Genomic DNA, 56,519 nt, shown 5'->3' on the forward strand with positions numbered 1-56,519 from the left:
TTAGACCCCGCGCAATGGGGGGCAGGAATCGGTCACGTTGTTAGCGAAATGACCGGTCACGATGAGCGAAATACGCACAAAACAGCTCATACGATCATCGTACGCCCACAGATAAAATTGACCTAGTCGACGAGAATGCGAACGGATCAGGATTTGAGTTTGGAGGCTTTCTCGATGAGTTATATGAAGATGAGTACAAGCCGACGGGAGTGTCAACGGAGGATTTTTTCAGGAATGTTATTGGATCTCTTCACGTCACCGAGCTAGGTCTATGCCGGCACGATTACAATTCTGGACCCTGTCCCAATATATTTCAGTGCATAGATTGCTCAGAACACTGTTTTAAAAAAGGTGATGAGAGATCATTGGCAGTTGCGCACAGAATGATCGCAAAATTAACACCTGTTATTGAAGCCGCTCAAATAGCAGTAAATAGTGGAGAACCTGGTGCGGAAAAATTTCTGAACTCCCATAAAAGAAAAATTTCCAGATACAAAAAGCAAATAGATATTTGTTCTGACCCAATGATCTCCAGTGAGGCGCTATGCGCCTTACCGCCATCTACACAAACAGACAATATAGTTTCAAAAGCACTTGCCCTACGCGATAACAACACAAAGCAACTGAAACAAAACTTGTATGAAAGGGGCAGAATTGGACATTGCGACATTGATCGCGAGACGGTGGATTTGTTCAATTCATTAATGACTTCCTGGACGGTGGATAGAGGGCTTCCTACTTGGGATAATGTTTGTGAGACCTTCAAGGATAAACACGACATACAGATAAAGCATCAGTTTATTAAGTGCAATAAGGAAATGGCACGCTCCTACGAAATCATGAGCAAGCAACTTCTAGAGAACAACTTAGTCAAGCGAGATTCTTCTTCAAGATGGTATTGGAATACTGAATACATAGTTTCACACATTTTGGATAACTGGCACTTCGAATCTCTTGGCTCGCCATCTCTTTCTAAAGTTACACAGTACATACAGGAGAAATATCCATATGCAAAAACAACCCCTATGGCTCTTCAAAAAAATCTCAAAACACGGAAGCTTCTTTCAGACAAGTTATTGGATCTATATGCCAAGGGAATGATATTTCTTTCTGCCAATGGATGGGTCATTTGTGAGAGGAAAATGACTTCACAACATAGTACATATTTTAACATTCATGAATCTTTTAATGCTTTTGCGGAAGACTGGGGAATCAAAGATGGTCTTCCTTTCGTGGATATTATTTTAAAAAAATTTTCGGAGAAAACTGGATTTACGTTTAGAAAATCATACCTTTTTTCTGATAAAAAACTTTTTGAAAGCCTCAACAGAATAAAAGAAAGCGCCCTCAATACGGGTTTCGTGAACTACAGCAAATCAAATGTACCCTCCTGGAATGTAGGCCGTATAGTTTCATCTTACTGCATTAATACGAATGGCACCTTAAAAACCGATCACATCAATGAAATGTATAACAATATTATATTCCTCTTCCCGGGTATTAAGCTCAACGAGCGCGATTTTTTGAGAACATTGAAAACTCAGTTGCATGAGGATTTTGAATGAAGCGCAGAAGAATTACCGAAGACGATGCCGCGACATTTATTAACATCCTCAAAAGCTGGGATATCAATAAAGACGGCGAACTGAATTGGAATAGTTTTATCGCCAGCATTCAGGCCATAACGGGTTATTTATATGAAAGAACCTCACTATACAAAACAAAAGAAGGAGCAATTTACAGAGAGTTTGAGACTGCTAAAACCCTAATAAGAACAGGAACAAAGCCGAAGGGAAATTCGATGTCTAGGAAGAATTTATTAGTAGCACATTCCAAATTGAAAGGTGAGATTGAAACACTACGCGCCGAAAACCTCAGCTTACTTCAATTACACGCTAGGTATCTAAAATTATTGTATGAAAACGATATAATACCGGAGTTCGATGAATTGTAAGGATTATCACCTGCACTGGAAATCATTGGCGATATTGCTAGACCAATTTATTCCTCGAAACCATCGCTGGACGAGGCTGCATTGGTCCATTTTTTCGCGAAACCAATTAGACATTATCGTTGGCTGGAAACATACGGCGCGGAACTTGACTCTTGCTGAAGGATTTATACATCGCCGGGACACCTCTTGATTGTGCGAAACGGTTAACGCGGATCGTTTGTTGGCTTCTGCGACAGACTAATTTTCCAGGAAAACGAATTAATCATCTGTGAAAATTCGATCCCAATCTCGAGCAGCCAATGTTCGGCACACAGCTTCCAAGCCACCAAAACAGCGTCGTGATACTACTTGCATATTGTCCTGCGTCACGTACCGTATTGATTCGCCATTTTCATTGAGCAGAACGCCGCCCGCTCCCTTAAGCAACGCATGACCCGCGACAACATCATGCGCAGATACCTGGCATACAGATACACCGCACACACCATCGCCAGCGGCTACTTTTGCAAGCCTGTAGGCAATCGAGGGCATGGCGACAAAACTGCTTGGAGCGCAAAGCTGGCGATTTATTACTGCCTTATTTACGGCAGCTGAACTGACCATCACGCGACTATCACTCGACCAAATCATGCCCGGAAGCTTGAGGGCCACGGATTTCCCATTGCGTAGCAAATTGGACAATCCTTCTGCCCAAGCGATGCAATCTGGAACCCCTTCGAGGGTAACGGGTGCGTAGACCACACCTAAGATTGGTGTGTGTTTGTATAGAAGGCCGATTGATATAGCTGAGCCTTTCAGCCCTCTCAGAAAATCATTTGTGCCATCATTGGGGTCAACTACCCAGCACCATGAATCTCCTGTCAGGGTATGGCCGGTCTCCTCCCCCCAATAGTCGCAGAAAAACAGGTCAAGCAACCGCTGACGTAGAAGCTGTTCAATTTCGACATCAACGACTGCCTTGTCCCCCTGCCCCCTTGGCCCGTCTGCTCGCTGCCATTCTGTTACGAGAAGCTGGCCAGCCTTGCAAACTATGTTGATGACGGAGGAAAGCAGCGCTGGCAGGTCTGGACTTTTTGAGTGGGGGTTGGATAGGGCCCCGGCTAGCCTGCCCAGCGGCTCGTGGACTGAACCCAAATGCAGCGCAGCATCAAGAAAACGATTTGACGCTTTTTCAGACCTAGCGAACATTGAGCGCCGAGCCTCAGTTTCAAATTGAAATTTCATGGCCCATTTCGATGTTTTCGCTTTGCGCTTACCTTTCATTACCACCCCCCACGCTCTTGATGAGCAAAATGGTTTGCTGTCGCGCCGATCACGATCAGCGACCTCCCTCCTCCATCAGTGCTAAAGAAGGGTGGCTGTTGACCGAGCTCAGCGGAGAGATGGATCACAAGTTCCAACATAGGTGGACCCCAGGCCACGCTGAACCAGCACTGATATGGTCTCTTAATGGACAAAATACACATCAGAAAACGGCCAGCAATTGCTGGCGATAATTCTTCGAAAAGCTTATTTGAAAAGTCGATGTAGGGGACAAATCGACCTCCGATAGAAATTTCTGCGCCGTAGCAGTAGGCGTAGAGCTGCCTGGGTCTCCACTGAGCGTGTTCACGGAGCAATCCAACTCACCTTCGATTGCACAAGCCTGGGGTGCAGGCGCACCTACAGCGCACACAACAGCCAAATCTTCCGGCAAATCATCTGCGATACGCTGAGAGAATCGCTTCAGTGTCGGCTCCGCCAGGACGAATAACCAAGCTTGATCATCAATCTCGCCCATACGTCGAAGGATTCTTCCCAGCACCTGACGATAATGCAGTTCAGTACGGATTCGACTGAGGTAGCAGCAAACTTGAAGCCGAGGAATATCGGTCCCCTCACTGATCATTCCCACTGCAACGATCCACCGGCAGTCGCTATTTTTGAACCCATTGATTACCTGTTGCGCATCCGGGGTTCTGGTTGTCACGACTTGGAAGCTTTCGCCCTTGTCCTTCAGGGCCATGGCGACTTGGTGAGCATGCTCGATATTCGTGGCAACTACCAAGCCCGCGGCATTCGGTTTAAGCATCCGCACTTCATCAAGTTTCTTGCTCCCCAGGTCAAGCAACTGGTGAAGCGCGTCCTCATGACAAATCAGATCCTCGTATGAGACCGGAGACTCACGCAGCAGCTTAGCGATGCTGGGAAAAAGCTTGATCGTACTCTCGTTTGCAGAGTCTTCTTTGAGCCTCAGCATCTGGTTATCTAACAGAACAATGCGTGGTGACCGACAAACCCCGTCGGAAATGGCTTCTTTAAGGCCGTAACGATAGTCGCAAATCAATCGGCCTTCCGGGTTGGAGTAACGAGCCAGAGCAATGCCTCTGTCATCGGAACGCCAGGGTGTACCCGATAGAGCCAAAGTAAAGGCGGCACGGTCCTGCATCTTCAAAAGAATTTGTTGTCCCCAGGCATTGCTTAAAAGCGGATCGTGTCCTGAGCAGTGATGGATTTCGTCGAATATTGCAAACACGCGATAGTCATCGAAAAGCCTCCAGAAAGCCTCATCCTGGTGCTCCATGGCTTGATAGGTACTTGCGATTCCAATGGCACCGATCAGTCCATCCAATCGCCTCCCCAATACTGTAGAGAACGTAATGCGAAAACCTTCGACGACTTGGCACGAGGGAGCAAAACACAGCACGAGATCAATCTTGCCCTGCTGTAACAAACGCCGAGCAAGCTCTGCGGCCATCCGAGTCTTCCCCGCCCCCGGGGTGGCTTGACAGAAGAAGTGCGGCGTTGAGGTGTAGTGTTCCAACGCGATCTCAATGCATTGGCTCTGCCATTTTCTCGGCAATGCTTTCATCGTGCGGACGTGACTGTCTTGAGCGTCTTTTCGACCGCCCGGAGATGCCCTAGAAGACGAGAGCTTCGGTCTCGAGCCTCCAGATACTCGCCTTCGACTTGGTCTTTCAGATGCGGCATTTCGTCGAGCAGCTGCTTATACCGCTCCGCCTCTCCCATTGAAGAAAGGAAGTCTAGGCGAATTTCTTTGAGTATGGACTCCAAGTGCTCGATCACATCTGGGCCTGACTGCTCTGGATCAATGCTTTGTAAGGGCTTATGTAACGGTTTATTTATCGGCTTAGCACTGCTCTCGTACCCATTATCGACGAGCTCCACCTGCAAGTTCGCCGGAATACCGTGCCAGTGATAGATCTGACCTCGCTTTTGTCGTTTTTCATCCTGAATGACCCATCCACTACGCAGCATGCGTCGGATCTGCTCATAGACATATCGACGCAAGTCGCTGCTGTTAAAAGTCATACCCGTCAGGTGAGTAGCGTACGCGTCACGCAGCTCCTGGGTCGTAAATTGGCGTAGATGCTCCTGCTGAAACAGGTCGTAAAGCCGCCTGTCGAGGATAAATGAATCGGGTTTCATGCAGGCACCTGGAAGGGAAATTCGCGGAACGATCAAAATGCGGATTATAATCCGTGGTTGATTCATCCGCAAACGCACGATAGTGCCGCCTCAGTGGGAACCGAGGCGGTTATGCATCAGCTTGCAAAGGCATTGGGCGAAAGAATACGGACACAACGGAAGGCCAAAGGATTTTCACAAGATGCCTTGGCGCTTTCCTGCAGTGTCGATCGTAGCTATATGGGGCGTATTGAACGCGGTGAAGTCAACATCACCGTGGAAAAGCTATATCGCATAGCCACCGTATTGGAATGCGAGCCGCAATTTCTCTTGCCTGAGGCGCTGTCTCTCCACGAATTGGCTTCTGATTTGGCGGCAAGCGACTGAGCCAACAAGCATGCGTCGACATGAATTTAGCTATCCCTATCGTTTTTTCCCCGACCGAACGCTCTAGTGATTGGGCGCTTCCCTGCCTCCTCCAGTTCTAAATGAACCATGCGGCAGCGGCCGTTAAAATTTGCGCGCTTTCATGCGATACGGATGTGCCAGATACTAAGTGGCAAAGATCCAACCATGAAGGTGCGCCATGCTTGCCGAAGTGCTGAACGAGAATTCTTTTCGTGACTTCCGGGACCGGTTGTCAGATTTTCTCAATGTCCCCATCGACGCTTCAGACTCGGACATCCATGAGATGATCAATGCCGGCTTTTCAGCCGATCGGATCAACATTTTTTGCGAGCAGGGCAAAATCCCCCCGCAACAACGCGACCAGATCATCCCTTACAAGACACTCAGCTCTAGGTTGACGCTCGGGCAGAGACTCACGGTGGATGAGAGTGAGCGCTTATTTCGACATGCCTACATCGCCGCTATGGCAGAAGTACTTTTTGGTAGAAGAGAGAAAGCCAGTTCGTGGCTCTCGAAGCCTAAGGATCATTTTTCCGGGAAAAGTCCAATAGCAATGCTCTCAACCAAACAAGGCACTCACCAGGTTGAGCAATTACTAATACAGGTTGCTGAAGGGTACGCATTTTGATCGCTGGGCACGTCGGTGCAACGCAGAATTGAGAGATTCTTCCTCCAGCTAAACCGACTGGGAACAGACGGCGGCTTCGCCACACCGAAGACCGCCACGATCCGTGCCACCGCAGTGTCAGTGCTCATGTTCATGCGCTCGACATCGAGGTGAATGGAGTCGATGCGGATCTTTGCGTCATTCCACGAACGAATCGGGCACAGTCATCAGGATCGGAGAAAGGCCATTTCACGACTATCATTCCGTCTGCGCAAGGCAACCCGATGCTGACGGACTGCTAGTTCTGAATGTTTGGCCCTAGCTTCACCGACAAGAAAGCAGGCAAGTCACTGAGGTGTCGATCACCGTAAAGCGACAACCAATTTCGCACGAAGTTGGCATTAAAAGCACTCCACTTCAACAATAATAAAGGGCAATTCATGAGCATCGTATGGGATACAGTTCGCCCCTCGTGAGCCCCTCACCGCCCAGTCAACGTCCATCGCGAAAGCTGGACCACTCCAGATGACCTCGTGTCGATTTTCGGAATCGGGAACGGAATGCCGCCGTAACAACCCTCCAGCGGCAAGCGATTACTAGTTGGTCTTGCAAGTGGTCACGTTGGTAACCGTTTTTTGATAGCCGCTGTCGGGTATAGCCGCTGTGCCATGGGGCGGACATCCGTAGCAACAGCACCTCTTATCGCTCCTACCTTTTATTCCTACACAAATAGAGCACCGCAACAAACCCACCCATCGACATCAACGCAGCACAGAGAAATATCGCCGCATAGCCTAGGCCAGAAGCAACCAGGCCCATCACCGGGCCGGCCAGCCCCACTGCGATATCAAAGAATAAAGAAAGTGCACTGAGCGCCGAATTACGGTTGGCCGCCGGAGTGCTGGACAGTGTTTCCACCCCTAATCCCGGATAGACCCATGACACCCCTATCCCGGTCAGCGCACCGCCAGCAATTGCCAGTGCGGGAGATGGCGCCAGCCATATCAGCAGCATTCCCAAGGTCTGTACAAGCAGGCAGCCGCCCACCACCTTGTAGCCCCTGTATCGCTGCAGTATTCCGGGCGACGACAAGCGGGCAACGATAAAACCAGCACCGAACCCACTCAAACAGTAGGCGGCGTTGTCCCACCCGTTGCTGTCGAAGTACAGTGCGACGAATGCCGTCAGGCCGCCAAACCCTACTGAACTGCACACAAGGACCAGGCCATTGGGCATGACCGCGAAAAGAACTCGATAAAATGCCAATCGGGCGCCTGAAATCAAGGGCGCCGGGCGCTTGCCCAGCGCCAAAAGCAGGAACATCAGGCCAAGCAATACGGTGCACAGTCCGACACTGGCAATACCTAACGAATTACGCAGCAGCACGCCCAGCGGCGCTCCGACTGCCGTACCACCATAAGCCGCTATTCCGTTCCACGACATGACCTGTGCTGCCCGAGGCGCACCACATAATCCAATGGCCCAGGTGCAACAAGGCGTGGAGATCATGGCCGTGGACGCCCCCAACACCAGCCTGCCCAGCAGTATGAGCGTCAGGGTCAACCAGGGTTGGGTGTGCAAGATGAGCGCAAGTGCGGTCAGGATGCCGCTCAACATCAAGCCGCTGAGCCCACACACCACCGCGTATTTGGCGCCCAGGCGATCAGCCACGCCACCGGCCAACGGGCGAGCCAGGAGCGTCGCCAGGTACTGCGAGCTGATCACCACGCCGGCAAAAATCGAGGTCAGGCCCAGGTCATTGAGGACATAGCCCGGCAACACCGCAAGTGGCAAGCCACTGCAGACGTACGAGATGAAGTTGAAGCAGATAATGGACAGGATCAACCAGTGGCTGCCGATAGCCTTGCCATTACTACGGCTTAAAACACCGATGTCGCCCATCACCCATGCCGCTCCAGGCCCCATACGACATCCGCAAGCAACTGCGGGTGTGATACGAACGGCTCATGCGCTGTATCGATCTCGACAACCACCTCTGCGTCGGCACGTTGCGCAAACCGCCGCTGCCAGTCGACGGGCAGGATGTTGTCGCGCAGGGTGATGATGTAACTCGCCGCAATGATGCCCGGATATCCCACGCGGCTGATGGCGTCTGTCGCCACACAGAGTGGCGTCGTGTCCTGGCTCGCTTCACTTAACAACCAACCCAGGGTTTGCTCACTCAAATCTTGCCCGAACATCGCCACGGCCAGCGCCTGAGGGGTGGTTTGCGCAGGATCCAGCGGCCAGCCAACATGGTCCGGACTTTCGCCATGCAGCCTGGTGCCAAGCAGCTGCAGAATTGATTGGCCTTCACTGGGCAATGCGCAAGCCAGGTACACCAACTGCGAATACAGTTGGGGAGCGGCCAGTACCATCATCGGCAGCAGGGCTCCCGCGATGGAATGCCCAAGCAGGACGGCCTGGTTCACGCCGAGTGCACGCAGGTCCTCATTAAGCTCCTCGACCACATCATCGAGCCGCAGGGACACAACATCCCGCCCGCGCTTGGTGCCGCACCCTGGCATATCTAGGGTAATCACTCGCTCGAAGCATCCGGGCTGCTGGTTTAATACTTCAATAAAGGGCCCCCAACACCAGGAGCCGTGGTTGCCGCCATGCAGCAATACCAAATCAGTCATGCGCACGCTCCTGAGAGTGGGTACCAGTCGTACCTGTCTTGATCACTTGACTGCATAGCAACCCACGGCGACGACGAACCCGTTTACCCGCTGCAGAAAAGTTCTCTTGTATTCGTTTTGCCCGGTAATCGGGTTACGCCACAGATAAACGATCTCACCTGTTTCATGGCCGCTCATCTGTTTGAGGATGGCCTCGCCAATCGGCTTGCCATCGACTGAGCGCAATGACTTGAAGTCGGTGCCGATCAGCCGGGACGAAAAACCGTGAGCGACAAACCGCTTGGTCTTGAGATCCACCACAAAGGCATACAGATCATCCTCGGTGAACTGTTTATCGTGCTGGTTAATGAGCCCGAAGGTGGTTTTCGCGTCGTTGGCAACTTGTCGCGAAATCTGCCCAAGCAGCTGTTGGGCCTGTTCGGGGGAGGACCGTGGCATGTAGTAACCCACGACGATCAACCGATCCTTGACGCGCTGATAGAACACGCGTTTGCGCTCGACCTTGGCGTGTTGCCAGTTCCACCAGCGGTATTCGGCGCTACGCACAATGCCATCGTCAGGCTGTGCAATGGCATGCTCGAATGCCTCCTTGAGATCGACATCCAGGACACTTAACACCGGCTTGCCGACCAGCGAAGCGGAAGGCCCGCCGCTGGCGAGCATCACACCGGAGGTATCGACCACGTAGATGTACAGTTCACCATCGATAAAGGCCCCCTGCCGACTGAACTCGGCCAACGCCGAGTCACCCTTGGCTTTGTACTCGTCAACAGCTTTTACCAACAAGGCATTTGCGCGTTGGGTGTCAGCACTGTAAGCGTCGACCGCTGCTTGCTGAGCAAAGCCGACGAGGGAGAAAAAACACAGGCACAACGCAGCGATCGCTCGATAATGACTCATGGTTGTGCCTCTGGTGAAGTTTCCGATGCCCGAAGGTCCACTGTCAGATTGTCAATGAGCCGTGTTTTGCCAATGCGCGCCGCCACCAGAATCACAAAGTGAGTATCGGTGCTTTTCAGTGGTGTCAGATCCTGGGCATTCCTGATTTCAAAGTATTCCAGCTGAAAACCGGCGTCACTGATACGTTGATGACATTCAATCAACTGGCGCTCAGCCACCCGCCTCTCGAGCTGGATACTCGCCGCCATTTGCTTCAAACAAGCGTAGAGGACGGGGGCTACCGAGCGCTCATGCTCGGTCAGATAGTCGTTGCGCGAGGATAATGCCAAGCCGTCCGAGGCTCGGATCGTCGGTGCACCGACAACGTCAGTCACCATGTTGAGATCCCTGACCATCGAGCGCACGATTGCCAGCTGCTGATAATCCTTTTCCCCGAAAACCGCCACGTCTGGCTGGGCAATGTTTAGCAGCTTGGCGACGACAGTGGCCATGCCGTCAAAGTGACCAGGGCGTGCCGCACCGCAAAGACCTTCAGAAACGTTCGGCACACTGACGATGGCCTGATTGAGCATTCCATCCGGATAGATCTGTTCGACAGCGGGGGCAAACAGCACATCACACCCGGCATTGACCAGTCTTTCGCGATCAGCGTCGGGCGTGCGGGGATAGTTGGCCAGGTCTTCATTGGCCCCGAACTGGAGTGGATTGACGAAGATGCTGGCGACGACGAAGTCCGCTCGTTGCTTTGCGCAATGAATCAGGGCTATATGACCGTCATGCAAATTGCCCATGGTCGGCACCAGTGCGACTTTCTTGTTCTCACCCCGGGCGCGGGCCACGAGCGCACGCAGCGCGCCAACCGTATCGACTGTCTGCACCGCGTTACGCCTCTTTAGCCAGTTGCGCCTCGATTGCCTCAATCAACCGCGGATCATCCGCTGCAACGTCCGGAGCGAAACGAGCGACGACCGCACCCTGGCGATCGATCAGAAACTTCTCGAAGTTCCAGAGCACGTCCGTCGTGTTGGCGGACTCGATCCCGTAACCCAGCAGACGCTCGCGCATTGGACCTTCGCCTGTGGACTCGGGTTGCGCGGCTGTCAGTTCGGCGTAGAGAGGATGCTGCTCGGTGCCAACAACCGAGATTTTCGAGAACAGGGGAAAGTGAACGTCATAGTTCACTGAGCAGAACTCAGCGATTTCCGCGTCGCTATAGGGCTCCTGTTCCCTGAAATCGTTGGCAGGGAAACCCAGCACTTCCAGCCCTTGTGAATGCTTGCTCTGGTAGAGCTTTTCCAGACCTTCGTATTGCGGGGTCAGGCCACATTTAGAAGCCACGTTGACCACCAGCAGGACTTTGCCCCGATAATCGCCAAGGCGGCTGGCACTGCCATCGATCTGCTTCAGCGAAATATCATAAAGAGAGTTACTCATTTGTCTGCCTCATGCAGGTTGGCTTCAAAGGGTACGGCCGATGATTTCTTTCATGATCTCCGAGGTGCCGCCATAGATACGGGCCACTCGCGCGTCGACCCAGGCGCGGCTGATCTTGTATTCGCTCATGAAGCCGTAGCCGCCATGCAATTGCAGGAACTCGTCGAGCAGCTTGCCCTGCATTTCCGATCCCAGCAGCTTGGCCATCGCTGCGATTTCGGGCGTCAACTCGCCGCGCATCACCTTGGCCAGGCAGTCGTCGACGAACACCCGCAACATAGTGGCTTGGGCCTTGGCTTCGGCAAGCTTGAAGCGGGTGTTCTGGAAGTCGAGAACCGGTTTGCCAAAGACTTTGCGTTCACGGGTGTAGCCGATGGTTTCTTCCAGCAGCGTGTCGATCGATTGGGCGGCACGGATAGCAATGATCAAGCGTTCCCAGGCCAATTGGTGAGTCAGGTATTTGAACCCCATCCCCTCCTCCCCCAATCGATTGCCAACCGGCACCCTTACCTCATCGAAAAACAGCTCGGCAGTGTCCTGCCCTTTCAGACCGATCTTTTCCAGCAGACGACCCTTGGCAAAACCCGCACGACTTTCTTCGACGCAGATCAAGGTCAGCTCTTTGGCAGCAGGATCAATCTTGGTGGCGGTCACCACCAGGCCGGCATTGCCGCCGTTGGTGATGAAGGTCTTCTGGCCGTTGACGATGTAGTCATCACCGTCGCGGCGCGCCGAAGTGCGCATGGATCGCAGGTCGCTGCCGATGCCTGGTTCGCTCATGGCGATCACGCCAATCAACTCACCGCTGACCATGCGCGGCAGCCATTGCTGCTTCTGCTCTTCGCTGCCATAGGCAACGATGTAAGGGGTGACGATTTCCGAGTGAGTGGTAAAACCCACCGCGGTGGCATTGGCTCGCGCCAGTTCTTCGATCATCACCGCAGAATGACCGAAGTCGCCTCCCGGGCCGCCGTATTCTTCGGGCACCGTGGAGCACAGCAAGCCGTTCTCGCCGGCCTTGAGCCAGACTTCCTTGGGCACGATGCCGTTCTTTTCCCACTCATGCAGGTAGGGCACGATTTCGCGATCGACGAAACGGCGGGCCTGATCACGGAACATATTGTGGTCTTCTCGAAATACGCCACGCATCTTGCTTACTCCAGATCGATTCTTGTTGTTGGCAATGAGTAATCAGCGGTCCCGGTATTGCGGCTCGCGCTTATCGACAAAAGCGGCCACCGCTTCCTGATGGTCTTCGGTGTGATGGGCGAGTGCCTGGTATGCGGCAGACAACTCCAGTAGCGAGTCGAGACGCATATGTTGGCCTTCGCGCAGCAGGCGCTTGCACAGCCGCAACGCATGGCCCGGGTTGCTGGCGATCCGCCGCGCCAAGGCTTGCGCTTCCGACTGCAGGGTTTCATGGGTGCAGACCTGCTCTACCAGGCCCCATTCCAGCGCTTTTGCAGCATCGATAGCGTCACCGGTAAACGCCATCAGGCTGGCTTTCGGGATGCCGATGATGCGCGGCAACAGCCAGGCGCCGCCGTCACCCGGAACAATGCCCAGGCGCACAAAACTCTCGGCGAAGATCGCCTTGGGTGCCGCCAGCCGGATGTCGCACATGCACGCCAGATCCAGGCCCGCACCAATCGCTGGGCCGTTGACCGCGGCGATCACCGGGATATCCAACTCGTAGATCGCCAGGGGAATACGTTGAATGCCATCACGGTAGGTGTTGCGCAGCTCATAAGGCGAGCCAGCGAAGATGCCGCCACGCTCATGCATGTCCTTGACGTTGCCACCGGCACAAAAGGCGCTGCCATTACCGGTGAGCACCATGACCCGCACCGTTGGGTCGCGACGTAATTGGGCACAGAGGTCGACAAACTCCTGAATTTGCTCGGGCGTCGTCAACGCGTTGCGGGTTTCGGGATGGTTCATGCGCACAGTGACGACACCGCCATCGCGCTCTATCTGAAGAAACGGGCTCATACCGGATCACTCACAAGTCGGGTTAATGAATGTTGGCCATGACCTGTCAGTAACGGCCAGTACCCTTCGCTTCCACCCTGGCAGACCCGGACGCCCAGGCGTTGGCTCCAAAGGCTGGCCGATCCGAATTCGCTGCGCCACGCCCACAACCGCCGGGTGAGCAAATGCAGGGGATATTCCTCGGTAAAGCCAATGGCACCATGCACCGAATGGGCAAAGCCGGCGCCAACACTGGCCGCTTCTGCCGTGCTGATTTTTGCGGCCGCAATGGTCAACGTGGCGAGTCCACAACGCGATTCCACGAAGGCAGCCTCGGCGGCAATCCCGGCGGCGGCGGCTTGTTCCGCGAATACCGCCAGTTGCTGTTGAATGGCCTGGAACGAGCCGATGGCCTTGCCGAATTGTTTGCGTTCCCCGGCATAGTTGGCAGTCATGTCCAATAGCGCATGCAATGCCCCGGCAGTCTGCGCCGCGCGCAGCATCGCGCCGCCCAATTCCAGGACATTGGCGTCGAACCCGTTGGGCAGCGGCGCTTGCGCCAGTACCTGGGCGCTGTTGAAACCCAGGTCATCACGCGGTTCGCCAGCCACATTCAGACTGAGCGTGAGTTCACTGGCAGCGCTACGCGATAGCAAAACCACATGCGGAACCCCCGTTGAGCTGTTGGCAATCGCGACAACCTCTTCGACATTACGCCCCCAAGGTACCGAATAGGCGGTGCCATTAACGCGCTCGCCATCGAGCACCAGATTGGCATTGGCAGCCATGCTCAGCGCACCAGCCCTCCCCTCCAGGCCTGACTTGCTCAGCAGCCAGTTGGCCAGCAAGGCCTCACCTATTGGGGCCGGAACGGAAAAGCGTCCGGCGGCACGCACCAGCACATACATATCAGACCAACTGGCTTCGGCTCCGCCCAGCGCTTCGCTGACACCCGCCAAAGAGAAGCCCGACTCATCCAGCGCGGCCCATAAATCCGCCGGCCATTCCCCGCCTTCACACCTCATCACATAAGCGGGCGTCGCCAAATCGGCGAACAGGCGTTCAATCGTCGTTTCAAATATCTCGCGCATTATCGCAACCCCAGGCCGCGGGCAATGATGCCGCGCAGAATTTCACGAGTGCCCCCGCGCAGTGAGAACGAGGGCGCCATCTGAGTCAGGTAGGCGAGTACCCGGGCATGTTCGCTGCCGCCGTCTTGCCGTGGCTCGGTTTCCAGCAGCAGCTGGGCAACCTCGGGGATTTCCTGTTCAAAGGCATTGCCGAGGTCTTTCACGCAGGAAGCCGCCCAGGCTGGGTGCTCACCCGCTGCCAGCTGTGCCGTAACCGACAATGACATGTTGCGCAGGGTCAGCAGCTTGGCCGAAAGACGCCCGATTTCTCGCGCCTGTAACGCGTTGGGGGTCTTGCCCAGCGCATCGATCAGGGTTTTCAGCAGCGCCATGCAGCTGAGGAACCGTTCAGGGCCGCTACGCTCGAAGGCCAGTTCGGCGGTCACTTGATCCCAGCCTTTGCCTTCAGTACCGATCAAGGCATCAGCCGGCAACCGCACATTGTCGAAAAACACTTCGTTGAAATGCTCGCCACCGGCCAGGTCTCGAATGGGTCGGATGGTGATGCCGGGCAGGCTCAGGTCGACAATGAATTGCGACATGCCCTCGTGACGGGCCTCCTGTTTTTCACCGGTACGCACCAGGGCAATCATGTACTGCGAATGATGGGCGTTGGTGGTCCAGACCTTCTGGCCATTGACCAGCCAGCTATCGCCCTCACGGACGGCGGTACTCTTGATCGAAGCCAGGTCGGAGCCTGAGTTGGGCTCGCTCATGCCAATGCAGAAGTAGCTTTCACCCCGGCAAATGGCTGGCAGGTAATACTGTTTTTGTTGCTCGGTACCGAAGCGATTGATCAGCGGACCGCTTTGGCGGTCGGCGATCCAGTGGGCCGATACCGGTGCACCGGCAGCCAGCAACTCTTCGATAATCACATATCGGGCAAAGGGCCCCGCCTCGGCGCCACCATAAGCCTTGGGCAAGGCCATGCCGACCCAGCCCCGGGACCCAAGCTTCTTGCTGAACTCGGCGCTGAAGCCCATCCAGGATTGAGCACTCAAGGTCGGCGGGTAATCGGCCAGCGTGTCATGGATGAACGCCCGCACTTCTGCACGAAGCGCTTCAGCCTCGGGGGGGATGTTGCTGTAGGTAAATTGACTGATGGCCATATGCGCTCTCTAACGCTGAACACAGGCGCAATCGCCTCGAACGAAGCGACCACAGAACGGCAACCGCTCCTGCAGTCGCCGATGGCCGGCGACTGCAGGAACAGCGGCAACTTACAACGCGGTTTGCGCGTCAGCCTGGGCGAACATCGCATTGATGTCGCCGGAGGTAACCGGCTTGTTGTCGTGGCGACCATGATCGGCACCACCCAGGCCCAGGGCCGGCTCGATGCTGACGTGGGTAGCCTGGGCCCGCAGCGCGCCGACTGTGCAGTTTTCTCGACCGTGAATGGAGAACGGATCGAAGGAGAATTCACGCATCGCGTTCAAGTGAGTGACCTTGTCGATCATCTCCTTTGGCAGGTGCTGCAACCCTTCCCACGCTGTTTCCGGCGAGTTTGGCCAAGTGCAGTCAGAATGCGGGTAGTCGCTTTCCCAGGTGACCATGTCGGCGTTCAAGTAGTCGAGGTTCTTCAGGCCGAAGTTGTCTTCGATAAAGCAGGTGATGAAGTGCTTGTTGAAGATGTCACTTGGCATCTTCCCGCCGAAGTTGGAGTTGGTCCACGCGTTGTGATGACGGTGGGTGAAGTCCGCGCGCTCCAACAGGTAAGGAATCCAGCCGATGCCGCCTTCGGAAAGCGCCATGCGCAGGTCCGGGAACTTCTTCCACATCGGTGCCCAGATCCAGTCCGCCGCGGAGTTGGCGATGGAAATCGGCATGGAGGTAATCCAGGCGTCGATTGGCGACATATCCGATGCGTGTTGGGCTTTCACACCGGTACCGATATGACAGCAGATAACCACTTTATTGTCGCTGCAGGCCTTCCACAGTGGATCCCAGTAATCGCTATGGATCGACGGGTAACCGTGAATCGCCGGGTTATCCGACAGCGACAGCGCGTGCACGCCCTGTTTCGCCAGACGCGCCACTTCGGCAGCGGCGGCTTTCATGTCCCACCACGGCACGATCATCAGCGGAATGAAGCGGCCAGGCGCTGCGTTGCACCAGTCGTGCAAATGCCAGTCGTTGTAGGCCTGGATGGCTGCCATCGACACATCGCGGTCAGCGTGGACCTGGAAGCGTTGCCCGGCAAAGCCCGGGAAGGTTGGAAAGCACAATGAACCGAGCACGCCGTTGGCGTTCATGTCGTCGACACGGTCCTTGATGTTCCAGGTACCACGGCGCATTTGGTCGTAGCCCAACGGCTCCATGCCGTATTCCTCTTTCGGTCGACCGACCACGGAGTTGAGGCCCATGTAGCCAGTGGCCTGCTCCTCGAAGACCCACACGTCACGATCGCCTTTCTTGACCACATGAGGTTCACGCCCCTTGAAGCGCGCAGGCATGTGGCGAGCAAAAGCATTCGGTGGCTCGATCGCGTGGTCATCGACACTGACGAGAATCAGATCTTCAACTTTCATTGTTTTCCCCTTCGCATTCGGGCTTGTTGTTGTGCCTGAATCATAGTGCACATCTCGACTTAATTAAACACATTTTTTGAATGTGTTCATATTAATTCCGTTGCGCGGGAAAACCCTTGAGGCAGAATGCGTTGAACCGCGGCAGGCGCAAGACCTGTCGCGGTTCAACCAGACGATTTACAAGAGGGTTATGGACGCCGTTCAGTCCCATAACACATGCAGGTAATGCGGACCGCGCAGCTGTGCACCGACGATCTGGGGCCCCGGCTTGTCTGGGTCAAGGCGGATATTGGGCATCAAGTCGAGGATCGCATTCAGTGCGCAATTGATCTCGGTCTTGGCAACGAATTGACCGATACACATGTGTGGGCCGAAGCCGAAGCCAAACGAAGGTTTTGGTTTGCGGTCGATGTCAAATTTATCGGCGTTTTCGAACGCGTCTTCATCGCGGTTGGCGGAGGTAACGATACATTGCACCATTGCCCCTTTGGGGATCGGCACACCGCGAATCTCCAGATCCTTGGCGGCCTGGCGCACCTTGAAGGTGGCCACGGGCTCAAAACGCACCGCTTCATCAATGGCCTTGTTTACAAGGCTACGATCATTGCGCACCCGCTCCAGCACATCCGGATTTTGCAAAAGCAATGTCATCAAGGTTCCGAAGGTGCGGGTCGTGGTTTCGCTGGCAGCCGGGAGCAGTGAGCGCACGAAGGTGGTGATCTCATGATCGTCCAGGGAACGTCCCTGGTACTCGACGCCGATCAGCCGGCTGATCAAATCATCCCCCGATGCACCCGCAGCCCGACGCTCCGCCACCACCACTTTCACTACGTCATACAGCGCTTGCGCGGCGTCCATGGCTGCGCCACGGGCGGCGGCGGCCTTCTGCGGGTCGACTTGCGGACCGGCCAGGATTGCCAATGCCCAGGCGGCGTATTGCTCGATTTGCTCAGGGCGATCCTCAGGAAAGCCGATCAAGGAGTAAATCACCCGGATCGGGAAATACAGGGCGAAGTCCATCAGGTCGGCGCCCTTGTTCGCCACCATCGGCTTGATGTATTCCTCGCGAATCACGCGGTCGATCCTGGTTTCTTTCCAGCGATTGACCGTCTCCGGCATGAATACCGGTTGCAGCAGATTACGCATGCTCTTGTGAGCATCACCATCCATTGCCGTGAGGATCAGGCCATCGAAAAACGCCCCCAGCCCTTCGGCGATAAAACCACTGGTAAAAGTACCGGCGTCACGCATGACGGCCATGACATCGTCGTATTTGAACAGGGTAAAGGTTGGTCGATTGGCATCCAGGCCGGCAATCGATGGCACGCCCAGACGGGCCATGAAGTTGTCCTGGAGCACAGGCGAATTGGCGCGCATCTCGCTGTAGGTCGCGTGAAGATCGATATCACTGGTGCCGCGATAATTGCTAGCGACGTCGGTAAATACCTTGGTCAGGTCGCTCTGTACCGGTGTGGACATGATCGTCTCCGTTGTTATTGTCATTATTTTTTGAGTCAGCCTGCAGAAGGCTATACCTTTCGGCTAATAATAGGCCTGAGCAGGACAGTATTAGACACTTCTCAATAATTCGATCAACTATTTTAGATGAGCGACCTGCTCAGTAGGCCTGCTGCACCAATGTCATGCGGCCACCCGCCAACATCAGCGCGCAGTACATTCCAAGCTCTACCACTTGGGCGGTGGAGAAAAACGCGCCCAGTTGAGTAAATTGCTCGTCATCGATGCTCAGGTAATCGCTGGCAAACAACTCGGCGTAGCGCAGCGCTGCACGCTCGGCTGGCGTGAAGTACTCGCTGTCCGTCGCCATGCATGCAATATCCTCATCCGTCACACGGTCGGATTTGCGCGCCAGCTGGCAGGCCTTGCAGGTGGTGATGCTGGCAATTTTCAGCCGCACCAGTTCGCGCAAGCGCTCATCCAGCAGACTGTCGCTGTGCAGGCTCTCCATTAAGCCCAGCCAGGCCAACGCCACCTTTGGTCGATGTGCCCAGACCTGCACCGGCGTCGTAGAGCTGAGCATGCGACTGCTCTGACCACGCTCGACCGCGTCTTGCAACGCGGCAGGCATGGCATCCAGGGGAATCAACGGCAAGCGAGCCATCTCAATCGAGCCGTTCGATGATGGTCGCCGTGCCCATGCCACCGGCGCAGCAAATGGCTTGCAACCCATAACGCCCGCCACGGCGCTCGAGCTCATTTAACATCGTGGTCATTAAGCGAGCGCCGCTGGCCCCCAATGGGTGTCCGAGGGCAATGGCGCCACCATTGACGTTCAACTTACTGTGCGGCACACCGGTCTCCTGCATCCAGGCCAGCGGCACGGAGGCAAAAGCTTCGTTGACCTCAAACAGATCAATGTCATTGATACTCAGTCCTGCCTTGGCAAGTACCTTTTGAGTAGCGGCAATCGGGCCGGTGAGCATCAATGTCGGGTCAGAGCCGACTGTGGTGAAGGCCACGACACGCGCTCGTGCTTTGAGGCCGAGCTTTTTCGCTGTGTCGGCACTCATCAGCAGCAACGCTGCCGCACCGTCGGAGATCTGCGACGAGTTACCAGCGGTGATGCGCCCGGTGTCCGGACGAAAACTGGTTTTAAGTGTCGACAGTTTTTCCCGCGACGTATCACGACGAATGGTTTCATCTTGACGCAACACACCAGCGGGTTCCGACAGCTCTTTTTCGCGGAGTTCTTCAACCACCACCGGTATGGTTTCATTATCGAAATAACCGGCATCGCAGGCAGTCGCTGCACGCTGGTGACTGGCGAAAGCGAAATCGTCCAGCGCATCGCGGCTGAGCGCCCACTTGTCAGCCATACGCTCGGCCGCCTCCCCCTGACTGGTCAGCTCATAACGTTGCGCCGCCATCCAGCCAAACGCCGCGCCGTGGATCTCACGGTTACTGCCCATGGGCACGCGACTCATGTTTTCCGCGCCACCGGCCACCACAATATCGGCGGCACCCGCCGCGATGGCGCCAACGGCCATATGCACAGCCACTTCACCCGAACCGCATTTACGGTCGATAGTCAGCCCCGCAACGGTGACCGGCCAGCCAGCGCCGAGTAACGCCGTGCGGGCAATATTGGCGGACTGTTCGCCAATTTGCGTGACATTGCCGAAGATCACGTCATCGACCAACGTCGGCGAGACATCGACCCGCTCCAGCAAACGGCTGATCACCAACGACCCAAGGTGATCAGCGCGTACGCCGGCAAGGCTGCCGCGGAACTTGCCGATGGGCGTACGTACCGCATCAACAATGACGATGTCTTTCATAGCGCACTCGCCTTGAGCCCCGAGCCCGGTACTTGCTTACCCTCTTCATAGCGGTAAACCCCGTGTCCTGACTTGCGCCCCAGTCGTCCGGCGGCGACCATTTTGATGATCAGCGGGCAAGGTCGAAATTTTTCGCCCAAGGTCTGGTGCAAATAACGCAGTACCGACAGCCGCGTGTCCCAGCCGGTCAAGTCTCCCAATTCCAATGGACCCATCGGGTGGTTGAAGCCCAGGCGCAGCGCCGTGTCGATGTCCTCGGCGGTTGCGGTGCCTTCCTGCAGCATCCACATCGCCTCGTTGCCCAGCAGCGCAGACATGCGACTGGTGGTCAGTCCTGGCGACTCATTGACCACGATCGAGGTTTTACTGATCTGCTCGCACAGGGTGCGAGTGCGCGCCACCACTTCATCGCTGGTGGCCAAACCACGCACCAACTCCACCAGTTTCATTTTGTGCACGGGGTTGAAGAAGTGCATGCCGATCACGCGATCGGCACAGTCCACCGACGCCGCAATCTCGGTCACGCTGAGGGCCGACGTATTGGTGGCAATAATGGCATCCGCCGCCAGCAGCGGCGCCGCCTGGCCAATCACCGCCTTCTTCACCGCCAACTGTTCGGAGACCGTCTCCACCAGCCAGTTGGCCCCCATCGCAGCTTCGCTCAAGTCGCTACACGTCAGCAGATTGGCCAGCGATTGCTGCGCTTGTTCTTCGCTGACCTTGCCCAGACGCACGCCATCGGCAAGGATCTTTTCGATGCTTGCCCGGGCGTTCGTCAACGAGACGGCATTGGTATCGACCAACAGCGTATTGAAACCTGCGCTTGCGAACGCATGGGCAATACCGGTGCCCATCAGACCGGCACCCACCACGACTACTTTTTCTTTATTGGCGTTCATGTTTGGCTCTCGATTAGGCGCGGTTCTTTTTACTGACCACATTGCGCAACGTGCCAATGCCTTCGACGCTGGCTTCGACCACATCGCCTTCCTTGAGGAACAGGCCGGTGCCCATCCCCACTCCCGCCGGCGAGCCAGTGAACAGCACGTCGCCACTGGCAAAACTCGAACGCTGCTGCACGAAGCGAATCAGCTGGCCAACATCCCAGGTCATTTCACCGGTTGAGCCGTCCTGACGCACTTCACCATTCACTTTCAGGGTCAGGCGCAAGTGTGGTGAGCCCTCGGGAAACTCATCCTTGGTCACGATCCAGGGCCCAAGACCGGTGGTCTGGTCCTGGCTTTTGGCGGCGAAAAGGTCCATGCCTATACCTGCCGGCCCACTACGCTGCAGGTCGCGCGCGCTGACGTCATTGCCGACGGTGTAGCCGAGCACGCAAGCCAGTGGGTTTTCCAAGTCGATTTCTTCGGTGCCGATGACGGCCACCAGTTCAACTTCGTGATCGAGCTCTTCAGTTAACGGCGGGAAACGGATCGGGTCATTGGCGCCAATCAGCGCGCCATAGGCCTTGAGAAAAGCCACCGGCTGTACCGGCGCCTGCAATCCGAATTCCACCAGGTGCTTGGCGTAATTGGCACCCGCCACTACCACCCGATTGATCGGTTCAATCGGGGGCAGCAGGCGCACCTTCGACAACGGCAGCGATGGCCCGGCAAAACGCACCGAACTGATACCGCGCCCGGCGGCTACCGCCGGTGCCCAATCCTTGAAATCACCGGAAATGGGTGTCACTTGATCTTGAGCGACATCCACCACGGCCCAAAAAACGCCGGTAGAAAAATACTCACATCGCGCCAGTTTCATCAGCCACCTACCTTGCCCAACTTGGCAGGATCCAGGTGCAGCAAGCGGCATGCGTTTTCATAACGGATCTTGCGCATGTCCGCATCGGACAACTGCAGACCGTGTGTCAGATCGTGGCGCACGGCATCGCTGCCGCCGAAGTTGCTGCCGTACAGCACATGGTCCGCACCGATAATGTCGACCAGAGCCTGGCGCATCGGCACTTCATGCAGCTCTACGTCGAAGTAGAAGTTTTTCATGTACTCGAGCAGTGGCTTCTTGTTGTATTTAACGTCGAGGTTTTCATTGGTCTTGGCCAGGCGACCGAGCTGGTACGGGACATAACCGCCGCCGTGGGTGATGTAGACCTTGAGGTCAGGGAAGCGATCCAGAACGCCGCCGCAAATCAGGTTCCAGAAACAACGGGTTTCGTCGTATTGCATGCCGACGATAGCGGTGGTTTCGTAGCGGTCGCTGTTAGCGTTCTTGCCCCAGGTAACGGACTGGTTATAGCCGTGTACAAAAATCGGCAGATCCAGGTCACAGAGGGTTTTCCACACCACATCAAGTTCCGGCGAATCGAATTCCAGACCGCCGAAGTTGGCACCGCCAGCGACCAGGCCCTTGGCTCCCAGCTCTGTGCAAGCGTGACGTATTTCAGCCGCCGCCGCTTCAGGTGCATTGAGCGGTGCATGAGCCCAGAACATCAGGCGATCAGGGGCTGCGGAGCAGTATTCGGCCAGCGTGTTGTTGACGGTGCGGGCGAATGGCACGGCGAATTCGGCTTCAGTCCAATACATGTAGCAATGGGACGGGACGGAAACCACCTGCAGGTTCTGCCCTGCGGCATCCATACCGGCCAGGCGCACTTTTGGGTCAGCCCAGCGTGAAAAATATTCCTCAAGCTTGGGACCATTACCGGAGCGCACGGCAGCCTTACGCTCTGGCGACCCGAGACCAAGAATCCAATCACCTACACGCAGCTTGATATCGCCGTCGGCGTGTTGCTCGAAGAACGGCCCCCAGTGCGGGTGCTGGTTGTAATAGCCAGGGTGGGGTGCGTGGGCGTGTAGATCGATAAGCATGTCTAGGTACCTCGAAGTTGGCACTTTTTTATTGGTTATTGGCGCAGAGCCTTCACGTGACCAGGATCAAACTGCCGCGAAAGGGGAAGCCAGGGGCTCACTGCTAAGACCAGAGCTTAAATTTAAATTGAGCAGAAATCAAAAATCTGTTCAGTTTATTTTCAAGACGCGTGAAAAAGCCCGAGCCAGAGCCTTCGCCAGATGTCAAAAACACTTCGCAGAGTCAAAAAATGGACGCAGAAAGGAAAAATCGCGGCACGCAGGCGAGAGAAAATTATCAGGCGGAAACGAAAAGCCCCCGAAATACGGGGGCTTTGCCTATAGCGCAAGGGTGTTGGTCGGCAGTTAGCGACGAGTGCGGGAGGTGGAACCCATGATCAAGGCACCGAGCAGTTTTTTCACCCGTACCGGGAACAAACGTCGCCCCGCCGCTTCCGGCACCAGGATTTCACTCAACACGTATCGAATGATCATTTCGCAGATCAGCTCACGGTCAAGACGGACCCCGAGGCGCTCATCCCAATCGTCGAACACGATGCCCAGGCCATCCTGAAAGCGCACGATCGAATCGTGGAAAATCCGCCGAAAGAAGCCCAGTGCGTAGTCAGGTGCAACCACCAGCAACCGCCGGGCTCGACTCTGCTCGAGGTAGTTGTCGAGATAGGCAAACAGCGCGTTGAGGCGTGCTTCCGGGTCGCTGATATGGCCCAGCTCCTGGGACAGCGAACTGTGGAAACTTTCGCGTTTATGCCGGGAAAAGGTGTCGAGCAAGTCTTCCTGGGAGGCGAAATAGCGATAAAAGGTACCGCGCGAAACACCGGCCACCTGGCACACATCCAGGATCGAAATACGATCCGCACCCGACATCAGCACCACTTCTTCAGTGGCTTTAAGAATGTTGGCAATGGTCTCTTCCGAACGGCGGTTCGGCTTGACCTTGGGGCCTGCCACGCCATTGGCGGCGGTACGTCGCTCCACCGGTTTTACCGGAGTCATCCCTGCATCAGGCAGCGATTTTTTTTTCGTTTTGGAGGCTGGCGTCGGCGCTTCTGCTTTCTGGGATGCGGCTTTTGGCATGGATTGACGGGCTCATTGAGAGTAAAGATAGATCAACACTAGCACAGGATCTGTGCATAAATAAGATTTCATGTTCAACTTATTGCTAAAGACATTTCCATATTTTGTATTTAGAATCAAATTCTCTCATCAAAATAAAATCAGGCAAACCAGCAGCTTTAGGCGCCTAAAAGGAGAATATTCATGGGCAGCAGTGGCAATCCAGAAACCTGGGCAGTGGGAGAACGAGACACTGTCATCGAAGCGCTAAGTCGTGCAGTAGCAAGGCATCCAGACAAGATTTTGTTGGATTTCAGTGGTGAGTTATACACTTATGCTCAGGTTGACTCACTATCAACAAAGATGGCCAACGCCCTCGCTACCCTGGGCGTGAAAGCCGGTGAAACCGTGCTGACGATGCTCGATAACAACATCGACGCTGTCACCACCTGGTTGGCCATCAATAAGCTCTGCGCCGTGAGCGTGCCGATCAACACCGCGCTCAAGGGCGAGTTTCTGCGTCACCAGATCGCCGATACCGGCACTGCAGTGGTGATTTGCGAAGCAGCCTACCTGCCACGCATCACACCGCTCGCCGAGCAACTGCAGGACGTCCAGCACATCCTTCACCGAGGCACGGTCGATGCGATCCCCGAATGCCGAATTCGCATTGCGCCACTGGATGAATGGCGCGGCCATGACGCCACTCCACTCGTCAATAAACCGCAACCTTCAGACCTTGCCTGCCTGATTTACACCTCAGGCACCACAGGCCCTTCCAAGGGTTGCATGATCAGCTACAACTTCATGTGCAACCTGGCACGCTTGCAATTGCGTGCCGGTCCAGCCAGTGCCGATGACGTGACCATCACGCCATTGCCGCTGTTCCATATGAATGCGCTATGTGTATCGATCATCGCCAGCATTCTGGTGGGCGCGCGCGCCGCCATTCTCCCGCGCTTCTCCGTTTCCAATTTCTGGCAGGAAGTGGAACGCTCCGGCGCTACCATCGCCTCGATCCTGGGTGGCATGGGCGGTCTCCTCGCCCAGGCGCCGGATAACGAAGCGATGCTGCGTTGTGTCGGGCAGATCCATACCGCTCGAGGCAACCCTTACACCGAAGAAACCAAAAAGATCTGGCGCGAGCGTTTCGGTACCAAGCTGGTGGGCGGCAATGGCTATGGCCTCACCGAAGCCTGCGTTATCACCTCATTGGCTGCCGGCGAGTACGCCGCACCGGGCTCTTCGGGTAAACGCATTGCGGATTTCGATGTACGCATCGTCGACGACCTCGATCAGGAAGTTGCGCCAAACAGCGCCGGCGAAATTGTGGTTCGTCCGCTGCGTCCGGACATCATGTTCCAGGGCTACTGGCGCCGTCCGGAAGACACCCAGAAGCTGATGCGCAACATGTGGTTCCACACTGGTGACATTGGCAAGTTCGATGACGATGGCTTTTTCTACTTCGTCGATCGCAAGAAGGATTATCTGCGCCGCCGAGGCGAAAACATTTCCAGCTTTGAAATGGAAGCAGCCTTTGCTGTTCACCCGGCATTGGCCGAGGTCGCGGTACATGCAGTGCCATCGGATAAAGGCGAGGACGATGTGAAAGTCACAGCGGTGCTGCATGAAGGCGTGACCCTGGATCCGGAGCAGCTGTTCCATTGGGCCACCGAATCGGTGCCTTACTATGCCCTGCCCCGCTATATCGAATTTCGCAGCAGCTTGCCGAAGAACCCCCAGGGTCGGGTGTTGAAATATTTGCTGCGCGATGAAGGAAAAACCGCGACCACTTGGGACTTGGAAACCACATCGATAGTGGTCTCCAAAAAATAATAGTCTCTAGCTGGCTGCAGTTGGCCATCCAACATAGAAAAGCCCGCTTTGAAGCGGGCTTTCTCGTCCATTGGGCCTGGTGTCGCCGTTGTAGGAGTGAGCCTGCTCGCGATGAACTTAAGGACAACGCGCTCTACAGAACGTACACGTTATCGTTAACGTCCATCGCGAGCAGGCTCGTTCCTACATTGATCTGTTGAATTCAATACTCACGCACAGGAATGCCTTTGGGACGGGAGTTATAACCCGGCAGATGCAGGCCTCCGTCGACGTGAATGGTTTCGCCCGTGATGAAACGCGACATCTCGGACGCAAGGAATACCACCACTGGGCCAATGTCGGCTTCAGGCTCGCCACAACGGCCCAGTGGACGCATGGAAGCAGACATCTCGGCAAAGCCGGGGTTCTCTGCGGCGAGCTTGTGAAAGGTGGCACCCATTGCCGTAGGAGCGATGGCGTTGGTGCGGATGTTGAACCGCCCCCACTCGGATGCAGCACTGCGGGTCAGCCCGACAATGGCCGACTTCGCCGTGTTGTAGTCGCCATGCAACCAGGCACCGATTTCGATATCGATAGAGTAGAAGTTGATGATCTTGCCACCGCCCCGCGCCTTCATATGAGGCAGCGCGGCTTTCATCGCCCACCATGCAGCCCACACTGTAGAACCTAGGGTTTGCTCCAGCATGGCATCGGTTTTTTCTTCCAGGAGCACATTGGGGGTGGGCGCAAAGGCGTTGTTGACAAGGATGTCCAGCCCCCCGAATTGATCGACGGCCAATTGCACGGCGGCCTCGATATCCGTTTTGCTGCACACGTCTGTCTTGATGAATACAGCCTGGCCACCTAACGCTTTCAGTTCGGCGACTACGGCCTCTCCACTGGCGACATCCAGTTCGGCGACCACTACGGCAGCACCCTCTTTGGCAAAGTTCAGCGCAATACCGCGCCCAATCCCGCCGCCTGCACCGGTAATCAGCGCAACCTGTTCATTTAGCAGTGCCATAGCCACTCCGTTTTTTGTTTTTTTGTGAACATTATTGGTTATAGTGTCTAAATATAGCGTATTTTTTCAAGCTAAACAGTATTGGAACAAGGATATTGAGGATGACTGTATTTCGTCGGCGCATAGACATCATTGCTCACCCTGTCGATGGCACAGGTGAAGTCCGCGCGGCTCTGGAAGATGACTTTCACCACTTCCGTGTATGGGTTCGCCACCACGAAGGCGAAGTGACTGCCATTGGCGGTGAAGCGCTGCGCTACCCCTTTTCCATGTGCCCACAGGCTTGCGGCCCATTACAGCTGTTGTTAGGCATGAAACTGGACCGGATAGCCCACTCAGTCACCCGGCAGGCCGACGCCAGCCATCAATGCACCCACCTGTTCGACTTGGCGGGCCTTGCCATTGCAGCCGCCGCACGCGGCACCCACCAGCGACGTTATGACATCAACATCGGCCGACGCATCGCCAATCGCACCCGCGCAACCTTGATATGCGATGGCGTTGAAGATCTGGTCTGGGACGTCGATGGCACATTGATCGAAGGTCCGATGCCCTATTCCGGCATCAATCTTCGCGAAGGCATGGCTCGCTGGGCACTCAATACACTCAACGAAGAAGTCGCCGAAGCGGCCCTTTTACTTCGTCGCTGCACGCTGATCTCAATGGGGCGCGCCTTCAACCTTGATGAGGAGATTCACGCCGCAAGCACCGCGCTCTGCTACAGCCAACAGCCCGTACGCGCCGAGCAGGCACTGCGAATGAAGGGATCTACCCTGGATTTCACCCATGAACAACTCAAGTTGTGCGCCGAGGACCAGGATTGGTTGAGACAAAGGCCTTAACCAGGCTGCTTCTGGCGCAAGAGCTACACGACCGACAACTGCCAGGCCCGACGATCCGGGTTCGCCCCGGACCGCCGATATGACTTAGAGGAAGACGGCCAGGTTGGGTGTGCCGAGCACCGCCTGGTCGAGGATGACTTCACGCCGGGAAAGCTTGAACCCCGCCTCATGCAGACGCAGCACGTCACGTCGCTCACCACTGATGACGTCAACATGGTGATCGTTGAAACGGCTACGGGTCAGTAGCAGGTAACTGGTCACCACAAACTCATCGCTCTTGTCGGTTTCTTCGACAAACACGTTGGTCACCAAACGCCGGGTACGCGAGGGAGGATCTTCCGCCCAGGCGCTTTTACCGGACAGGCGCAAAATGCGGCCCATGATCGAACGGTAGTCATCGTGATAGTGCTGGACACTGCGCACAATGGTGGTTCTCAACTCGGACGCCACGCGAGTCTGGCGTAGCGGCACGGTGTACACCAGGTCGGTGTCCAGGCGTTCGGCCCACTCCTGCAGGCGAATCTGGTCGAGCAGCGTGGCTTCCTCGTAGAGAAAGGTCACCACATCGTTGTAGATTGGCGAGCCCACCGGCACCCGCTTTGTGCCGACTGGGGAACCCGGCTGGATATCCTCCACGCCGCGTTGTTGAACCTGAGCCATGAGTCACTCCTCACTTTTATTCTTGTGCTTGTAAATGCTGTATCCGGCGACTGCGGCCCGCGGGGGCCGCTTTCGAACCAGGCCTGGCGAACGCTTATTGGTCGTCCGAGGCGGTCATCAGTTCGTGCCAGTACAACCACCAGTGCCACTGGGTATCGTCCTTGGTAAACCCTTCATTGACGATGCCGGGGCCTGGCCAACCCTCAGGTGCTCCGGTTTCAAAGCATGCCTGGTATTTCAGCGTGCTCTTGCGGCCCATCGCGCCTTTGGCGGCCAGGGTCATGTGCGGCCAGGTATCGGAGTCATCCTGCTCGACCATGCCCGAGGTGCCGAACAACTGGATGGTTTGCTTGAGCATCTTGTCGCGCAGTTCAGGGGATGCGTCTTTCTCGGCAAACACCCAGTTGACGAACTCTAGCTTGTCCGGGCCGCGCGGCACGTAAGCGTGCAGGGTCATCGACCCGACTACGCTGCCGTCCGGCTGCGGAATGTAGACGAAGCCGAAAAGAATGTTCGGGAACATCCCACCGACTTGCGGCGGCATGCTGGTCAGCACTTTCAACTGGTCTTCCGACAAATTGCGCGCCAGCTGCTCGACCATGTCGGCAGTCATGCCCGCAGGCGGCAATGCTTCCAGTTTTTGCTGCACGGTCAGTTCGGCAGGGTCGAGGCCGGTCAGGCGCTTGATCTTGCGCGCCAGGTCGATGCAGCGCAGCGCATGGCCGTGGGGCGAGCTGATTTCGACGCCGATCATTTCCGGGCTGAGATCGGCGGTTTCACCCTCGCCCTTCTTGGCGTAGTTGCCCACTTCACCGAGCCAACGGTGCAAGGTCAGCGTGTGGAAGCCATCGGCCGCCGATTGCTCGCCCGCGGTTTTCCAGTTGGCATTGACGACAAAGCGCTGGGGTGGACCGAGCACTTCCATGCCCTTGTCGGAACGACAGAACAACATGTCGTAATACCACTTGGCATCGCCCAGGAACTCGTCAAACGACGGTCCTTCGATGTTCCAGGTGGCAAATACCAGACCGCCATACAAGGTGACCCGAGCCTTTTTCAGACCCAGCTCTTCCTTGGGCAGCATCTTGCCGTGCATGCATTCGCGCTCGACCGGCGAGCCGATGAAATCACCATTGGGGCGGAAGGCCCAGCCGTGATAGATGCATTTATGAATTTGCGTGTTGCCGCAATCGGCGGTGCTGATGCGCATGCCGCGGTGCGGGCACACGTTGAGGGTGACGAACACCTCGCCCTGCTTGCCACGGGCAACAATGACCGAATCAGACCCCATGTCACGGACCATGAAGTCTCCGGAATTGGGGATTTCCGACTCATGGCCCAGGAGTACCCAGATCTTGCCGAAGATTTTCTCCATTTCCAGCTCGTAAATTTCGCGGTCGGACAACACGCGCATTTGTACTTCACGGCTGGATGGATAGATCAGGTCCGAGACCTTGGTTCCATCAGACAATACGGGGCTTGTTCTTGTTAGCATGATTGCCTCCTAATCAGAGCGTCACGACAGTGGTCGCAACGAAATATAAGACACTTTCTTTATTTTTGTACATAGAATTCACTTTCTACTTGTAAGTGAATTCTTCAACATTCGTGTAACGTCAGTTCTTGCCAGTCGCGGTGCCCACCTGGGTGCGCAGCACGCCAATACCGTCGATCTCCAGCTCGACCACGTCACCGGGCTTCAAATAGCGCAATTGCTCCAGTCCACAGCCGTTACCGACCGTGCCGGAGCCGAGAAACTCACCGGGGTACAAGGTTTCCGAGCGGGACACGTGGGCGATCACGTCCTCGAAGCTCCAGCGCATGTCGCGGGTATTGCCGCGCCCCCACTCCTCCCCGTTGACCCGGGCAACCATGTTCAGGTCGTAGGGATCACCCAGTTCGTCTGCGGTCACCAGGCACGGCCCCATGATGTTGGCTGTGTCGAAATCCTTGCTCTTGGCCGGACCGAGCATGCCGGGCATTTCCAGGGCCTGTGCGTCGCGCGCGCTCATGTCGTTGAAGATGGTGTAACCGACGATATGCGAACGGGCGGCTTCACGACTGATGTCCTTGCCGCGCTTGCCGATGTAGCAACCGAACTCCAGTTCGAAATCCATTGCCCGACTGAAGCTCGGCCACTGGAACTCATCATCGATGCCGATCACCGCGAAACGGTTGCCCTTGTAGTAGATGGGCTGCTTGTTGAAAGTCTCGATCACCCGGTCGTCGGCGCGAGTGTTCATCGCCTTCAAGGTCGCTTCCGGGTCTTCGGTACGCAACGCCCGGGCGCGCCGGGCCGCCGCGAAACTCTGGCGCAGGTGCAACTCGAAGCAGGAGCAATCGCGCATCTGCGGTGGCGGTTGGATCGGTGCGCGAAGTTTCACACTGGCGCGCTCCAGCACTGCCGCCGAGGGGGCCTTGGCCACCAGGGAGCGGGCCAACTCCAGCGCCGGCTCACCGGCTTCCACCAGGGACAGAATACTGCTCAGTGCCGGGGTTTCGCGGCTTTCCAGCAAGCGGTAGGCGATTTGCAGGTCTAGCACCTGTTGGTCCTGGTTGAGCAACGCACCCGCTCGATCAAAGCCCTCGGCATCGGTATAGGTCACCAGTCTCATACGCGGCCACTCACAGGCAGCAGCGCACCGGTTACCGCAGCGGCTTCGTCGGACAACAGGAACGCCACTACCGCTGCCAGCGCTTGCGGCGTCACCCAGCGGCTGCTGTCGGCATCAGGCATGTCGGCGCGATTAGTGGGTGTATCGATGATGCTTGGCAGCACGGCGTTGACCGTGACACCACGATCTTTCAGCTCTTCGGCCAGGGCTTCGGTCAACCGGGCGACACCGGCCTTGGAGGCTGCATAAGCCCCCATACCTGCCGCGGCCTTGACCGAGGCCAGCGCGCCAATGTTGACGATGCGTCCTGCCGTGGAATCCAACAGATGCGCCAGCGCCGATTGAGAACTGACCACGGCGGTACGCACGTTCATCTGGTAGAGACGATCCCAGGTCAGCAGGTTACCGCCTTCGACCGTCTCCCAGGCAAAACCGCCCGCGACGTTGACCAGACCATCAATACCGCCCCACTGCGCGGCGATCTGCTCGAACGCAGCACTGGCCGACTCGGTCGAAGTCAGGTCGACACCGCCCAGGCACAGCAGGTTTTCCGTGTCCAGCAGGGAGGCAGGCGCCTCGCTGCGATCCAGCAACGCAACCCGGGCGCCACGTGCCAGCAGAAATGTGCCAAGTGCGCTGCCGAGGGCTCCAAACCCACCGGTGACGACTACCCTTTTGTCCAGTAACGACTGGGACATCGCGAAATCCTCTTGTTGTTGTTTTACGGTGCGAAGGTTCGATTCGCGCCTTCGTCGGTACAAATATATGACACTTTTATAAAATATGTTCAAATGATACCGTATGACTTCAAGTCAAACACTCACCTGCGGACCGCTGATGCCTAGAAAACTTCCTGCACTCAACGCCGACAACCTTGCTTTCTGGCAAGGCGGCAAACAGGGCGAACTGCTCATTCATCGCTGCGCGGCCTGCACCCAGTATTTCCATCCGCCCGCGCCGCTCTGTCCGCATTGCGCAAGCTTTGACGTGGCGCCAGAAGCGGTGTCCGGAAAAGGCAAGGTGCTCAGCTACACCATCAACCACCAGGCCTGGACCCCTGACCTTGTGGAGCCTTATGTGGTGGCAATCGTCGAGCTGGTGGAACAACCCGGCTTGCAATTCGTGAGCAACGTGGTGGGCCTGCCGGTCACGGATGTGCATATCGACATGCCGGTACGAGTCAGCTTCCTCAATGTCGAGGATGTCTGGTTGCCTCTGTTCGAGAAGGATCAGTGATGTTCGATCATCGTTATGAAAAAGACGTAGCCATCACCGGCATCGGCCAATCGGAAGTCGGCCGACCGTCGAACAAGTCAGCCATGCGCCTGACCCTCGAAGCCTGCCTGGAAGCGATAGCCGACGCCGGGCTGCAACGCAGCGATATAGATGGCGTGGGCTGCTGGCCGGGTGACAACAACAATGGCGACGCGTTTTCGCCGGTCGGCCCCAGCGCACTGAAAAGCGCTCTTGGACTCAACGTCAACTGGTTCGGCGGCGGTTACGAAGGCCCCGGCCCCCTCACTGGCGTGATCAATGGTGCCATGGCGATTGCGGCGGGCCTGTGCAAGCACGTACTGGTGTTTCGCACCATCACCGAAGCGTCGGCCCGCCTGGTCAACAAGCAAGCGAGTGCCCTGACCAACAAAACCCAGGGGCGCGACAGTAGCTACGCCTGGCAGTGGTTCACGCCTTTCAATGTGTTATCGGCGACCAATCTGATGGCGCTGTATGCCCAACGCCATTTCCATGAATACGGCACCCGACCGGAGCAGCTGGCACAGATAGCCCTGACCTGTCGCCAGAACGCCATGCGCAACCCCAAGGCGGTGTTTCGCACGCCGATGAGTATGGAGGACTACATGGCGTCGCGGATGATTTCCACTCCGCTGCGCATGTTCGACTGCGACGTGCATTGCGATGCATCGACTGCCATCGTCCTGTCGCGCCGGGATATCGCCCAGGATCAACCCAACCAGCCGATCCGCATCGAGGCCATGGGAGCTGCATTGAACCAGCCCTGGTCCTGGGACCAGATCTCCCTGACCAAAATGGCTGCCTTCGATGTCGGTCAGATGATGTGGGCACGCACTGACTACAGCCCGCAGGATGTCGAATCTGCGCAGTTGTACGATGGGTTTTCGATTTTGACCCTGATCTGGCTCGAGGCCCTGGGCCTGTGCCCCGTCGGGGAAAGCGGCAGGTTTGTCGAGGGTGGCACACGCATCGCACTGGATGGCAGCTTGCCAATCAATACCAACGGCGGACAACTATCCGGTGGACGCACCCATGGCCTGGGTTACGTGCATGAAGCCTGCCTGCAACTGTGGGGCCGTGCCGAAGGGCGGCAAACCCGCGAGCACCGCGTCAGCACGGTAGCCGCAGGGGGCGGCCCGCTGGGGGGCAGCCTGCTGCTGGTCCGGGAGTAACGGCATGGCTCAGTAAAGTACGCCGGCCACTTCGCTGCAGAACTCGATCAGTGCCTTGCCCAGTTCGGCAAGGCCCTCTTCATCGCGCTGCCCGCGGAACATCACCGCGGAAACGGTGAAGTCGATGCTGTGGGTCGGTGAGTACACAGGCGCCGCGACGGCAAGAATCCCACCCGAGAAATGCCCGTCGTCCACTGCCCAACCACGCTCGGCAGCGACCCGGACTTCTTCCCGGAAAACCTCCAGCGACAGCGGCTGGGCCCAGCGAATGGTATCGAAACTGCTTTGTACCTCGGGATCGTCGAGGTCGATCTGAGTGGCGAACAAACGCCCGCTGGCGCCCATCAGAATCGGCAGGCGCTGACCTTCGGCCATGTCGATGCGCACATCAGTCGGGCTGGCAGCGGAGCTGACAATGACGATGCGGTCGGGGCTCATCTTGCGCCAAAGGGTGATGGTTACCCGCTGGCGCGCGGCCAGGTTCTGCAGCAGGGGTTTGGCCATCTGCACGCGGTGGCCCTGGGTGACCAATTGCTCGACCAGACGCGCCAGGCCCAGGCCCACGGAGTAACGCTTGGACATGGCACTGAAGTCGACCACGTCCTCTTGCACCAGCGTGCGCAGGATGTTGAAGCAGGTGCTGGGATTGATCTTCAGTTGTCGGGCGATGTCCACCGAGCGTTCCGGTGTGCCCACCTGGCTGAGGTAACGCAGGATGCGTATCGCGTTGGAAACGGGTTTGACGAGTGTTGCGCCGGCTGATTTGTTGTTGTCGTTGACGTCGGTGAAGTCCATGCCCAATCCAGTCACTTTATAGTGTCGCCATTCTAGCCTGAGAATGAATCGCGCCGTAAAGTTTTGTCTGGGAATTATTCGAACATTTCAGCCCGGTTGTCTGACCAGAGGTTGATGGATCAGCCGGCGGGTTTTCAGGTCCTCGCGACGAAAACGTTCGATGAGACGCTCCTGGATATGGTCTGCCTGAGTCACCCGCGTCTGCTGGCGCAAGTACTCCAGCCAGGATTCGACAATGAATCGCTCGCTGTAGAGCTGCGGGTTGGCCATGTCGCGGTACAGTCGCCAGTTCTGCGCACCGTTGCGCCGGCGCGCCTTGCCTACTGCGTACACGGCAGCCAGGAAGTCATCGCAGTCCGGCGCCGTCACCTGGTACACGATCTCTACCGATACCGGTCCATCGGCATGGGACACTGGGCTGGCCAGCTGAAGTTTGTCGGTCAATTGCACTTCGGCGAAATCTGCCTCCTGACCCAGCTCCACACGACCGTTACGGGTCAACAGAATGCCGACCAGCAACAAAAGCGCAGAAAGCAACAGGCTCTGGCTCAGTCCCACGTACTCGGCCAGCGCCCCCCAGATCGCACCGCCAGCGGCCATCGAACCCATGAGGATCAACACATAGACCGATGCGACCCGTGCGCGAACCCAATTGGCGGCATACGTCTGCACAACCGTGGAAATGGTCGCATTGACCGCCATCCAGCCAAACCCTGCAAGCAACATCATTGCGCAGACCCCATAGCGGTTATGGGACAGCGCGGCGGTGAGGGTCGCGAGGGCAAAGGCGATGGCACCGCACACCAGCAGATGACGCATGCTCATGACTCGATACAGACGTGGCAAGTTGAGCGCCGCCAGCACGGCGCCCGCGCCAAGAAACGCCATGAGCAAGCCGTAACCGCCGGCGTCCATACCCAATTCCTGCTTGGCTACCAGGGGCATCAATGCCCACAAAGCGCTGGCGCAGCTGGTGAATACCAACACCTGCTTCATGGCGCTGAACAATACCGCCGAATGACGGATATAACGCAGGCCGCTGCGCATGCCTCCCGTCAGGGTTTCCGGTGGCAAGCCCACGGCTGGCGGGTTGGGTACCAGGCGAAAGAGGAAGAGCAGCACCAAGAACATGCACAGCGCGATGACCAGAAACACCGAAGTGGTGTTCCAGTAAGCAATCAACGCACCGGCCAGCGCTGGCCCCAAAGCGCGGGTCGCGTTGATGGAAATGCCGTTCAAGGACACGGCCGCAGGTACCTGATCGCGGGAAAGTACACCGACCATGGTGACCATCCACGCCGACATCCCCAAGGCACTGCCGGTGCCCAGGACAAAGGTAAACGCCAGCAATCCCCAGGTTTCCAGATGTGCGCTGTACGCCAGCCCGCACAGCACCAGCGCGGCGAACAGCATCATGCACTGGGTAATGATCAGCCAGTTGCGACGATCGACCCGATCGGCAATCACGCCGCCCGGGAAGGCAAACAGGAACACCGGCAGGGTCACGGCGGTTTGCACCAGCGAGACCATCGCCGCAGACGTGGTCAATGTGGTCATGATCCACGCCGCGGCAACTGTCTGCATCCAGATCGCCATATTGACCACTGCGCCTGCCAGCCATAAGCCGCGGAATGCTTTGTTGCTGAACGGCGCCCACGCCGACCCCTCGCTCATCATCAATCCTCGGCGTTTGTATCTGTAGAAATCTGCGCTTAATCAACCAGCGGTTGGCCCAGTCGCCCCACCGAACGCGCAGGGCTAAGCCGGCGTGGATGAGCAATGGTGTTGCGCAGTCGGCCGATGCCCTGGATCTCCGCTTCGACCCGATCACCCGGCCGCAGAAAACGCCCGCTCTCCAGCCCCACACCGTGGGAGGAACCGGTAAACACCAGATCACCCGGACGCAGACTGATCCGCGCATCCAGATAGTTGAGCAGCTCATCTAGGGCAAAGATCATCTGCCGGGTGTTGTCCTGCTGCCGCGTTTCATAGTTGACGCTCAGGCGCATATCCAGTGCGGGTTGCCCTGCCACACCCAACTCATCTGCGGTCACAATCCATGGACCTACAGGCGTGGTGCGGTCCATGGCCTTCTGGGTCAACAGGTCCAGGCGCCCAATCTGCTTGCCGGCATCCCGCGCACTGATGTCATTTCCCACCGTATACCCCAGCAGACAGGCACTGGCATTGGGCTCATCCAGCAACGGCCGGCCCACGACAGCGACCAGTTCCACCTCGTAATCGAGCTGGGTGGTCAGCGGCGAGTAATCGATCTCATCATAAGCACCAACCAGCGCCGACTCAGGTTTCATGTACGCCAGCGGGTGCGCCGGCGCATCACTGCCCAGACGCTTGAGGTGGCTCAGGTAATTGAGGCCCACACCAAAAACCCGACTGCCCGGTTCCAGCGGCGCAAGCAGGCGCGCAGCCGACAAGGGCAACCATTCGCCAGTCAGGTCAAGGGCATCCGGCGCGAGCTGCACTCCCAGCCCGGCCCACTGGGTGAATGGCGCATTGATCCGCCGCAGGCGATCCGACTGCGCATCCAATAACGCCCAGAACGCCTGCCCGGCTACCTCGACCCGAGCCAGACGCATCTCAGCGTCTGGCCAGGTAGATGGGCAGATATTCGGCGTCGAGCACTTCTTCCGGTGTCTTGACGCTAGCCCCGAGAATCGGACCGACCATTTCGTGGCCCCACAGGCTGAGCTTTTCCGGATTCAACTCGTAAGGGTCGCCTTGCCATGGCTCGATTTCCGCAATGGTCTCGAAGGCAAAGCCTGACGGGTTGAAATGGTAGAACGACAGGTGCGGATCCTGGGCATGCTGACCGAGGGTCATCATCATCGGCAGTTCGCGCTGGCGCACGATGTCGTAGGTTTCACCGACATCACGCACGTTGCGCACAAATAGCCCGACATGTTGCACGCCCATGCGTCCCGGGCCGTGGCCGTAAGCAATGTCATGACTGGTGTGGTGATTGAGTTTGGAACGGAAGAATCCGGTGCGCCCTTTGCCCGCGCCGGCGCCATACCAGCTGAAGCCCATGACGTTGAGCAGGAAGTCTTCCAGTTCCGGCGTGTAGTCCGGGGTGATCAGCACCACGTGGCCTGCCCCACGTTCGTCGGCCAGGAAACCACTGTGTGGACGCCCTGGCTGGAACGAGCGCGGCAGCCATTTTTGCCCGTAAAAGAGTTCGTGCTGATACCCAACCGGGTCGCGGAAGCGCACCAGCTCGCGAACACCACGTTTTTCACAGAGTTGTGCATCGCCACGGGAGTATTCGACATTGGCCGCGGCCAACTTCTTGATGCCGTCCTCGAACGCCATGCGCCCCACCGCTTCCCAGCCGATATAAGCAATTCGGTCAACTTTGCCCGGATGGAATGCGAAGCGGTGACGGCGATCGTCGATTTTGAAATACAGCGACTCAGGGTCACTCTCGGGATTCTTGCCGATACCAAAGCCCATCACCTGCGGGCCGTACTCACGCCACGCCTCGAGATTGGGGGTTTCGAAGCCCATGTAACCGATACCGATGATGTCCACGTTATTCACCTTGTTATTGTTCGAGATGAAAGGGTGCCAGTGGCACCTGCCCCGACGCTGCGTGTGTCAGACCGCCAGTAACCCGCCGTCGATGACGAAGTCAGAACCGGTAATGAACGAAGCCTCATCCGACGCGACGAATACCGCCATGGCCACCACTTCTTCGGGTTCGCCGGGACGGTCCATCAATACACCGTCCAGCAGCATGGCGCGCATTTTCGGGTCGTCCAGAAACGGCCGGGTACCCGGCGTGGCGACAAACCCCGGGCTCAGGCTGACCGCACGAATACCGAACGGCGCACCCTCCACGGCCAACTGGCGAGTGAAGGACACCACGGCGCCCTTGGCGGCCGAATGCGCGGCTATACCGGCGACTTTCGAACCGCCCCAGGCCGCGGTAGACGACACGTTGATGATCACTCCTCGCTGCTCGGCCAAGTGCTGCCAGGCGTACTTGGTGGTATAGAACAGCAGGTCGATTTCGTTGCGCATGGTGAACTGCCAATCTTCGATCGACATCTCGCTGACCAGCCCGAAACGTGCGGCGGAAGCGTTGTTGTAGAGGACGTCAATGCGCCCGTGCTCAGCGACGGCGGCATCGATCCAGGTCTTAGCCTGTTCGTGATCGCCCAGGTCGACGGGCGCCGAGCCATACAAGGTGAACCCCTCGGCTCGCATCAAGGCTGCCGTCTCTTCATGTCCTTCGGCATTGAAGTCGCAGCCGACCACAATCGCCCCTTCGCGAGCAAAACGCAGCGCCGCAGCGCGGCCCTGGCCTCCGCCGGTCCCGGTAATCAATGCGACTTTATTGTTTAAACGTCCCATCAGCACATCCTCACCTCAGTGGTTATCACGTTGCGGCTGACGCTCGCACCATTAAACGGCTTCGTCTTCAGGGGTGATGGGTTCCAGCCAGATGGCCTCTGCCGGGCAGGCAGCAGCCCCTTCACGGGCTTCCTCCTCCAGTTCTGGTGGTACACGGGCATCGTCCATGTACACCAGGCCGTCGGCATCAAGTTTGTACAGGCTGGGGCAGATCGCGGCACACAAACCGTACCCACAGCAGCGGCTACGGTCCGCCACGGCTTTGAATTGCGCTTTTTCTGAACTCACTTTTTTTCTCCTTATCAGGTCCAGTCACAGCAAATTATGAACACTTATTTATTTTATGTGCAATTAGTTTTTAACGCAGATATGCTGGAGTCACCTGAAGGACCTCTGTGCCACACATGGATTCGCCGGGGGAGCGGGCTCGCTACCCCCATGTTGAACACGGCCGGACCAGATTGATTCAATGGTAAGTGTTTCGCAGGAAATTCGTTTGTCCGTGAGTCAGATAGCAGTGCTGGACAAAGCGGAAATCCTGATTTTATTCTGAATAAAAAACCAGATTCTGTTCAAAGAATCTGCTGGCGGTGGTCCACATCACCATCCAAAGCAGTGCTTGGCTCAACAAAACCTATAAGGAAGCCAACTTCATGCACCCGTCCAAAAACGAAGCGGCCATTGATCTTCATGAATTCCGGCAAAGCTGGAAGATCCTGATTCTGGCTGTCGCCGGTGTCGCCATCAGCATCAATGCCGCCCTACTCTATGGCTTCGGCACCCTGGTCGTGCCGCTGGGCGATGCCTTTGGCTGGAGTAAAAGCGAACTGCAGGCCTGTATCACCTTCCTGTTTGGTGGCGCCGTGGTGTCCTTGCAGTTGGTGGGTTGGTTCAACCTGCGCTACGGCATGAAGCGCGTCACGGTGATTTCCCTGCTGTTGTTGTCGCTCGGCTACCTGGCGACCACTCAACTGACCCAATCGATCTGGTCGATGTACATCGCCTTCGCGTTGCTGCCCATCATCGGCATGGGCGCTTTGGCGGTCACCTGGACGCAATTGATCAGCCTGTGGTTCGACAAAAATCGTGGCCTGGCACTGGCCATCGGGCTGTCCGGTACTGGCGTCACCGCCGCAACCATTCCCCGCCTGATGGCGTGGGGCATTGAACAATGGGACTGGCGCGCGGCCTTCGTGATTCTCGCGCTGCTCAACCTGTTGGTGCTGCTGCCGCTGATTCTGCTGTGGTTCAAGCTCCCCGTTGCCCAGGGCAACCGTGATGACGCCAGTGCGCTGGAGCAATTGCCCGGCATGGGCTTTCGTGAAGGCATGGGCTCGCTGAAATTCTGGACCTGCAACCTGGCACTCGGCCTGGTGATTTCTTCGATTGTCGGCATGGTCACCAGCACCGTGCCCATGCTGCAAGCCAGAGGTTTGTCCGCTGCGCAAGCCGCCACCATCTTCAGTGGTTTTGGTATCTCGCTGATCTTCGGCCGCATGTTGATCGGCTACCTGCTCGATCGGTTGTGGCCGCCAGCGGTGTCCGCGCTCAGCCTGGTTTTGCCCGCCGTCGGGTGTTTCATCTACCTGAGCCCGACCAGCGAATTCGCCCCCCTGCTGCTGGCGGCCGTACTGGTCGGTTTTGGCGCCGGGGCAGAATTCGACATTGCCGCTTTCCTGATTGCCCGCTACTTCGGTTTGCGCGAGTACGGACGTCTGTTTGGCGTCCATCAGGGTTTGAACACCGTAGCCTCGGCGCTGGCGCCGCTGCTCTTCGCCTATCTGTTGGCACGCACCGGCTCATATACCGCGATGCTGGTCTACAGCGCCGCTTGCTGCCTGATCGGCCCTTTGTTGTTACTGACCCTGGGGCGAGTGCCGCGTTTCAACGCACAAACAGTTCCCAGTCAATCCTGAGTTCCCCAACAAGAATCGGAGCAGAACATGCCCACATTGACGTTTATCGAACACAACGGCACCGCCCATCAAGTCAAAGGCGACATCGGGCAATCGGTGATGCAGGCCGCTACCTTCGCCTCGGTGCCGGGCATTCCTGCCGATTGCGGTGGTGCCTGCAGCTGCGCCACCTGCCACGCCTATGTCGACGAGGCCTGGCTGAACACAGTCCAAGCGCCCGAAGGCATGGAAAACGACATGCTCGAGTACGCTTTCGAACGCCGTGACAACAGCCGCCTGAGCTGTCAGTTGATCATCAGCCAAGAGATGGACGGCATGGTTCTGCACCTGCCGTCGTCGCAATTCTGAATGTGCTTGAAGGAGCTCCCATGACCCTCGCCTCAGTCGTTATCGTCGGTGCTGGCCAGGCCGGTTTTCAGGTCGCTGCCTCCTTGCGTCAGGAAGGCTATGACGGGCGCATTACCCTGATCGGCGATGAGCCAGGCCTGCCCTATCAGCGGCCGCCATTGTCCAAGGCCTACCTGCTCGGCAAGATCCAGGGGACCAATCTGCTGTTCCGCCCCGCTGAGTTTTATGCCACCCAACGCATTGAACTGCTGCATGACCAGGCGACGGCGATTGACCGCCAGAACGGTCGCGTAGTGTTGGCCTCCGGTGAGGCTGTCAGCTATGACCACCTGGTATTGGCCACGGGTGCACACAACCGGCCGCTGCCGGTGCCAGGCGCCGAGCTGCCTCAGGTATTCGGCATCAAAACCAAAGCCGATGCCGATGCCTTGGCGCCACTGGCTAAAGAGGCGCGCAATGTGGTGGTGATCGGCGCCGGGTTCATCGGTCTGGAGTTTGCCGCGGTAGCCGCAGCACAGGGGGCCAATGTCCATGTGCTGGAACTGGCCGAGCGGCCAATGGCCCGTGCCGTGTCGCGGGAAATGTCGGAGTTGTTCCGCCAGGCCCATGAAGCCTGGGGTGTGCATTTCGACTTCCGCCAGGGCTTGAGTCGCATCGATGGCGACAACGGCAAGGTCTGCGCCGTGCAAACCGCTGACGGACGTGCCCTGCCTGCCGACCTCGTGGTGTTTGGTATCGGTGTGATCCCCAATGCCCAACTGGCAACCGAAGCGGGTCTGGCCATCGAGAACGGCATCAAGGTCGACGCCAACCTGCTCACCTCTGACCCGCGAATTTCCGCATTGGGCGATGTCGCCAGTTTCCCGTGCCTGCAAAACGATGAACAGCACACGCGTCTCGAGTCGGTGCAGAACGCCATCGACCAGGCCCGCGCAGTGGCCGCACGGTTGATGGGTAAACCGGCGCCTTACGGCGCCCTGCCTTGGTTCTGGACCGATCAGGGTGACCTGAAACTACAGATTGCCGGACTCTCCAACGGCTACGACAGCACTGTTGTCCTCGGGTCTGCCCAAGACAAACAACTTTCCGTGCTGTGTTTCCGTAATGACCGCCTGGTGGCCGTTGAGTCCTGCAATCGCATGGGCGATCACATGGCCGCGCGCAAGATTCTCGCCCGCGCGCCCAAGTTGTCGGCAGCCGAAGCCGCCGCTGACGGTTTCGACCTGAAAGCCTGGGAAGCGGCCAACCGCGACTGAGCGCCGCATGGACAGGTAAAACCCGCAGCCGCGCCAGCCTCCGAGCTGACGCGGCTTTCTTTTGCATAACGACTGGAGCGATGCAATGAACAAAGTCTGGTTTATTACCGGTGCCGCCCGGGGCTTGGGTGCCGCCATTGCCAAAGCCGCCTTGGCTGACGGTGACCGCGTGGTGGTCAGTGGCCGGCGTATCGAACCACTGGAAGATGTCTTCGCCGAGTTCGGTGAGCGCGTTTTGGCGGTGGCCCTGGATGTGACCAACCAAGCCCAGGCACTGGCTGCCGTAGAGACTGCCGTCGCGCGATTTGGCCGAATCGATGTGCTGGTCAACAACGCCGGCTATGGGCAACTGGCACCCTTTGAAGACAATCTCGCCAGTGAAGCCGACACTCAGTTCGCGACCAACGTGTTTGGTGTCTTCAACGTCTGCCGTGCCGTGTTGCCCGTCATGCGTGCGCAACGCAGCGGTCACGTATTCAACGTGTCCTCAATGGGCGGTGTGGTGGGGATGGGCGGTGCGGCGCTGTACTGCGCGTCGAAATTTGCCGTGGAGGGGTTTTCCGAATCCCTGAGCCAGGAAGTGGCGCAGTTCGGCATCAAGGTAACGCTGGTGGAGCCCGGGGTTTTCCGTACCGACTTCCTCGACCCCAGCTCCGCTGTCTTTGGTACCCGTGGGCTGGAGGATTACGCCGCACTCACGGCCAAGGTCAAAGGCGCTTCGGCCGCCTACAACCACCAGCAAACCGGCAACCCGGCGAAGCTGGGTGACGCGCTGGTGCACCTGGTTAACAGTGAACATCCGCCGTTGCGTTACCTGGCCGGCTCCGACGCTTATCTGCAAGTCAGCAACAAGCTCAACAGTATGCTTGCGGAAATCGAGCTGTGGCGGCAGCTTTCCTGTTCCACCGACGGCCTATAGACCGCCAGTGCGCACAACCTTTTTGATAAGGCTGTGCGCACTCCCATTACTGATTGATGAAGTAACGTACAAACAACTGCCCTTCTTCGAACCGATACAACTCGATCGTCTCGATGCCCCCTTCCTGCTCGCGAAATGCATTCAGGTGATGGCACGCGGCTTCGTTGCCATTAACGATGCACTGCCGCACCTCGACGCGAATCTTCGGTTGCTGTTGCGCCCACATGCCTTCCAGGACCTGCCAGGCATCGTGCTGCGGTTTGCCGACGTATTCGATACTCAAGCCATTGGTCGAGACGCTGCGGTAATGGGCAAAAAAACCCTCTTTATCGCCTTTGTTCCAGCAGTCGATCTGGCCGTGCAGGAAGTGCTCGATTGCGTGTTTGTCCATGCTCATATCACGTTCGTCCTCGGGTGGGGTTCAGGCGTGTTGCCGTGGTTGTAGAGTGTGCTGAAGCGCCAGAAATGCCGGCTCCATCTTCAACCACAACAAAATGGTCGGGCCGATAATGGCGCAGCAGAAACAGCACACCAGCACCGCCGAATAACTGCCGTAAGTATCGTAAAGATGGCCGAACAACATGGGCACCAGCCCCGCAGCAATGGTGATCAGGCACAGGTGCAAACCGAAGATGCGCGCGTAGTCTTTCAGGCCGAAGTAACGTGCCATCAGGAATGCCGCCAGATCGAATTCAGCTCCGGCACTTGCGCCGATACAAAGGGTGGCAAGCACCATTAACGGTGTGCTCTGCGCCCCGCCAAAGAGAAAGATCGCGCAGCCCAGCGCAGGCAGTGCCAGGCTCACCGCAGCCACCAGAGAAGGTGAAAAGCGGTCGAGCATGTAGCCCACCAACAGACGCCCGCCGATGATGGAAATACCAAAGGTACTGAATATCTGGCTGGCTTGCTGGCCGCTCAAGCCTTTGCTTTGCAACATCGGCACCATGTTGGTGACCATGCCTACGGTCAACGAGACCGAAAGGATCAGCGCGATGTTGAAACCCCAGTATTTCCCGGAGCGCAACGCTTGTTGGAAGGACATGCCGGCCAGTTCCGGGAGTTCCTTCTGTGTCGTCGCTTCAGTGCTGGCGTGCGGCGCCGGCATGCGCAACCACATCAGTGACAAGGGCAGCGTAAACAGCAGCGGCATCGCCCCCAATGCAATAAAACCCGCCTGCCAGCCATAGACGGCAATCAACCGCGACAGTAGCGGCGGCAGAATCATCGCCACCAGCCCGGTTCCACAGAGAATCACTGCCAGCGCCAGACCCCGGTTGCGCTCGAACCAGAGGTTGACCAATTGCGTCCAGGTGATCGCAATGGTGCCGGCACAGACGATCGGCATGCTGAAAAACGCCAGGTACAACCAACCAATCGAGCCCTGAATTTGGGTGATCGCAAAATAACCGACGATCTGCAGCACGATCGAAACAATCGCCACTCGACGCAAACCGAAACGGCGGTAGAGCCAGCCGACCAACTGCGTGGAAATCGCCACACCGGCGAACAGGAAAGTGATCGAAGCCTGCAAGTCGCCACGGCTCCAGCCGAAGGCCTGCTCCAGTGGAATAACCAGGGTACCGAAGGCATACAGCAGCGCAGCGGAAAGGCTGGTGCAGATGCCAAACAGACCCAGCAGTACCACGCGCCAGCCGCGCTTGAACTCGGAGAAATCATTGCCACCGTGGGCGGTATTGCTGCTGTTGCGTGTCTCAATTGTCATGACCTGACTCCCGGCGCGGGCCGCCATCGCGGACGCGCGACATGATTAGTGGCCCTTGAGGATTTCTTCGACTTTGGGCAGCGCGATCATGGTGGCGCCACCATCCACCAACAACGACGTGCCGGTGATATAGGAGGCCTCGTTGGAAGTGAGAAACATCACGGCATTGGCAATATCAGCGGACTCGCCCAGGCGCCCGACCGGGAAATGTGCGGCGAGTTTGTGCGGCAGCTCATTGCCCAGGGTTTCCAGCATATGGTCGGTGCCGATCAGCCCGGGCTCCACTACGTTGACCAGGATATTCATGGCGCCGAACTCCACCGCCAGGCCACGGGCAAAGGCGTTCATGAAGGCTTTGCTTGAGCCATAGGCAATCAGGCGTGGCGTGTACTTGCGGTTGGCTTCACCGGAGGAGATGAAAATCAGCCGGCCTTTGTCCACCGCTTTAGACAGGTAGGGTGCGCTGTCCTTGGCCAGCCAGAACAACGACTGGATATTGCTGCGCACGATGTGATCGAAGGTGTCATCGGCCATTTCGGCGATCAGCCCGTGACTGGTGTCAGCGGCGCAATGCACCACGATATCCAGGGAGCCAAAATGTTCTACGCCGCCCTGCACCATCGACTTGATTGCCTCACGATCGGCGATGTCGCCACCGACCAGGCAGGCTTCACCACCCAGGGCCTTGATTTGTTCGATTGTTTCTTCGCCGTATCGAGCGGTGCGTGCCGACACCACCACTTTGGCGCCCTCGCGGGCATAGGCCAGGGCAATGGCGCGTCCCATGCCTCGACCGGCACCGGTGACCAGTACGACTTTGTCGCGGAATTTCATCGCGGTTCCTCTTTATTGTTATGCCCTGTAGGAGCGAGCCTGCTCGCGATAAACCTGAGAACACCACGGGGTGTCAGACATCACGCGGTATCGTTCACGTCCATCGCGAGCAGGCTCGCTCCTACAGGGGGGGTCACAGGTTTACAGGTCCTTGCCGGGAACGTTACGGGCCGAACCGTTACGCCGATCCGACTCCCCCCAACCCAGCCAGTGCGAAGGCTCGCGGGTATCGCCAACTCGGCGCCAGCGCCCTTCCTGTTGCGCCGTGACCGGGAAACCGCCAACGAAGTCGATCATTTCGCCCTTCTCGTCAGGCAGGAACTCCCACTCTTCCTTGCCTTCCAGCACGATTTTGGCCGACTTCAAAAAGTAGCTACCGTCCTTGTGCTCGGTGTGCCCTTCGATATCGGTGGTGACCCGCACCTCGCCTTTTTCATTGTTGAAAATGGCGTAACCCAGATGGTCGTGACCGACCATGAAAGAACCGGTATCCCACGTGCCGTCTTTATAAACGGTGACAAAGGACCACCAGATCACATGCTTGTTGTTGTTCACCACCAGGTCTTTCTTGAAGTGGATGGCGCCGCCTTCAGCCATGTAGAACTGGTCCAGCGCCATGGCGCCTTTTACCGGGCGCCCCTCGCAGACACCGGCGATATCCCACAACTGTGAAACGTAAAAGGTGCCCCACTCCACACCCGGCAAGTACCACTGCAAACCGGGTCCGAGCAGACGACCTTCGAGATGAAACAAGCCTTCTTCTTTCCAGGTCAGGCGTTCGCTGCTGGCCGTGATTTCCCAGCCATTACCGGCTTCACCCGGTTGGCTGGCCCAGCGTGCGATATCACCTTCCAGGCTATGCACAGGCAGTGGCGTCAGCGCCTGGCGGGCCATTTTTTCGTGGTCCATGCGCAGGTGGACGTTGTCGACGTGGTTGTTCAGGTAGTAGAACTTGGTCGGGTTCGGCGTGCCATTGGGCGCCATCAGCGACCGCACGAATGAATAGATATTGCCCTGCTCATCGCGCACAGAGCCGAACGGCGAGCTCTTGCTCAAATGCAGGCCGAAGAAGCCGCGCTCGGCAGACATCGAAGCGCCAGTGACCTTGTGCGGCCCGACCAGTTGCTGGAAGCCGAAATCACCGCGTTCTGGAATGGTTTTGAACGTTCTCATACTGCCCTCTGTTGTTTTTATCAAGGCCTGGAAACGGATTTGAATCGTGGTTCAGTCCCAGATCACCGGGAGCGTCGACACGCCACGCAGCTGTGCACCGCCGATCTGCGGTACGGGCTGGGTCGGGTCGAGACGCAAGTTGGGGAACAGATCAAGGATCGCGTTGACCGCGCAGCTGATCTCGACCTTGGCAACGAACTGACCGATGCACATGTGCGGGCCAAAACCAAAACCAAAGGATGGTTTTGGCTTGCGGTCGATATCGAAGACATCCGGGTTTTCAAACGCTTCTTCGTCGCGGTTGGCAGACACCACCATGCACTGGACGAATGAGCCCTTGGGAATCTTCACACCGTGAAATTCCACTTCCTTGGCGGTTTCGCGCACTTTGAAAGTGGCTACCGGTTCAAAACGGGTAGTTTCGTCCATCAGCTTGCCGATCAGTGAGCGGTCGGCCTTGACCCGCTCGAGCAAGCCGGGAGTTGTGAGCAGCAAGGTCATCACCGAGCCGAACATGCGCGTGGTGGTTTCCCCGGCCGCCGGCAACAACGAGCGAGTAAAGGTGATCACTTCATGGTCATCCAGCGTGCGCCCTTCGTATTCCGCGCGCAGCAAACGACCGACCACGTCATCGCCCTGGCTGCCCTCGGCGCGACGTTGCACCACGACTTCGGCCAGTGCGTCGTAAAGACCCTTGACGGCGATGCCGGCCTGACGCCGCGCTTCGACCATCTTGCTCGGGTCGATCTGGTTGCCGCCGACAATGGCCAAGGCCCAGGCCGCATATTGTTTGTACTTGGACGGTTCATCCGAGGGGAAGCCCATCAAGGCGTACATGATGCGAATCGGCAGCTCGAGGCCGAACTTCATCAGGTCGGCCTTCTTTGCCGGCAACATTGGCTGGATGTACTCCTCGCGGATCACCTGGTCGATCTGCGGGCGCCACTTGTTCACGGTCTCGGGCATGAATGCCGGTTGCAGCAAGGCGCGCACCTTGCGGTGTTCGTCACCGTCCATGGCCAGAATGATCAAGCCATCGAAAAACGCGCCCAGACCTTCGGCAATAAAGCCGCTGGTGTAGGTCGCACCATCGCGCAGAACAGTCATCACGTCCTGGTATTTGAACAAGGCGAAGGTCGGGCGAGTGCCCTGCTGGGTACCGGCATTGGTTGGCACCCCGAATTGAGTAATGAAATCGCCTTCATAGATGGGTGACTTCAACCGTTGCTCGCGGCACACCGCATGAATATCCAGGTCAGTGCCGCGATACATTTCCGATACGGCGGAATACGCGGTGGCCAGGTCCAGTGCTGCGCTTTCGTTGCTCATCAGGTTCTCCTGTCTTGTTTTTATTGCTCTTGCACACCAAGATTGCCCGGCTGCCAATCCATGGTATGCGGTTGTGTCTGCACCGGTACTGCGCTTCGTTTGACTCTGGGTCAAACGATGGCGCCCGGGTATATGCTTCAAGGTGTGACCCCATTCAACAGGAGGAGTACGAGGTGGCGGTGAAGGCAGGAGAAGGTGGCGAACAGGGCAAACGCAATACGATGAATCGCCTGCTCGCTGCTGCGCGCGTGGAGTTCGCTAAAAAAGGCCTGGCCGGTGCGCGCGTGGAAGAAATAGCCCGGGATGCCGGGGTCACCAAGCAACTGGTCTACCACTACTACAACTCTAAGGAAGGGCTGTTTGTCGCGGTACTGGATGAATCTTCGGACAACATCATGTCCGAGCTGGTCAACCTCAAGGTTGAAGAGCTGCCACCGCCTCAGGCGATGCGCACCGTGCTCAATCACTTCTTCGACCAATACCGGTTTGACCCCTTCCTCGGCAGCCTGGCGCTGGAAGGCATTCGCTACCACGACACCCACGAAACACCGCGTAACCATTTTCTTGAAATGGCACCGAAGCTGATCGCCAAGCTCGACGCGATCCTGGTCCGCGGAGCCGCCAGTGGTGATTTTCGTGCGGACATCAACCCGCGCTTGTTGCTGGCCAGCGCCTCACTGGTGACCACAGGCTGGTTCACCAACCGCTACTCCATGTCTGCACTCGCAGGCCTGGACACTGACTCGGCAGAAGGCATGGCCACCTGGCGCCAGTACTCGGCAGATTTTGTCCTGGCGAGTATTTCGTTGGGTGCAAAAAAAAACGCTGACAGCGTTTAACGACTATCAGCGCGTTGCATAAACACGATCTCTTTGTGGGAGCGGGCCTGCTCGCGAAGGGACAGGTACCTCCAGGATCACCGCCACCTGACACTCCGCCTTCGCGAGCAGGCTCGCTCCCACAGGTTTTATCTATCGACGGCTCAGTTGCCTTTTTTACTCAAGTACTTGCTCACCCGCTTGGCCGCCAACCGCCCTGCCATGCCGTTGACCCCACCGCCCGGATGTATGCCGGCGCTGCCGAAATACAGCCCGGCCACCGGTAAGGTATCGCCGCCCAAACCGTACGCTGGGCGCATGGTGCTCGAACGCATGGAGGTCGTGTCGATATGCACCACGCAGCCATTCACCGTGTTCAAGCGCGCGGTAAAGTCCGGGGCGGCCTCGATGTGACGGCCAATCACCTGCCCTTCGATCCCTTCAATGTAGTCATACAGCTGTTCTTGCACTTGGTCGGCTACCCGTTCACGCAATGCGTCCCAACCCTCGTTGGGGTTCACCGGCATGACCGGCGGATAGATGTACAGTACATCCTGGCCGGCTGGCGCTTGTGAGGGATCGGCGGCGCTCGGTGCGGCCACGGTGATGTAGGGCAACTTCGGTACCTCGCCTCGGGCGCAAGCGGCGAAGTTTTCCAGCACCGCCTCTTCGGTGCCGATCAACATCACGGTTTTACGCAGATCCACACCGTCGCCGCGAATGGCAGCAAAACGTGGCACGGAAATCTGCCCACGCAAGGCAAGATCCACCTTCAGTGGTCCCGAGCCCTTGCCGTTGGCTGGTGCCATGGCGATGCGGGTGAGCAAGTGTTGGGGGATTTCACCACGGGTGACCATATCCAGCGCAGGCTTGGGGTGACAGCCGGCAATGACCGCGCGGGCCATGAACTGGCGACCATCCGCAAGTTTCACCCCTTTGATCCGGCCATCCTTGGCAACGATTTCACTGACGCTGGCCGACACCAGCACCTGACCGCCCAGCTCTTCCAGACGCGCCTGCATGGCGTTGCTCAACTGCTGCATGCCCCCAAGGACACGACCCACACCAAAACGATGGAGGAAACCGAGCAAGGCGTAATAGATGCCACCGCCATCGGCGCTGATATCACCTGCCAGACCGGTCAGTGCACACATCGCGGATATGGTCACCGGATGCTCGAAGCGCTCACGCGCCGCTTGCAGCGCGGATCCCGTCATCAGTGCCATCAGTTCGGGCTTCAAGGCTTTGTGTTTGATCGCGGTGCCGAGCATCTTCAGCTTCACACCCAGGTTGGTCTTCGCCGGGTCGACGCGCATCATCGGCAGCGCGATATCGAGGAACATGTCGATGACCTTCATGAACTCAAGAAACGCCTCGGCGTCCTTGCTGCTGAAGCGGCGAATCTCGGCAGCGGTTTTCTCGCGATCACGCCAGAAAATCAGCGACTGTCCATCTGGATGCAGGTACACATACCCCGGCGCGAGCTCCACCGATTTGAAACCGTGGCGCTCCAGCCCGAGCTCCGCCGGCACGTGGGAATGCACACGCATCGACATCATGTCCAGGGCACAGGGGTGGACCAGGTGCTGCGGTGCTTCGGGTATCAGATAGCCCGATGACGCCATGCCGCCGACCTTGTCCAACGCTTCGAGCACCAGCACTTTCTTGCCTTCCATGCCCAGGTAACAGCCAGCCGAAAGGCCATTGGTGCCACCGCCGACGACGATCACATCGAAGTCGGTGTTTCCCGCTTTGTGGTTCTGATTCATCACTTGCTTCCATGACGTAATTCAACCACGGCGGCGCGCGGCGGCTGTGGTGGCGAAGTACAACCCCAGCGCACCGGACGGTGCACCGAGGCAAAGGTTACATGCCGGTGCGACCCATCTGCGCGAACAACGCGCGCATCGCAACCAGGGATGGCGTGTGGCTGCTGAAACCACCGTCGGCGACCAGAGTGGTACCCGTGACGAAGGAGGATTCGTCACTGGCCAGGAACGCCACCACATCGGCGATCTGCCGAGGTGTACCCAGCTCGGCGGTGCAGTGGTTGTCGCGCAGGATGTCGAGCAAGGGTTCAGGCATGGCGTGTTCCGAAGGCGCCAGGCCGATCTGCACGGCATTGCCGCGAATGCCTTGCTTGCCGTACTGCGAGGCCACCATGCGTGGCAGCATCATCAGCCCCGCCTTGGAAGTGGCGTAGCCGGTCAGGGACATATCGCCCTGCATGCCCAGACCCGAGGTGGCGAAGATGATCGAGCCCTTGCCGTTCTCCAGCATGACCGGAATCACATGCTTGGTGCACAGCACGGCGCCACGCAGGTTGACCGCGATGGCGCGGTCCCAGGCCTGCATGTCGAGGTTGACGAAATCACGGTCCAGCTGGCGTTGCTCGGCATTCAGGATCGCCGCGTTGTTGTGCAAGATGTCGATACGGCCAAAACGCTCTTTCACCTGGGCAACCATTGCCCGCACGTCGTCTTCCGAGGACACATCGGTGGCAATCGCCAAAGCCTGATGGCCCTCGGCGACCAACGATTGGGCAACGGCTGTCGCCCCCTCGAAATTGATATCGATTACGGCAATACTCGCGCCATGGGATGCCAGTACCCGTGCGCATTCGGCGCCCAGGCCGCCACCGGAGCCGGTAATAATGGCCACTCGTCCTGCCAGTTTTCCTGTACTCATGCCCTTATCCTTTTTGTTTTAGGGAGTGGCGCTTTATTCGCCGGTAAAACGCGGTTCGCGCCGTTCGCTGAAGGCCTGGGCCGCTTCGCGGGCGTCCTTGGTCGGGGCCAACAAGGCGAACAGATCAAGCTCCAGGTCCAGGCCACGCTTGAGATCCATTTCCAGTGCCGCCCGCGCAGCCTGTTTGACAAAGGCCGACGCGGTGGGTGGTTTGCTGGCGATGCGCTGGGCAAAAGCCCGCACTTCTTGCACAAGGTTGGCACTGTCACTGGCCAGTCGACTGACCAGACCAATGCGCTGCGCCTGCTCGGCGCCCACCCTGTCACCGGTGAGCAACATGTCCAGTGCCTGACCCGGTGCCACCACTCGGGAGAGTCGTTGCGTGCCGCCGCCACCGGGGATCAGCCCCAGACCGGTTTCTGGCAGGGCGAACACGGCATCGGGAGCGGCGAAACGGATGTCACACGCCAGCACCAATTCCAGCCCGCCACCCATGCAGTAGCCATGAATGGCGGCGATCACCGGTTTGGTGATGCCGTCCAGGGTTTCGATCCAGCGTACGTTTTCCATGCGCTGGCGAACTTGCAAGCTGGACTCTGGGCCGCGGCGTTCCTTGATATCGGCGCCCGCACAAAAGCCCCGTTCGCCTTCCCCGCGAATCACGATCACGCGAATGTCCGGATCCTGCTGCAACAACGCCAGTGCCTGCGGTACGCCCTGGCGGATCTCGTCGTTGATGGCGTTGATCTGTCGGGGACGGGTCAGTACCACCCAGCCCACCATGGCATCGCGCTCCAGGCGCACAGCCTCGTTGATCAGCACGGGGAGTTGCGGATTTTGCGCTGTGCTCATGCAGGGCACTCCTCGAACTCGAAGACCTGACCATTGAGTTCTTGTGGATCGATCTTGATCAATGGACGACCGCCAACGGCCTCCGAGGATTCGATCCACTGGAACCGCGTGCCGCGTGCGCGCAGATCTTCGGCCTTGGCGGCCAGGTCGTTGACGCCGATACGGATGTAGTACGGCCCCGGGCCCCAGTTGTTGACGTAGTGGCCGGCGTCGGTGTTCCAGTAGGTCGCCTCGAGTACATCGAGGGTTGCACTGTTAGGCACGGTGAACCCCATGTGCGCACGGCGGTAGCCTTCGCTGCGGATGTTCTCCACCGGCCCGCTCGGTTCCCAGTCGAGGTTGGTCGACACCTTGCGCAGGGTTTCGTCGAGGTCACGGACCAGGAAGCCACGGGCCGTCACGCGTACCATGTCGCCGGGTTTGAGATCGCGTGGTTGCACCGGTGGCAACTGGTAGGTTTCCGGCGGCATCTGCAATGGCTCGGTCGGCATGATTTCAATGCAAAGGCCACCGTCCACGGATGGCTGGTAGTACGGCTGCTCGGGAGTCGCACCGAGCCACAGGCGGTCGAACGGCATTTCCGGGGTGCGCTGTGCCATGCGGAACGGCAAGCGCCGGCGCATCAGTTTGTCCACCAGTGCGTCGAACTTGTCCCCGTGCAGGGCCAGCACGATGGAGTGAGTGATCATCGGCCGATGATGCCCCTGGAAATCTTTCAGGCTTTCCAGAAAGTCATGGAACAGCGGATCGCCGGGGTTCGGTCGATCCAGGTGCCACTGCGGTTCGATGCGTGTTGGCGACACCGCCAGGGATTTGTGTACCCGCAGAAAATGCGCGATGTACGGGTGATTGTCGAACGCCTGGCGCCAGCGTTCGTGCTTGTAGATCCCGAGCTTGTCGACCAACATTTCCGTCATGCCGTCCGGGTCCGGAACCATCATGTCGGCACTCATCAGTAACTCGAACATACTTCTCTCCTTGCAATTGCCAGCCTGGGCCTGTGCCCGGCTATTAGTCAGCGGGCACGCCGGGGTAAGGCGAGCTCAGTCAATGAGTGGGTCGGTGCGCCGGCTGCGGGCTTACGCGGTTCCTGCTGCGCGCGGGCGTCTTCGAGGTCCAGGGTCACTCCGGCCTTGGAGTTGCCCTTGGGATTGAGCAGGTAATGCGACAGGGCCGGGATCAACACCAGTGCACCGAGCATGTTCCACAGGAACATGAAGGTCAGCAGAATGCCCATGTCGGCCTGGAACTTGATCGGCGACCAGGCCCAGGTAATCACCCCGGCGGCCATGGTCAGGCCCACCAGTGCAACCACACGGCCGGTGAAGTCCAGCGAGCGGCGATAAGCCACCGCCAGGCTGCCACCACGCTCCTGCACCGCCAGTTGCACACTGAGCAGATACAGCGCGTAGTCCACACCGACACCGACCCCCACGGCGATCACCGGCAAGGTGGCCACCTTGAGGCCGATGCCCAGCCAGACCATCAGTGCCTTGCAGATAATCGTGGTCATCAGCAGCGGAATCAGCGCCACCAAGGTTGCGCGCCAGCTGCGGAAGGTCAGCAGGCAGAGCAACGCCGTGGCGCCATACACCGCCAGGTACATGGTGATGATGCCCTTCTCGACTTCGATATTGGTGGCGGCCTCGATGCCGGCATTGCCCGCGGCCAGGAGGAATTCCACCGGCTGTTCAGCGCCGACGACACTGTTGTTTTCCTTGGCGAATTCTTCTGAGACCTGCAACACCCGGCTCAGGGTGTCGGCCTTGTGGTCGGCCAGATAAGCAATCATCGGGGTCACCGAGCACTGCTGGTTGGTGATCCCCGGGGCGGAAATCATCGCTGCATCCACCGCCGAGTTGGTGATCGCCTGGTCACGGCTGATGCTCAGCCATTTCGGGCTGCCTTCGGCCATGCCGGAGCTGATCATCCGTACGGTTTCGGCCAGCGACTGGGTGGTTTGTACACCTGGTGTCTGACGCAGGCGCCAGGCCAGCTTGTCCATGCTTTGCAGCGACTGGTACAGGCGGCAGCTGTCTTCGTTGGTCTTCATGATGACCACGAACTGGTCACTGGAAAGCCCGTAATGGCTGGTGATGTAGGCGTTATCGCGGTTGTAGCGCGAATCCGCACGCAGCTCCGGTGCACCGGGGTCCAGGTCACCGACCTTGAGGTGCATCATCACCACACTGCCCGCCAGGGTCACCAGCAGCGACACGGCGATCACCGCGGTGGCCATCGGCCGTTCGGTGAAGCGGTCGAGGCCGCTCCACAGACGCCCTAGGAAACCTTTGTTTTCTGCGCCGGCCTGGTCTTTGGCGATGGCGATACGCGCGGCTTTTTTACTGACACCGAGGTACGACAGCGCCACCGGAATCAGCAGCAACTTGGTGAAAATCAGCACGGCGACACCGATGCTGGTGGTCAGTGCCAGGTCGCGGATCACCGGAATATCGATGATCACCAGCACGGCAAAACCAACGATATTGGTCAGCAGTGCGGTAAGGCCCGTGAGGAACAAACGGCGGAAGGTATAGCGCGCGGCAATGTATTTATGGGTGCCACGGCCAATGTCCTGAAGGATGCCGTTCATCTTCTGCGTGCCATGGGAAATGCCGATGGCAAAAATCAGGAACGGCACCAGGATCGAGTACGGGTCCAGCTCGTAGCCGAGGATTTGCATCAAGCCCAGCAGCCACACCACGCCCGCCACTGCCACGCTTACCAGCAACAAAGTGCTGCGCAGGCAACGGGTGTAGAAATAGACGAACAGCCCGGCGATCACCACGGAAGCGCCAAAGAACAGCATCACCGAATACAGGCCGTCGATCAGGTCGCCGACCAGCTTGCTGAAGCCGACGATGTGGATGCCGACCTTGTCGCTTTCCAGTGAGCGAATCTGTGCTTCCAGTTGCTTGGAGAAATCCCCGTAGTCCAGTGGTTTACCGGTCTGCGGATTGGTATCGAGCAGCGGCGCGACAATCATGCTCGACTGGCTGTCGTTGGCCACCAGGTTGCCGACAATGCCGGCGCGCATGATGTTGCGGCGCAGGGCCTTGATCGACTTGTCGCTGCCGTCGTAATCCGAAGGCATCACCGCACCGCCATCGATGCCCTCCTCCGTCACTTCTTTCCAGCGGACGATGGGCATCCACAGCGACTTCATCCAGGAACGGTCGATACCCGGGATGAGGTACAGGGTGTCGTTGACCTTCTGCAGCGCCAGCAAGTAGTCGGCGTCGTAGATATCACCGGTCTTGTTTTCGACCACCACGCGAATGCTGTTACCCAACCCCGGAAGCTGGTCTTTATAGGCCAGGTAATTCTTGATGTAGGGGCTGGAGCTGGGGATCATTTTCTCGAAACTGGCATTCACTTGCAGCCGTGTAGCAAAGAAGCCCAACACCACGGTGGCGAGCAAGCAGGCAATGACGACCAACATGCGATGCCGGAAAATCACCCGTTCAAACCAGCCTCCGGAGCTCTTGTCAAAGTCCTCCAGGTTGGCAATCACTGGCATCCCGCTGTTGAATTTTTGCTCGACCATTTTTTCTTTCTCGTAGGGGAATCGTGCCGACGGCGTCAGTTGGCCTGGGCGATATCGATGACCTTGGCGCCGCTAAAGCGCGTGACAACCAGGCTCCCAGCCTGGTTGGTGGCACTGGCTGCATAAACCTCACCCATTCGCGCATCCGCCAGCGGCGTGACTTGCAAACTCTGGCGATCAACGCTGACCAGTTGCCCGCCCTGGCTCACGACGATCAAGGCGTTGCCCTGCTCGACGATGCTGACCAGACTGCTATTGAGGTTGGTTTCCACGGCCTGCCATTGCTGCCCGTCATCGCGGCTGGCGAACAGATTGCCGCGCAGCCCGTAAGCCAGCAGCAAATGATCGTAGGCGCGGACGCCGAAGTAGGTGCCGGTGTAGGGCGTTTCGATTTTCACGA

At 57.7% G+C, this 56,519-nt stretch carries 55 protein-coding genes (1 of these 55 running past the window's edge); 13 read left to right on the forward strand and 42 right to left on the reverse strand.

What is annotated here, in order from left to right; translation table 11 throughout:
• Positions 1-383 precede the first annotated feature (383 nt).
• Positions 384-1,565, forward strand: a complete 1,182-nt coding sequence (locus AC3WWR_RS09350) for a hypothetical protein (RefSeq protein ID WP_492598658.1) — start codon at positions 384-386, stop codon at positions 1,563-1,565.
• Positions 1,562-1,954: a hypothetical protein gene (locus AC3WWR_RS09355; RefSeq protein WP_151142552.1), complete on the forward strand. Its 393-nt coding sequence runs from the start codon at positions 1,562-1,564 to the stop codon at positions 1,952-1,954. The genes AC3WWR_RS09350 and AC3WWR_RS09355 overlap by 4 nt, the downstream gene beginning before the upstream one ends.
• Before the next feature lie 258 nt (positions 1,955-2,212).
• Here the strand turns inward: AC3WWR_RS09355 and AC3WWR_RS09360 are convergent, their stop codons facing one another.
• The 3 genes from AC3WWR_RS09360 to AC3WWR_RS09370 form a co-directional block, all read right to left on the reverse strand.
• Positions 2,213-3,217, reverse strand: a complete 1,005-nt coding sequence (locus AC3WWR_RS09360; RefSeq protein ID WP_225441924.1) for an inositol monophosphatase family protein — start codon at positions 3,215-3,217, stop codon at positions 2,213-2,215.
• A gap of 202 nt (positions 3,218-3,419) precedes the next feature.
• The gene (locus tag AC3WWR_RS09365) at positions 3,420-4,805 is read right to left on the reverse strand and encodes a DEAD/DEAH box helicase (protein ID WP_033041406.1); all 1,386 of its coding nucleotides are present in this window, start codon (positions 4,803-4,805) and stop codon (positions 3,420-3,422) included.
• A complete protein-coding gene (locus tag AC3WWR_RS09370) occupies positions 4,802-5,383 on the reverse strand; it encodes a VspR family transcription factor (RefSeq protein WP_033041408.1) in 582 nt (193 codons plus the stop codon). Before AC3WWR_RS09370 ends, AC3WWR_RS09365 begins: the two co-directional genes overlap by 4 nt.
• A 111-nt stretch (positions 5,384-5,494) precedes the next feature.
• Here AC3WWR_RS09370 and AC3WWR_RS09375 point away from each other — a divergent pair, with 111 nt between their 5' ends.
• Both AC3WWR_RS09375 and AC3WWR_RS09380 read left to right on the forward strand, forming a co-directional pair.
• Complete coding sequence (locus AC3WWR_RS09375; protein WP_020798186.1) at positions 5,495-5,749, forward strand: helix-turn-helix domain-containing protein; 255 nt, start codon at positions 5,495-5,497, stop codon at positions 5,747-5,749.
• Positions 5,750-5,948: 199 nt separating this feature from the next.
• Complete coding sequence (locus tag AC3WWR_RS09380) at positions 5,949-6,398, forward strand: Xre family toxin-antitoxin system antitoxin (protein ID WP_492598659.1); 450 nt, start codon at positions 5,949-5,951, stop codon at positions 6,396-6,398.
• 687 nt (positions 6,399-7,085) lie between these two features.
• On the opposite strand, the gene AC3WWR_RS09385 is transcribed toward AC3WWR_RS09380, so the two are convergent.
• The 17 genes from AC3WWR_RS09385 to AC3WWR_RS09465 form a co-directional block, all read right to left on the reverse strand.
• The gene (locus AC3WWR_RS09385; RefSeq protein WP_033041000.1) at positions 7,086-8,279 is read right to left on the reverse strand and encodes an MFS transporter; all 1,194 of its coding nucleotides are present in this window, start codon (positions 8,277-8,279) and stop codon (positions 7,086-7,088) included.
• On the reverse strand, positions 8,279-9,019 hold the full coding sequence (locus tag AC3WWR_RS09390; protein WP_020798189.1) for an alpha/beta fold hydrolase: 741 nt from the start codon (positions 9,017-9,019) through the stop codon (positions 8,279-8,281). Before AC3WWR_RS09390 ends, AC3WWR_RS09385 begins: the two co-directional genes overlap by 1 nt.
• A 42-nt stretch (positions 9,020-9,061) precedes the next feature.
• The gene (locus AC3WWR_RS09395; RefSeq protein WP_033040998.1) at positions 9,062-9,919 is read right to left on the reverse strand and encodes a cache domain-containing protein; all 858 of its coding nucleotides are present in this window, start codon (positions 9,917-9,919) and stop codon (positions 9,062-9,064) included.
• Entirely contained in the window at positions 9,916-10,797 is an 882-nt protein-coding gene (gene panC, locus AC3WWR_RS09400) for a pantoate--beta-alanine ligase (RefSeq protein WP_020798191.1), read from the reverse strand. Before panC ends, AC3WWR_RS09395 begins: the two co-directional genes overlap by 4 nt.
• A 4-nt stretch (positions 10,798-10,801) precedes the next feature.
• Positions 10,802-11,353 carry a glutathione peroxidase gene (locus AC3WWR_RS09405; RefSeq protein ID WP_033040996.1) on the reverse strand — a complete coding sequence of 184 codons (552 nt, stop codon included), beginning with the start codon at positions 11,351-11,353 and terminating at the stop codon, positions 10,802-10,804.
• 24 nt (positions 11,354-11,377) lie between these two features.
• Positions 11,378-12,502 carry an acyl-CoA dehydrogenase family protein gene (locus tag AC3WWR_RS09410; protein WP_033040994.1) on the reverse strand — a complete coding sequence of 375 codons (1,125 nt, stop codon included), beginning with the start codon at positions 12,500-12,502 and terminating at the stop codon, positions 11,378-11,380.
• Positions 12,503-12,544: 42 nt separating this feature from the next.
• Positions 12,545-13,345, reverse strand: coding sequence for a crotonase/enoyl-CoA hydratase family protein (locus AC3WWR_RS09415; RefSeq protein ID WP_020798194.1), 801 nt, complete (start codon positions 13,343-13,345; stop codon positions 12,545-12,547).
• Positions 13,342-14,415: an acyl-CoA dehydrogenase family protein gene (locus tag AC3WWR_RS09420; RefSeq protein WP_020798195.1), complete on the reverse strand. Its 1,074-nt coding sequence runs from the start codon at positions 14,413-14,415 to the stop codon at positions 13,342-13,344. Before AC3WWR_RS09420 ends, AC3WWR_RS09415 begins: the two co-directional genes overlap by 4 nt.
• Positions 14,415-15,563 (reverse strand): acyl-CoA dehydrogenase family protein, encoded by a 1,149-nt coding sequence (locus AC3WWR_RS09425; protein WP_020798196.1) that lies wholly within the window; start codon positions 15,561-15,563, stop codon positions 14,415-14,417. The genes AC3WWR_RS09420 and AC3WWR_RS09425 overlap by 1 nt, the downstream gene beginning before the upstream one ends.
• Before the next feature lie 111 nt (positions 15,564-15,674).
• Positions 15,675-16,982 (reverse strand): amidohydrolase family protein, encoded by a 1,308-nt coding sequence (locus AC3WWR_RS09430; protein ID WP_020798197.1) that lies wholly within the window; start codon positions 16,980-16,982, stop codon positions 15,675-15,677.
• A 201-nt stretch (positions 16,983-17,183) separates the two neighbouring features.
• Complete coding sequence (locus tag AC3WWR_RS09435) at positions 17,184-18,461, reverse strand: cytochrome P450 (protein ID WP_020798198.1); 1,278 nt, start codon at positions 18,459-18,461, stop codon at positions 17,184-17,186.
• Between the two features lie 139 nt (positions 18,462-18,600).
• On the reverse strand, positions 18,601-19,104 hold the full coding sequence (locus tag AC3WWR_RS09440) for a carboxymuconolactone decarboxylase family protein (protein ID WP_020798199.1): 504 nt from the start codon (positions 19,102-19,104) through the stop codon (positions 18,601-18,603).
• Position 19,105: 1 nt separating this feature from the next.
• On the reverse strand, positions 19,106-20,281 hold the full coding sequence (locus tag AC3WWR_RS09445; RefSeq protein WP_020798200.1) for a thiolase family protein: 1,176 nt from the start codon (positions 20,279-20,281) through the stop codon (positions 19,106-19,108).
• A complete protein-coding gene (locus AC3WWR_RS09450) occupies positions 20,278-21,180 on the reverse strand; it encodes a 3-hydroxyacyl-CoA dehydrogenase (protein WP_020798201.1) in 903 nt (300 codons plus the stop codon). The genes AC3WWR_RS09445 and AC3WWR_RS09450 overlap by 4 nt, the downstream gene beginning before the upstream one ends.
• A gap of 13 nt (positions 21,181-21,193) precedes the next feature.
• Positions 21,194-22,045, reverse strand: coding sequence for a fumarylacetoacetate hydrolase family protein (locus tag AC3WWR_RS09455; protein ID WP_020798202.1), 852 nt, complete (start codon positions 22,043-22,045; stop codon positions 21,194-21,196).
• The gene (locus AC3WWR_RS09460) at positions 22,045-23,109 is read right to left on the reverse strand and encodes an amidohydrolase family protein (RefSeq protein WP_020798203.1); all 1,065 of its coding nucleotides are present in this window, start codon (positions 23,107-23,109) and stop codon (positions 22,045-22,047) included. Before AC3WWR_RS09460 ends, AC3WWR_RS09455 begins: the two co-directional genes overlap by 1 nt.
• Positions 23,110-23,454: 345 nt before the next feature.
• Positions 23,455-24,186: a TetR/AcrR family transcriptional regulator gene (locus tag AC3WWR_RS09465; RefSeq protein WP_020798204.1), complete on the reverse strand. Its 732-nt coding sequence runs from the start codon at positions 24,184-24,186 to the stop codon at positions 23,455-23,457.
• 183 nt (positions 24,187-24,369) lie between these two features.
• On the opposite strand from AC3WWR_RS09465, the gene AC3WWR_RS09470 reads away from it, so the two are divergent.
• A complete protein-coding gene (locus AC3WWR_RS09470; protein WP_020798205.1) occupies positions 24,370-26,001 on the forward strand; it encodes an ATP-dependent acyl-CoA ligase in 1,632 nt (543 codons plus the stop codon).
• 202 nt (positions 26,002-26,203) lie between these two features.
• Here the strand turns inward: AC3WWR_RS09470 and AC3WWR_RS09475 are convergent, their stop codons facing one another.
• The gene (locus AC3WWR_RS09475; RefSeq protein ID WP_020798206.1) at positions 26,204-27,004 is read right to left on the reverse strand and encodes an SDR family NAD(P)-dependent oxidoreductase; all 801 of its coding nucleotides are present in this window, start codon (positions 27,002-27,004) and stop codon (positions 26,204-26,206) included.
• A gap of 101 nt (positions 27,005-27,105) precedes the next feature.
• On the opposite strand from AC3WWR_RS09475, the gene AC3WWR_RS09480 reads away from it, so the two are divergent.
• Positions 27,106-27,846, forward strand: coding sequence for a DUF2889 domain-containing protein (locus tag AC3WWR_RS09480; RefSeq protein WP_020798207.1), 741 nt, complete (start codon positions 27,106-27,108; stop codon positions 27,844-27,846).
• An 84-nt stretch (positions 27,847-27,930) separates the two neighbouring features.
• On the opposite strand, the gene AC3WWR_RS09485 is transcribed toward AC3WWR_RS09480, so the two are convergent.
• From AC3WWR_RS09485 to AC3WWR_RS09500, 4 genes are all read right to left on the reverse strand, one after another.
• Complete coding sequence (locus tag AC3WWR_RS09485; protein WP_020798208.1) at positions 27,931-28,506, reverse strand: aromatic-ring-hydroxylating dioxygenase subunit beta; 576 nt, start codon at positions 28,504-28,506, stop codon at positions 27,931-27,933.
• A 94-nt stretch (positions 28,507-28,600) separates the two neighbouring features.
• Positions 28,601-30,001, reverse strand: a complete 1,401-nt coding sequence (locus AC3WWR_RS09490; protein WP_020798209.1) for a Rieske 2Fe-2S domain-containing protein — start codon at positions 29,999-30,001, stop codon at positions 28,601-28,603.
• A gap of 121 nt (positions 30,002-30,122) precedes the next feature.
• Positions 30,123-31,121, reverse strand: a complete 999-nt coding sequence (locus AC3WWR_RS09495) for a fumarylacetoacetate hydrolase family protein (RefSeq protein WP_020798210.1) — start codon at positions 31,119-31,121, stop codon at positions 30,123-30,125.
• A complete protein-coding gene (locus AC3WWR_RS09500; RefSeq protein WP_020798211.1) occupies positions 31,118-31,819 on the reverse strand; it encodes an SDR family NAD(P)-dependent oxidoreductase in 702 nt (233 codons plus the stop codon). Before AC3WWR_RS09500 ends, AC3WWR_RS09495 begins: the two co-directional genes overlap by 4 nt.
• Before the next feature lie 139 nt (positions 31,820-31,958).
• Here AC3WWR_RS09500 and AC3WWR_RS09505 point away from each other — a divergent pair, with 139 nt between their 5' ends.
• Both AC3WWR_RS09505 and AC3WWR_RS09510 read left to right on the forward strand, forming a co-directional pair.
• Positions 31,959-32,357, forward strand: coding sequence for a Zn-ribbon domain-containing OB-fold protein (locus AC3WWR_RS09505; RefSeq protein ID WP_020798212.1), 399 nt, complete (start codon positions 31,959-31,961; stop codon positions 32,355-32,357).
• The gene (locus tag AC3WWR_RS09510) at positions 32,357-33,547 is read left to right on the forward strand and encodes a thiolase family protein (protein WP_020798213.1); all 1,191 of its coding nucleotides are present in this window, start codon (positions 32,357-32,359) and stop codon (positions 33,545-33,547) included. Before AC3WWR_RS09505 ends, AC3WWR_RS09510 begins: the two co-directional genes overlap by 1 nt.
• Positions 33,548-33,556: 9 nt before the next feature.
• Here AC3WWR_RS09510 and AC3WWR_RS09515 read toward each other — a convergent pair whose 3' ends face one another.
• The 6 genes from AC3WWR_RS09515 to AC3WWR_RS09540 form a co-directional block, all read right to left on the reverse strand.
• Positions 33,557-34,342 carry an IclR family transcriptional regulator gene (locus AC3WWR_RS09515; protein ID WP_020798214.1) on the reverse strand — a complete coding sequence of 262 codons (786 nt, stop codon included), beginning with the start codon at positions 34,340-34,342 and terminating at the stop codon, positions 33,557-33,559.
• A gap of 87 nt (positions 34,343-34,429) precedes the next feature.
• Complete coding sequence (locus tag AC3WWR_RS09520) at positions 34,430-36,016, reverse strand: MFS transporter (protein ID WP_033040044.1); 1,587 nt, start codon at positions 36,014-36,016, stop codon at positions 34,430-34,432.
• 38 nt (positions 36,017-36,054) lie between these two features.
• Positions 36,055-36,939, reverse strand: coding sequence for a fumarylacetoacetate hydrolase family protein (locus AC3WWR_RS09525; protein WP_033040042.1), 885 nt, complete (start codon positions 36,937-36,939; stop codon positions 36,055-36,057).
• A gap of 1 nt (position 36,940) precedes the next feature.
• Positions 36,941-37,891 carry a 2,3-dihydroxybiphenyl 1,2-dioxygenase gene (locus AC3WWR_RS09530; RefSeq protein ID WP_020798217.1) on the reverse strand — a complete coding sequence of 317 codons (951 nt, stop codon included), beginning with the start codon at positions 37,889-37,891 and terminating at the stop codon, positions 36,941-36,943.
• Positions 37,892-37,957: 66 nt separating this feature from the next.
• Positions 37,958-38,716: an SDR family NAD(P)-dependent oxidoreductase gene (locus AC3WWR_RS09535; protein WP_020798218.1), complete on the reverse strand. Its 759-nt coding sequence runs from the start codon at positions 38,714-38,716 to the stop codon at positions 37,958-37,960.
• Positions 38,717-38,767: 51 nt separating this feature from the next.
• Entirely contained in the window at positions 38,768-39,004 is a 237-nt protein-coding gene (locus AC3WWR_RS09540) for a ferredoxin (protein WP_007942510.1), read from the reverse strand.
• A 365-nt stretch (positions 39,005-39,369) separates the two neighbouring features.
• Here AC3WWR_RS09540 and AC3WWR_RS09545 point away from each other — a divergent pair, with 365 nt between their 5' ends.
• The 4 genes from AC3WWR_RS09545 to AC3WWR_RS09560 all read left to right on the forward strand — a co-directional run bounded on the left by AC3WWR_RS09545 (position 39,370) and on the right by AC3WWR_RS09560 (position 43,155).
• A complete protein-coding gene (locus AC3WWR_RS09545) occupies positions 39,370-40,632 on the forward strand; it encodes an MFS transporter (RefSeq protein WP_033041598.1) in 1,263 nt (420 codons plus the stop codon).
• A gap of 27 nt (positions 40,633-40,659) precedes the next feature.
• On the forward strand, positions 40,660-40,980 hold the full coding sequence (locus AC3WWR_RS09550) for a 2Fe-2S iron-sulfur cluster-binding protein (RefSeq protein ID WP_020798220.1): 321 nt from the start codon (positions 40,660-40,662) through the stop codon (positions 40,978-40,980).
• 20 nt (positions 40,981-41,000) lie between these two features.
• Positions 41,001-42,236: an NAD(P)/FAD-dependent oxidoreductase gene (locus AC3WWR_RS09555; protein ID WP_151142554.1), complete on the forward strand. Its 1,236-nt coding sequence runs from the start codon at positions 41,001-41,003 to the stop codon at positions 42,234-42,236.
• A gap of 85 nt (positions 42,237-42,321) precedes the next feature.
• Complete coding sequence (locus AC3WWR_RS09560) at positions 42,322-43,155, forward strand: oxidoreductase (RefSeq protein ID WP_492598660.1); 834 nt, start codon at positions 42,322-42,324, stop codon at positions 43,153-43,155.
• 46 nt (positions 43,156-43,201) lie between these two features.
• Here AC3WWR_RS09560 and AC3WWR_RS09565 read toward each other — a convergent pair whose 3' ends face one another.
• From AC3WWR_RS09565 to AC3WWR_RS09585, 5 genes are all read right to left on the reverse strand, one after another.
• Positions 43,202-43,552, reverse strand: a complete 351-nt coding sequence (locus AC3WWR_RS09565; RefSeq protein ID WP_033045576.1) for a nuclear transport factor 2 family protein — start codon at positions 43,550-43,552, stop codon at positions 43,202-43,204.
• 24 nt (positions 43,553-43,576) lie between these two features.
• On the reverse strand, positions 43,577-44,878 hold the full coding sequence (locus AC3WWR_RS09570; RefSeq protein ID WP_033045577.1) for an MFS transporter: 1,302 nt from the start codon (positions 44,876-44,878) through the stop codon (positions 43,577-43,579).
• 45 nt (positions 44,879-44,923) lie between these two features.
• Positions 44,924-45,712, reverse strand: a complete 789-nt coding sequence (locus AC3WWR_RS09575; protein ID WP_033045580.1) for an SDR family NAD(P)-dependent oxidoreductase — start codon at positions 45,710-45,712, stop codon at positions 44,924-44,926.
• 141 nt (positions 45,713-45,853) lie between these two features.
• Positions 45,854-46,885: a hypothetical protein gene (locus AC3WWR_RS09580; protein WP_033044707.1), complete on the reverse strand. Its 1,032-nt coding sequence runs from the start codon at positions 46,883-46,885 to the stop codon at positions 45,854-45,856.
• Positions 46,886-46,936: 51 nt separating this feature from the next.
• Positions 46,937-48,214 carry a cytochrome P450 gene (locus tag AC3WWR_RS09585; protein ID WP_020798227.1) on the reverse strand — a complete coding sequence of 426 codons (1,278 nt, stop codon included), beginning with the start codon at positions 48,212-48,214 and terminating at the stop codon, positions 46,937-46,939.
• Between the two features lie 173 nt (positions 48,215-48,387).
• On the opposite strand from AC3WWR_RS09585, the gene AC3WWR_RS09590 reads away from it, so the two are divergent.
• Positions 48,388-49,053, forward strand: a complete 666-nt coding sequence (locus tag AC3WWR_RS09590; RefSeq protein WP_020798228.1) for a TetR/AcrR family transcriptional regulator — start codon at positions 48,388-48,390, stop codon at positions 49,051-49,053.
• A gap of 143 nt (positions 49,054-49,196) precedes the next feature.
• On the opposite strand, the gene AC3WWR_RS09595 is transcribed toward AC3WWR_RS09590, so the two are convergent.
• From AC3WWR_RS09595 to AC3WWR_RS09620, 6 genes are all read right to left on the reverse strand, one after another.
• Positions 49,197-50,801 (reverse strand): phytoene desaturase family protein, encoded by a 1,605-nt coding sequence (locus tag AC3WWR_RS09595; RefSeq protein WP_020798229.1) that lies wholly within the window; start codon positions 50,799-50,801, stop codon positions 49,197-49,199.
• 97 nt (positions 50,802-50,898) lie between these two features.
• Complete coding sequence (locus AC3WWR_RS09600) at positions 50,899-51,720, reverse strand: SDR family NAD(P)-dependent oxidoreductase (RefSeq protein WP_020798230.1); 822 nt, start codon at positions 51,718-51,720, stop codon at positions 50,899-50,901.
• A gap of 33 nt (positions 51,721-51,753) precedes the next feature.
• Positions 51,754-52,572: an enoyl-CoA hydratase/isomerase family protein gene (locus AC3WWR_RS09605; RefSeq protein ID WP_020798231.1), complete on the reverse strand. Its 819-nt coding sequence runs from the start codon at positions 52,570-52,572 to the stop codon at positions 51,754-51,756.
• Entirely contained in the window at positions 52,569-53,540 is a 972-nt protein-coding gene (locus AC3WWR_RS09610) for a VOC family protein (RefSeq protein WP_020798232.1), read from the reverse strand. The genes AC3WWR_RS09605 and AC3WWR_RS09610 overlap by 4 nt, the downstream gene beginning before the upstream one ends.
• 47 nt (positions 53,541-53,587) lie before the next feature.
• Positions 53,588-56,119, reverse strand: coding sequence for an efflux RND transporter permease subunit (locus AC3WWR_RS09615; protein WP_020798233.1), 2,532 nt, complete (start codon positions 56,117-56,119; stop codon positions 53,588-53,590).
• Positions 56,120-56,154: 35 nt separating this feature from the next.
• On the reverse strand, positions 56,155-56,519 hold the 3' portion of the coding sequence (locus AC3WWR_RS09620; RefSeq protein ID WP_020798234.1) for a YCF48-related protein. Its footprint extends 766 nt past the window's final position; 365 of the gene's 1,131 nt are visible here — the last part of the coding sequence; its start codon lies off the right edge, out of view — the gene reads right to left on this strand; it ends in the stop codon at positions 56,155-56,157.

The organism is Pseudomonas sp. EB271-G4-1 (genome assembly GCF_058791355.1).

What these genes read in the sequence shown, in the direction of transcription:
- AC3WWR_RS09550 (WP_020798220.1), top strand. Translation starts at nt 40,660, where the DNA reads ATGCCCACATTGACGTTTATCGAACACAACGGCACCGCCCATCAAGTC.
- AC3WWR_RS09415 (WP_020798194.1), bottom strand. Translation starts at nt 13,345, where the DNA reads ATGAGCCCGTTTCTTCAGATAGAGCGCGATGGCGGTGTCGTCACTGTG.
- AC3WWR_RS09445 (WP_020798200.1), bottom strand. Translation starts at nt 20,281, where the DNA reads ATGAAAGACATCGTCATTGTTGATGCGGTACGTACGCCCATCGGCAAG.
- AC3WWR_RS09420 (WP_020798195.1), bottom strand. Translation starts at nt 14,415, where the DNA reads ATGCGCGAGATATTTGAAACGACGATTGAACGCCTGTTCGCCGATTTG.
- AC3WWR_RS09505 (WP_020798212.1), top strand. Translation starts at nt 31,959, where the DNA reads ATGCCTAGAAAACTTCCTGCACTCAACGCCGACAACCTTGCTTTCTGG.
- AC3WWR_RS09450 (WP_020798201.1), bottom strand. Translation starts at nt 21,180, where the DNA reads ATGAACGCCAATAAAGAAAAAGTAGTCGTGGTGGGTGCCGGTCTGATG.
- AC3WWR_RS09595 (WP_020798229.1), bottom strand. Translation starts at nt 50,801, where the DNA reads ATGAATCAGAACCACAAAGCGGGAAACACCGACTTCGATGTGATCGTC.
- AC3WWR_RS09410 (WP_033040994.1), bottom strand. Translation starts at nt 12,502, where the DNA reads ATGCGTGGCGTATTTCGAGAAGACCACAATATGTTCCGTGATCAGGCC.
- AC3WWR_RS09565 (WP_033045576.1), bottom strand. Translation starts at nt 43,552, where the DNA reads ATGAGCATGGACAAACACGCAATCGAGCACTTCCTGCACGGCCAGATC.
- AC3WWR_RS09520 (WP_033040044.1), bottom strand. Translation starts at nt 36,016, where the DNA reads ATGAGCGAGGGGTCGGCGTGGGCGCCGTTCAGCAACAAAGCATTCCGC.
- AC3WWR_RS09580 (WP_033044707.1), bottom strand. Translation starts at nt 46,885, where the DNA reads ATGAGAACGTTCAAAACCATTCCAGAACGCGGTGATTTCGGCTTCCAG.
- AC3WWR_RS09355 (WP_151142552.1), top strand. Translation starts at nt 1,562, where the DNA reads ATGAAGCGCAGAAGAATTACCGAAGACGATGCCGCGACATTTATTAAC.
- AC3WWR_RS09385 (WP_033041000.1), bottom strand. Translation starts at nt 8,279, where the DNA reads ATGGGCGACATCGGTGTTTTAAGCCGTAGTAATGGCAAGGCTATCGGC.
- AC3WWR_RS09425 (WP_020798196.1), bottom strand. Translation starts at nt 15,563, where the DNA reads ATGGCCATCAGTCAATTTACCTACAGCAACATCCCCCCCGAGGCTGAA.
- AC3WWR_RS09495 (WP_020798210.1), bottom strand. Translation starts at nt 31,121, where the DNA reads ATGAGACTGGTGACCTATACCGATGCCGAGGGCTTTGATCGAGCGGGT.
- AC3WWR_RS09430 (WP_020798197.1), bottom strand. Translation starts at nt 16,982, where the DNA reads ATGAAAGTTGAAGATCTGATTCTCGTCAGTGTCGATGACCACGCGATC.
- AC3WWR_RS09610 (WP_020798232.1), bottom strand. Translation starts at nt 53,540, where the DNA reads ATGTTCGAGTTACTGATGAGTGCCGACATGATGGTTCCGGACCCGGAC.
- AC3WWR_RS09440 (WP_020798199.1), bottom strand. Translation starts at nt 19,104, where the DNA reads ATGGCTCGCTTGCCGTTGATTCCCCTGGATGCCATGCCTGCCGCGTTG.
- AC3WWR_RS09390 (WP_020798189.1), bottom strand. Translation starts at nt 9,019, where the DNA reads ATGACTGATTTGGTATTGCTGCATGGCGGCAACCACGGCTCCTGGTGT.
- AC3WWR_RS09380 (WP_492598659.1), top strand. Translation starts at nt 5,949, where the DNA reads ATGCTTGCCGAAGTGCTGAACGAGAATTCTTTTCGTGACTTCCGGGAC.
- AC3WWR_RS09585 (WP_020798227.1), bottom strand. Translation starts at nt 48,214, where the DNA reads ATGAGCAACGAAAGCGCAGCACTGGACCTGGCCACCGCGTATTCCGCC.
- AC3WWR_RS09560 (WP_492598660.1), top strand. Translation starts at nt 42,322, where the DNA reads ATGAACAAAGTCTGGTTTATTACCGGTGCCGCCCGGGGCTTGGGTGCC.
- AC3WWR_RS09350 (WP_492598658.1), top strand. Translation starts at nt 384, where the DNA reads ATGATCGCAAAATTAACACCTGTTATTGAAGCCGCTCAAATAGCAGTA.
- AC3WWR_RS09475 (WP_020798206.1), bottom strand. Translation starts at nt 27,004, where the DNA reads ATGGCACTGCTAAATGAACAGGTTGCGCTGATTACCGGTGCAGGCGGC.
- AC3WWR_RS09465 (WP_020798204.1), bottom strand. Translation starts at nt 24,186, where the DNA reads ATGCCAAAAGCCGCATCCCAGAAAGCAGAAGCGCCGACGCCAGCCTCC.
- AC3WWR_RS09510 (WP_020798213.1), top strand. Translation starts at nt 32,357, where the DNA reads ATGTTCGATCATCGTTATGAAAAAGACGTAGCCATCACCGGCATCGGC.
- AC3WWR_RS09555 (WP_151142554.1), top strand. Translation starts at nt 41,001, where the DNA reads ATGACCCTCGCCTCAGTCGTTATCGTCGGTGCTGGCCAGGCCGGTTTT.
- AC3WWR_RS09460 (WP_020798203.1), bottom strand. Translation starts at nt 23,109, where the DNA reads ATGCTTATCGATCTACACGCCCACGCACCCCACCCTGGCTATTACAAC.
- AC3WWR_RS09500 (WP_020798211.1), bottom strand. Translation starts at nt 31,819, where the DNA reads ATGTCCCAGTCGTTACTGGACAAAAGGGTAGTCGTCACCGGTGGGTTT.
- AC3WWR_RS09570 (WP_033045577.1), bottom strand. Translation starts at nt 44,878, where the DNA reads ATGACAATTGAGACACGCAACAGCAGCAATACCGCCCACGGTGGCAAT.
- AC3WWR_RS09615 (WP_020798233.1), bottom strand. Translation starts at nt 56,119, where the DNA reads ATGGTCGAGCAAAAATTCAACAGCGGGATGCCAGTGATTGCCAACCTG.
- AC3WWR_RS09485 (WP_020798208.1), bottom strand. Translation starts at nt 28,506, where the DNA reads ATGGCTCAGGTTCAACAACGCGGCGTGGAGGATATCCAGCCGGGTTCC.
- AC3WWR_RS09360 (WP_225441924.1), bottom strand. Translation starts at nt 3,217, where the DNA reads ATGAAAGGTAAGCGCAAAGCGAAAACATCGAAATGGGCCATGAAATTT.
- AC3WWR_RS09435 (WP_020798198.1), bottom strand. Translation starts at nt 18,461, where the DNA reads ATGTCCACACCGGTACAGAGCGACCTGACCAAGGTATTTACCGACGTC.
- AC3WWR_RS09405 (WP_033040996.1), bottom strand. Translation starts at nt 11,353, where the DNA reads ATGAGTAACTCTCTTTATGATATTTCGCTGAAGCAGATCGATGGCAGT.
- AC3WWR_RS09545 (WP_033041598.1), top strand. Translation starts at nt 39,370, where the DNA reads ATGCACCCGTCCAAAAACGAAGCGGCCATTGATCTTCATGAATTCCGG.
- AC3WWR_RS09470 (WP_020798205.1), top strand. Translation starts at nt 24,370, where the DNA reads ATGGGCAGCAGTGGCAATCCAGAAACCTGGGCAGTGGGAGAACGAGAC.
- AC3WWR_RS09375 (WP_020798186.1), top strand. Translation starts at nt 5,495, where the DNA reads ATGCATCAGCTTGCAAAGGCATTGGGCGAAAGAATACGGACACAACGG.
- AC3WWR_RS09455 (WP_020798202.1), bottom strand. Translation starts at nt 22,045, where the DNA reads ATGAAACTGGCGCGATGTGAGTATTTTTCTACCGGCGTTTTTTGGGCC.
- AC3WWR_RS09490 (WP_020798209.1), bottom strand. Translation starts at nt 30,001, where the DNA reads ATGCTAACAAGAACAAGCCCCGTATTGTCTGATGGAACCAAGGTCTCG.
- AC3WWR_RS09525 (WP_033040042.1), bottom strand. Translation starts at nt 36,939, where the DNA reads ATGCGTCTGGCTCGGGTCGAGGTAGCCGGGCAGGCGTTCTGGGCGTTA.
- AC3WWR_RS09365 (WP_033041406.1), bottom strand. Translation starts at nt 4,805, where the DNA reads ATGAAAGCATTGCCGAGAAAATGGCAGAGCCAATGCATTGAGATCGCG.
- AC3WWR_RS09575 (WP_033045580.1), bottom strand. Translation starts at nt 45,712, where the DNA reads ATGAAATTCCGCGACAAAGTCGTACTGGTCACCGGTGCCGGTCGAGGC.
- AC3WWR_RS09605 (WP_020798231.1), bottom strand. Translation starts at nt 52,572, where the DNA reads ATGAGCACAGCGCAAAATCCGCAACTCCCCGTGCTGATCAACGAGGCT.
- AC3WWR_RS09600 (WP_020798230.1), bottom strand. Translation starts at nt 51,720, where the DNA reads ATGAGTACAGGAAAACTGGCAGGACGAGTGGCCATTATTACCGGCTCC.
- AC3WWR_RS09515 (WP_020798214.1), bottom strand. Translation starts at nt 34,342, where the DNA reads ATGGACTTCACCGACGTCAACGACAACAACAAATCAGCCGGCGCAACA.
- AC3WWR_RS09395 (WP_033040998.1), bottom strand. Translation starts at nt 9,919, where the DNA reads ATGAGTCATTATCGAGCGATCGCTGCGTTGTGCCTGTGTTTTTTCTCC.
- AC3WWR_RS09480 (WP_020798207.1), top strand. Translation starts at nt 27,106, where the DNA reads ATGACTGTATTTCGTCGGCGCATAGACATCATTGCTCACCCTGTCGAT.
- AC3WWR_RS09535 (WP_020798218.1), bottom strand. Translation starts at nt 38,716, where the DNA reads ATGGGACGTTTAAACAATAAAGTCGCATTGATTACCGGGACCGGCGGA.
- AC3WWR_RS09370 (WP_033041408.1), bottom strand. Translation starts at nt 5,383, where the DNA reads ATGAAACCCGATTCATTTATCCTCGACAGGCGGCTTTACGACCTGTTT.